The sequence below is a fragment of the Actinomyces sp. oral taxon 170 str. F0386 genome, assembly GCF_000195595.1.
Taxonomy (GTDB): Bacteria; Actinomycetota; Actinomycetes; order Actinomycetales; family Actinomycetaceae; genus Actinomyces.
In genome coordinates this window covers 1-57,671 of sequence record NZ_GL882573.1, presented here as the reverse complement: position 1 = coordinate 57,671, position 57,671 = coordinate 1, and the positions used below count along the sequence as shown (strand labels likewise).

Annotated in this window: 47 protein-coding genes and 3 tRNA genes (1 of these 50 running past the window's edge); 19 read left to right on the top strand and 31 right to left on the bottom strand. The window is 68.0% G+C overall.

Going from position 1 to position 57,671, the window contains the following annotated elements; genetic code table 11:
* From HMPREF9056_RS11810 to HMPREF9056_RS11790, 6 genes are all read right to left on the bottom strand, one after another.
* Positions 1-122 carry the 5' end (the start) of a DUF5129 domain-containing protein gene (locus HMPREF9056_RS11810; protein ID WP_034514529.1) on the bottom strand. The gene continues 1,498 nt to the left of window position 1, outside the view, so only the first 122 of its 1,620 coding nucleotides appear in the window; the start codon lies at positions 120-122; its stop codon lies beyond the left edge, outside the window.
* A 95-nt stretch (positions 123-217) separates the two neighbouring features.
* Positions 218-1,792, bottom strand: a complete 1,575-nt coding sequence (locus tag HMPREF9056_RS13855; RefSeq protein ID WP_253270030.1) for a DUF5129 domain-containing protein — start codon at positions 1,790-1,792, stop codon at positions 218-220.
* A gap of 166 nt (positions 1,793-1,958) precedes the next feature.
* The gene (locus HMPREF9056_RS13850; protein WP_009746951.1) at positions 1,959-3,506 is read right to left on the bottom strand and encodes a DUF5129 domain-containing protein; all 1,548 of its coding nucleotides are present in this window, start codon (positions 3,504-3,506) and stop codon (positions 1,959-1,961) included.
* A gap of 98 nt (positions 3,507-3,604) precedes the next feature.
* Positions 3,605-5,245, bottom strand: coding sequence for a DUF5129 domain-containing protein (locus HMPREF9056_RS13845; protein ID WP_087942274.1), 1,641 nt, complete (start codon positions 5,243-5,245; stop codon positions 3,605-3,607).
* 153 nt (positions 5,246-5,398) lie between these two features.
* Positions 5,399-6,475, bottom strand: coding sequence for a DUF5129 domain-containing protein (locus HMPREF9056_RS11795; RefSeq protein ID WP_314210635.1), 1,077 nt, complete (start codon positions 6,473-6,475; stop codon positions 5,399-5,401).
* A 233-nt stretch (positions 6,476-6,708) separates the two neighbouring features.
* Entirely contained in the window at positions 6,709-7,107 is a 399-nt protein-coding gene (locus tag HMPREF9056_RS11790) for a RidA family protein (RefSeq protein WP_034514525.1), read from the bottom strand.
* Between the two features lie 681 nt (positions 7,108-7,788).
* Between HMPREF9056_RS11790 and HMPREF9056_RS14220 the strand changes: the two genes are divergently transcribed.
* From HMPREF9056_RS14220 to HMPREF9056_RS11775, 4 genes are all read left to right on the top strand, one after another.
* A complete protein-coding gene (locus HMPREF9056_RS14220) occupies positions 7,789-9,882 on the top strand; it encodes a hypothetical protein (RefSeq protein WP_009746945.1) in 2,094 nt (697 codons plus the stop codon).
* Positions 9,883-9,895: 13 nt separating this feature from the next.
* Positions 9,896-11,578 carry a phosphoglucomutase (alpha-D-glucose-1,6-bisphosphate-dependent) gene (gene pgm / locus HMPREF9056_RS11785; protein WP_009746944.1) on the top strand — a complete coding sequence of 561 codons (1,683 nt, stop codon included), beginning with the start codon at positions 9,896-9,898 and terminating at the stop codon, positions 11,576-11,578.
* Positions 11,579-11,680: 102 nt separating this feature from the next.
* Positions 11,681-12,211 carry an N-acetyltransferase gene (locus HMPREF9056_RS11780; RefSeq protein ID WP_009746943.1) on the top strand — a complete coding sequence of 177 codons (531 nt, stop codon included), beginning with the start codon at positions 11,681-11,683 and terminating at the stop codon, positions 12,209-12,211.
* Between the two features lie 197 nt (positions 12,212-12,408).
* Entirely contained in the window at positions 12,409-13,587 is a 1,179-nt protein-coding gene (locus HMPREF9056_RS11775) for a YwiC-like family protein (protein ID WP_172635269.1), read from the top strand.
* A gap of 65 nt (positions 13,588-13,652) precedes the next feature.
* On the opposite strand, the gene hisC is transcribed toward HMPREF9056_RS11775, so the two are convergent.
* Positions 13,653-14,810 carry a histidinol-phosphate transaminase gene (gene hisC, locus HMPREF9056_RS11770; RefSeq protein WP_009746941.1) on the bottom strand — a complete coding sequence of 386 codons (1,158 nt, stop codon included), beginning with the start codon at positions 14,808-14,810 and terminating at the stop codon, positions 13,653-13,655.
* Positions 14,811-14,856: 46 nt separating this feature from the next.
* On the opposite strand from hisC, the gene HMPREF9056_RS11765 reads away from it, so the two are divergent.
* Positions 14,857-15,264: a phage holin family protein gene (locus tag HMPREF9056_RS11765; RefSeq protein ID WP_009746940.1), complete on the top strand. Its 408-nt coding sequence runs from the start codon at positions 14,857-14,859 to the stop codon at positions 15,262-15,264.
* An 11-nt stretch (positions 15,265-15,275) separates the two neighbouring features.
* Here HMPREF9056_RS11765 and HMPREF9056_RS11760 read toward each other — a convergent pair whose 3' ends face one another.
* The 3 genes from HMPREF9056_RS11760 to HMPREF9056_RS11750 all read right to left on the bottom strand — a co-directional run bounded on the left by HMPREF9056_RS11760 (position 15,276) and on the right by HMPREF9056_RS11750 (position 18,778).
* Positions 15,276-17,318: a hypothetical protein gene (locus tag HMPREF9056_RS11760; RefSeq protein WP_009746939.1), complete on the bottom strand. Its 2,043-nt coding sequence runs from the start codon at positions 17,316-17,318 to the stop codon at positions 15,276-15,278.
* A complete protein-coding gene (locus HMPREF9056_RS11755; protein WP_009746938.1) occupies positions 17,315-17,611 on the bottom strand; it encodes a hypothetical protein in 297 nt (98 codons plus the stop codon). The genes HMPREF9056_RS11760 and HMPREF9056_RS11755 overlap by 4 nt, the downstream gene beginning before the upstream one ends.
* A gap of 495 nt (positions 17,612-18,106) precedes the next feature.
* Positions 18,107-18,778 carry a bifunctional 2-polyprenyl-6-hydroxyphenol methylase/3-demethylubiquinol 3-O-methyltransferase UbiG gene (locus tag HMPREF9056_RS11750; protein WP_009746937.1) on the bottom strand — a complete coding sequence of 224 codons (672 nt, stop codon included), beginning with the start codon at positions 18,776-18,778 and terminating at the stop codon, positions 18,107-18,109.
* Between the two features lie 121 nt (positions 18,779-18,899).
* Between HMPREF9056_RS11750 and HMPREF9056_RS11745 the strand changes: the two genes are divergently transcribed.
* Both HMPREF9056_RS11745 and HMPREF9056_RS11740 read left to right on the top strand, forming a co-directional pair.
* Entirely contained in the window at positions 18,900-19,658 is a 759-nt protein-coding gene (locus HMPREF9056_RS11745; protein WP_009746936.1) for a siderophore-interacting protein, read from the top strand.
* Between the two features lie 153 nt (positions 19,659-19,811).
* Complete coding sequence (locus tag HMPREF9056_RS11740) at positions 19,812-20,183, top strand: hypothetical protein (RefSeq protein ID WP_009746935.1); 372 nt, start codon at positions 19,812-19,814, stop codon at positions 20,181-20,183.
* A gap of 173 nt (positions 20,184-20,356) precedes the next feature.
* Here HMPREF9056_RS11740 and HMPREF9056_RS11735 read toward each other — a convergent pair whose 3' ends face one another.
* On the bottom strand, positions 20,357-20,782 hold the full coding sequence (locus tag HMPREF9056_RS11735; protein WP_009746934.1) for a GNAT family N-acetyltransferase: 426 nt from the start codon (positions 20,780-20,782) through the stop codon (positions 20,357-20,359).
* Between the two features lie 249 nt (positions 20,783-21,031).
* On the opposite strand from HMPREF9056_RS11735, the gene HMPREF9056_RS11730 reads away from it, so the two are divergent.
* Both HMPREF9056_RS11730 and purB read left to right on the top strand, forming a co-directional pair.
* The gene (locus tag HMPREF9056_RS11730) at positions 21,032-21,442 is read left to right on the top strand and encodes a hypothetical protein (RefSeq protein WP_009746933.1); all 411 of its coding nucleotides are present in this window, start codon (positions 21,032-21,034) and stop codon (positions 21,440-21,442) included.
* Between the two features lie 5 nt (positions 21,443-21,447).
* Positions 21,448-22,893 carry an adenylosuccinate lyase gene (gene purB, locus HMPREF9056_RS11725; RefSeq protein ID WP_034514524.1) on the top strand — a complete coding sequence of 482 codons (1,446 nt, stop codon included), beginning with the start codon at positions 21,448-21,450 and terminating at the stop codon, positions 22,891-22,893.
* An 86-nt stretch (positions 22,894-22,979) separates the two neighbouring features.
* Here purB and HMPREF9056_RS11720 read toward each other — a convergent pair whose 3' ends face one another.
* The 8 genes from HMPREF9056_RS11720 to HMPREF9056_RS11690 form a co-directional block, all read right to left on the bottom strand.
* Positions 22,980-24,164: a thiopeptide-type bacteriocin biosynthesis protein gene (locus HMPREF9056_RS11720; protein WP_009746931.1), complete on the bottom strand. Its 1,185-nt coding sequence runs from the start codon at positions 24,162-24,164 to the stop codon at positions 22,980-22,982.
* A complete protein-coding gene (locus tag HMPREF9056_RS11715) occupies positions 24,161-26,797 on the bottom strand; it encodes a lantibiotic dehydratase (RefSeq protein WP_253270029.1) in 2,637 nt (878 codons plus the stop codon). The genes HMPREF9056_RS11720 and HMPREF9056_RS11715 overlap by 4 nt, the downstream gene beginning before the upstream one ends.
* Entirely contained in the window at positions 26,794-28,008 is a 1,215-nt protein-coding gene (locus HMPREF9056_RS11710; RefSeq protein WP_009746929.1) for a PqqD family protein, read from the bottom strand. Before HMPREF9056_RS11710 ends, HMPREF9056_RS11715 begins: the two co-directional genes overlap by 4 nt.
* Positions 28,009-28,105: 97 nt before the next feature.
* On the bottom strand, positions 28,106-28,282 hold the full coding sequence (locus tag HMPREF9056_RS14215) for a thiocillin family RiPP (RefSeq protein WP_009746928.1): 177 nt from the start codon (positions 28,280-28,282) through the stop codon (positions 28,106-28,108).
* A gap of 196 nt (positions 28,283-28,478) precedes the next feature.
* The gene (locus HMPREF9056_RS11705) at positions 28,479-29,219 is read right to left on the bottom strand and encodes a hypothetical protein (RefSeq protein WP_009746927.1); all 741 of its coding nucleotides are present in this window, start codon (positions 29,217-29,219) and stop codon (positions 28,479-28,481) included.
* Positions 29,209-31,014 carry a TOMM precursor leader peptide-binding protein gene (locus HMPREF9056_RS11700; RefSeq protein WP_034514522.1) on the bottom strand — a complete coding sequence of 602 codons (1,806 nt, stop codon included), beginning with the start codon at positions 31,012-31,014 and terminating at the stop codon, positions 29,209-29,211. Before HMPREF9056_RS11700 ends, HMPREF9056_RS11705 begins: the two co-directional genes overlap by 11 nt.
* A 1-nt stretch (position 31,015) precedes the next feature.
* Positions 31,016-31,750: a TOMM precursor leader peptide-binding protein gene (locus HMPREF9056_RS11695; RefSeq protein ID WP_034514565.1), complete on the bottom strand. Its 735-nt coding sequence runs from the start codon at positions 31,748-31,750 to the stop codon at positions 31,016-31,018.
* A gap of 66 nt (positions 31,751-31,816) precedes the next feature.
* Entirely contained in the window at positions 31,817-33,190 is a 1,374-nt protein-coding gene (locus tag HMPREF9056_RS11690) for a YcaO-like family protein (protein WP_009405321.1), read from the bottom strand.
* A 266-nt stretch (positions 33,191-33,456) separates the two neighbouring features.
* Between HMPREF9056_RS11690 and HMPREF9056_RS11685 the strand changes: the two genes are divergently transcribed.
* On the top strand, positions 33,457-34,185 hold the full coding sequence (locus HMPREF9056_RS11685) for a response regulator transcription factor (RefSeq protein WP_009405319.1): 729 nt from the start codon (positions 33,457-33,459) through the stop codon (positions 34,183-34,185).
* Positions 34,186-34,205: 20 nt separating this feature from the next.
* On the opposite strand, the gene HMPREF9056_RS11680 is transcribed toward HMPREF9056_RS11685, so the two are convergent.
* Positions 34,206-35,237 (bottom strand): hypothetical protein, encoded by a 1,032-nt coding sequence (locus HMPREF9056_RS11680; RefSeq protein WP_009405318.1) that lies wholly within the window; start codon positions 35,235-35,237, stop codon positions 34,206-34,208.
* Between the two features lie 164 nt (positions 35,238-35,401).
* Between HMPREF9056_RS11680 and HMPREF9056_RS11675 the strand changes: the two genes are divergently transcribed.
* From HMPREF9056_RS11675 to HMPREF9056_RS11665, 3 genes are all read left to right on the top strand, one after another.
* Entirely contained in the window at positions 35,402-35,683 is a 282-nt protein-coding gene (locus tag HMPREF9056_RS11675; RefSeq protein ID WP_009405316.1) for a metal-sensitive transcriptional regulator, read from the top strand.
* Between the two features lie 81 nt (positions 35,684-35,764).
* The gene (locus tag HMPREF9056_RS11670; RefSeq protein ID WP_009405315.1) at positions 35,765-36,034 is read left to right on the top strand and encodes a heavy-metal-associated domain-containing protein; all 270 of its coding nucleotides are present in this window, start codon (positions 35,765-35,767) and stop codon (positions 36,032-36,034) included.
* Between the two features lie 71 nt (positions 36,035-36,105).
* Positions 36,106-38,958 carry a cation-translocating P-type ATPase gene (locus HMPREF9056_RS11665; protein WP_087942272.1) on the top strand — a complete coding sequence of 951 codons (2,853 nt, stop codon included), beginning with the start codon at positions 36,106-36,108 and terminating at the stop codon, positions 38,956-38,958.
* 89 nt (positions 38,959-39,047) lie between these two features.
* Here HMPREF9056_RS11665 and HMPREF9056_RS11660 read toward each other — a convergent pair whose 3' ends face one another.
* Complete coding sequence (locus tag HMPREF9056_RS11660; protein WP_087942271.1) at positions 39,048-40,061, bottom strand: alpha/beta hydrolase family protein; 1,014 nt, start codon at positions 40,059-40,061, stop codon at positions 39,048-39,050.
* Positions 40,062-40,624: 563 nt separating this feature from the next.
* Here HMPREF9056_RS11660 and HMPREF9056_RS11655 point away from each other — a divergent pair.
* The 3 genes from HMPREF9056_RS11655 to HMPREF9056_RS11645 all read left to right on the top strand — a co-directional run bounded on the left by HMPREF9056_RS11655 (position 40,625) and on the right by HMPREF9056_RS11645 (position 45,258).
* Positions 40,625-42,043 carry a MalY/PatB family protein gene (locus HMPREF9056_RS11655; protein ID WP_009405311.1) on the top strand — a complete coding sequence of 473 codons (1,419 nt, stop codon included), beginning with the start codon at positions 40,625-40,627 and terminating at the stop codon, positions 42,041-42,043.
* 140 nt (positions 42,044-42,183) lie between these two features.
* Positions 42,184-43,392 carry a PLP-dependent transferase gene (locus HMPREF9056_RS11650; protein WP_009405310.1) on the top strand — a complete coding sequence of 403 codons (1,209 nt, stop codon included), beginning with the start codon at positions 42,184-42,186 and terminating at the stop codon, positions 43,390-43,392.
* 93 nt (positions 43,393-43,485) lie between these two features.
* The gene (locus HMPREF9056_RS11645; RefSeq protein WP_034514564.1) at positions 43,486-45,258 is read left to right on the top strand and encodes an alpha/beta hydrolase; all 1,773 of its coding nucleotides are present in this window, start codon (positions 43,486-43,488) and stop codon (positions 45,256-45,258) included.
* A gap of 105 nt (positions 45,259-45,363) precedes the next feature.
* On the opposite strand, the gene HMPREF9056_RS11640 is transcribed toward HMPREF9056_RS11645, so the two are convergent.
* From HMPREF9056_RS11640 to HMPREF9056_RS11630, 3 genes are all read right to left on the bottom strand, one after another.
* Positions 45,364-45,439 (bottom strand) — tRNA-Arg (locus HMPREF9056_RS11640).
* Between the two features lie 159 nt (positions 45,440-45,598).
* Entirely contained in the window at positions 45,599-46,894 is a 1,296-nt protein-coding gene (locus tag HMPREF9056_RS14785) for a hypothetical protein (protein WP_253270028.1), read from the bottom strand.
* Positions 46,895-47,166: 272 nt separating this feature from the next.
* Positions 47,167-47,256, bottom strand: a tRNA-Ser gene (locus tag HMPREF9056_RS11630).
* A gap of 367 nt (positions 47,257-47,623) precedes the next feature.
* Here HMPREF9056_RS11630 and HMPREF9056_RS13840 point away from each other — a divergent pair.
* A complete protein-coding gene (locus HMPREF9056_RS13840) occupies positions 47,624-47,977 on the top strand; it encodes a hypothetical protein (protein ID WP_087942270.1) in 354 nt (117 codons plus the stop codon).
* Between the two features lie 235 nt (positions 47,978-48,212).
* On the opposite strand, the gene HMPREF9056_RS14205 is transcribed toward HMPREF9056_RS13840, so the two are convergent.
* The 7 genes from HMPREF9056_RS14205 to serS all read right to left on the bottom strand — a co-directional run bounded on the left by HMPREF9056_RS14205 (position 48,213) and on the right by serS (position 55,653).
* Entirely contained in the window at positions 48,213-48,425 is a 213-nt protein-coding gene (locus HMPREF9056_RS14205; RefSeq protein ID WP_157185081.1) for a hypothetical protein, read from the bottom strand.
* Between the two features lie 25 nt (positions 48,426-48,450).
* Complete coding sequence (locus HMPREF9056_RS11625) at positions 48,451-49,866, bottom strand: DHA2 family efflux MFS transporter permease subunit (protein ID WP_009405307.1); 1,416 nt, start codon at positions 49,864-49,866, stop codon at positions 48,451-48,453.
* A gap of 54 nt (positions 49,867-49,920) precedes the next feature.
* Positions 49,921-50,006, bottom strand: a tRNA-Ser gene (locus HMPREF9056_RS11620).
* A gap of 101 nt (positions 50,007-50,107) precedes the next feature.
* Positions 50,108-51,457: an AGE family epimerase/isomerase gene (locus HMPREF9056_RS11615; RefSeq protein ID WP_009405306.1), complete on the bottom strand. Its 1,350-nt coding sequence runs from the start codon at positions 51,455-51,457 to the stop codon at positions 50,108-50,110.
* Between the two features lie 94 nt (positions 51,458-51,551).
* A complete protein-coding gene (locus tag HMPREF9056_RS11610) occupies positions 51,552-53,183 on the bottom strand; it encodes an ABC transporter substrate-binding protein (RefSeq protein ID WP_009405305.1) in 1,632 nt (543 codons plus the stop codon).
* The gene (locus tag HMPREF9056_RS11605; RefSeq protein ID WP_009405304.1) at positions 53,183-54,361 is read right to left on the bottom strand and encodes an HAD family hydrolase; all 1,179 of its coding nucleotides are present in this window, start codon (positions 54,359-54,361) and stop codon (positions 53,183-53,185) included. The genes HMPREF9056_RS11610 and HMPREF9056_RS11605 overlap by 1 nt, the downstream gene beginning before the upstream one ends.
* Positions 54,362-54,372: 11 nt before the next feature.
* A complete protein-coding gene (gene serS, locus HMPREF9056_RS11600; protein WP_009405303.1) occupies positions 54,373-55,653 on the bottom strand; it encodes a serine--tRNA ligase in 1,281 nt (426 codons plus the stop codon).
* A 503-nt stretch (positions 55,654-56,156) separates the two neighbouring features.
* On the opposite strand from serS, the gene HMPREF9056_RS11595 reads away from it, so the two are divergent.
* On the top strand, positions 56,157-57,101 hold the full coding sequence (locus tag HMPREF9056_RS11595) for a LysR substrate-binding domain-containing protein (protein WP_009405302.1): 945 nt from the start codon (positions 56,157-56,159) through the stop codon (positions 57,099-57,101).
* Positions 57,102-57,205: 104 nt separating this feature from the next.
* On the top strand, positions 57,206-57,671 hold a 466-nt coding region (locus HMPREF9056_RS11590), incomplete at its 3' end, for a diacylglycerol kinase family protein (protein WP_009405301.1).

Here is a 57,671-nt window from a genome sequence, read left to right as displayed (position 1 = left end):
CAGATCACCATGATCGGCAGTACGGCGATGAGGGCAAGGCTCACCGCGATATTGGCGATGAAGGCCGTCACTGACCGGATTCCGCCTAAACCGCCTCTACAAGACTGTTTCATGTGATTCATCCACACTTTCCTTTCTTTCTGCGGAAGTAGGGTGTTGAAGGCCGCGATATCCTGGCGGGGCCACCGAGGTAGAAGACTGATCCTATCGAGCCGATTCAGAAGCTGGACGACGATCCAGTTCCGGAGAAGCCGCCTCCGTCATAGCCACCGCTGCTGGACGAGCCACTTGATCCGGAGCCGGCACTGATATCCGAAGGAATTGCGGCCGAGTAACCGACGATGAGACTGGACACCGGCGTATGACATATAGGTCCTCCTGAGCTCGAGAACTGATGCCGTACGACACCGTCGGTCACATCACCAGCACCGCCATCAACTCCCATTAATACGGCCACGTCAGGAGTTCCGGGATTAACGCGAATCGTTGTCCTGGGATCATACTCTCCCTTGCTACCAGCGATCTCCCACTTACCTTCATAACGAGACATAGTATTTGCTGGCGGCTCTGACTTCATCTTCTCGTATCGACGCCGGCGCCTTGAAGACCCTCTCGACCCATCACTCTCAACTATCCTGGCCATCAAGCTGTCCACTCGGACGCGCACACCATCAGAAATTTTGTCTAACTCGCTGAGCGCCTGCGACGGAGTAACGCTCCCCTCCCTGAGACACGCAGGTAGTCTTCTCAAATGCTGCAGGCAGAGAGCCGCCCACTCTCGCTCCTCATCTCCGTCCACAGCCACCTTCGACCTCTGAACCTCCCGGCACAGATGCACGAGGGCCTGAATGTCCTCCATGACCGGACCGCACTCGTTATCCCACACAGCAGGCCAGTCCGATGCCCTTGAGAACAAGATCGCGGCGTGTGAGACGATGGTCTCAAACAACTGCAATGCTTCCGACCGTTCCTTCAGGTCATTGACACTGCGTCGAGTCGCTCCGACGTACCACTGGAAACCATAAGGTTCGGGCAGCTCATTCCACATCCGGCTGACCTCTGTGTACTCACTGTCGAACCATCGACACCGAGACAGAATCAGAGCGCCATGAGTATTATCATCGGGAACGAGTGCAGCGCGTGAGATCGTTTCTTCGTAACCATACACCACCCGGGAGAAGGTCCGACGGGCAATCATATACTTCTTACTGGTATTGGGCCCGCTCCACACATACCAAATGAGCCAAACAGTCGCAACGCCTCCGACACCAAGCAACGTCAGCAAGAAGACAGTCCTTTGCGGGGTGTTGCCGTTCGCAATAAGATCAGCACTTCGCTCCGCCATCGACTTGACACCGCCATTCCAATCCTTGGCACGGAAGTGATCCTTTGCTGAATCCTGAATATCGGCCTGCGACTCTTGCGAAATTTTGAGATCCTCACCAACATAGCACCCCACTTTGCGGCCATCCGGAGCAACAGCAAGGATCAGCAAACCGTCGCGCCAGTAGTTCGGATTGTCCTTAGATATCCACGGACTGCCAGCCATCTGAGTCTCCGCGTACTTAAGGACCTCCGCATTGAGGTTCACCACATTCTGTCCAGGAACTGTGAGAACGGCAAAATGGGTCTTCTTTCTGAAGCGTACTTCCTTCAGATCCGCCTCAAGATCATCAACGTCAAGAGCATTCGCTTCATCATGAATCTCAACAACTGGCTCGTAACGTGGCGCATGTTTTTGAGAGTACCAGTTGTCCACAACGAACGGAGAGGCCACGAGAATCGACGCCACACCGACATGAATAAAAAATGACAGAACTGCCCGAAATCCACCGAGACCAACTCCCACCGCATTCCGCATCGCTATCCTACTTTCGTCAAGTCGCACTATCAACGAACGGCACAACGAAGACCGTCACTATCGAGTGAAAATAGATGAATAACCGGCTCCCCTTCACTCAGAAACTCGACGAAGAACCTGCTCCGGAAAAGCCGCTACCAGAACCGTAACCGGTAACGCTCGAACCACTTCCACCGGAGAAATCGCTCGCTCCTCCCGCACCGCCACTCAGAACCTGGACATACCTCGATGAGGCGACATAATCCGACAACAGATGAGCCACGGATACCACAGCATCGAAGGGAGTTTCATCGTCTGAGCTGATGGCGCACGCTCCCGGCGAGTCCGCGTTCACACAGATCGTGGACGCAGCATCGTAGCGTCGAAAAGCGTTGTCAACGGCCCATGAGCCACCGTAAGCCTTTCCCGACCTCGAACGCTGCCGCTTATTGAAATGCTGAATCCGAGAGGAAGCACGCCGAGACGCCTTCGCCTTCAAGGCCTCTCTGGCCAGGCTGCGAGCCTCCGCCTTGGAAGCATTCGACATGATCGTCAGCTCATCAAGCGCAGCCGACGGCGAGCATGATCCGCTTTCCATTTCAGACGTCACCTGGGCAACACGCAGGCGCCACCAGCGGATCCAGTCACGAGTCTGAGAGGTATCCACCTTCACCCGTGAGGAGTCGATTTTCGCGCACATCCGCTCAAGCGACTGCAGATCCTCCATCAGTGGCCCGATCTCATTGTCCCAGACGTCCTCCCACCCTGGAGACATCGTTAGAAAACATGCTCCGTTGGATACCGCGTTCTCGAGGGATTCAAGATCACGGGACCGAGTCCTCAGGGAAAGCGCCTGCTTTACCGTACCCGTCTGGAACCACTGTGCTCCCGCAGGAGAGCCGAAGTCGTTCCAGGCACGAGTGACATCCTCATACTCGTCGCAGAACCAGCGATACCTGGTCAAAATCTGAGCCCCATGATCCTCCCCGTCAGGGATCATTGACGCACGCAGCTCAGTCGCATCATAATCGTGGGTCGTGTTCGAGTAGCTGCGCAGCGCCTCCTTCGCAAAACGGCGAGCCATGAGCCCTCGTCGCATGTAGTAGACGAACCACACCGCTCCACACACTGACAACGCACCCGGGATCACGATCTTCGTCAATAGGCCGCCAGGAGGCCTCCCAATCAGGTCAGATGACGTCTCCGCCATGGAGATCATCCCTCCATACCAATCGGATTCGGAGAATCCATCCCCGCCAGCAGCGCGAATCACGTCCTGCTGAGTCAGTGACACTTTAACGTCCTCTCCGAAGTAGCAACCCACTTGTCTTGGGCCAGGAGCGACTGCGAGAATCATGATTCCATCAGCCCAATGATTCGGATTTGATTTTGATATCCACTCCGACGCGCCCCCGCCGTGCTGTCGAGCATATGTCAGAACTGCCTCATTAAGAGACGCCTCATTCATTTTGGGAATGGTGACCACAACGATATGCACTTCTTTTCGGAACTCCATCTTCTGGATCTCCGTCACCAGTGGAGCAACCTGGAAGAGATGAGCATCATCGCGAACATCTACTGTCGGATGATAACTTCCCCCGAACGGCCAGAACCACATGATCGGAAGCAATGAGACAAGCACCAGGCACAGGACGATATTGGTCACGAATGCCACAGTCGCTCTTAGCCCTCCAATCTTGCTCAGCATCGATGATCGCACCGCCAGTGCATCCTTTCACTGATAGAAGCTGGTTCCGAATCGACTCAGAAGCTGGATGACGAGCCGGCTCCTGAGAACCCACCTCCGTCATACCCTCCGGAGAAGCTGCTTCCTGAGTATCCTGATGACCCGTCTCCGCCCGAGAACGACGAGGACTCCGAGGACGCAGGTGCATAGGACACTGCGGATGTGTACCCCACGACCAGATCAGACACTGGGGTGAAGGCACTGAAGGATCCCGCACCGCCCCAGTCCGACGAGGATGCACTGTCATCAACAGCAGATGCGGCCGGAGAGTCGGAGAAGAGGCGAATTGTTGAGTGAGGGTTGTAGCTACCGCTGTCACCAGATAACAACCACTGCCCTGCATAGGCAGAATCATGTTGTGAAGACAATGATGAGAGGTAACGCCGCCTACGTTTTTTAGCATACTTGGATGTATCGGCATTCACTGCACGGCGCGTCAGATCCAGAGCCTTGTCCTGAATTGATTGCGCTATGCTCTCCAGCTCGTCGAGCGCAGCAGAAGGATTCATCCTGCCAGTTGCCAACTCTATCCCCATATCATCCAGGCGCGCGCGCTGATCCCTGACCCACTCACGTTCCTTCCTCACACTCAAAGGCACGTCCCGAGACGCGGAGATCGTGTCGCAGAGTTTTCTCAGCGCCTGCAGGTCCTCCAGCACCGGCCCCTGCTCATTCTCCCAAGCCTTCTCCCAGGTGGATGACATGTTCAGGAGAGACGCAGTGTTGGAGATTGTCTCACTAAGAGACTCCAGCGCGGCAGAGCGCTTTTTCAATTCCGATACACGCCTCAGCATTCTCCAGGAGAACCACTGAGGACCGCGAGGACTTCCGAAGGCTTGCAGATCCTTGGTGATGCTCACGTACTCCTGACAGTACCATCGGTATCGCATCCTCACCTGCGCACCATACGGTTCGGTTTCAGGAATGGTGCGCGCGTTCAGTTCGGTCTCATCATAACCAAAAGCAACCCGAGAGTAGCTCTCCGTCACTTCCTTCCCAACAGCTCTTGCACGCAGTCCGCGGCGCAGATACTTCTGGAGCAACCAAGCTCCTATCATGGCGACCGGAGCCGGGACGATCAAGGTGGTCAACCAGCTCCCTTCAGCAGGGCGCCCCATGAGGTCAGCCGCCTTCTCCGTCATCGCCACGACCCCATCGCCCCAATCACGGTTGTTGAATTGCTTTTTCGCGGCGCTCTGGATCGACGCCTGATTACTCAAGGACAGGCGTACATCCTGCCCGAAATAGCACCCCACCTTCCTGGAATCGGGCGCAACTGCAAGAATGACAGTGCCGTCACTCCAGTAGTTGGAGTTGGATGAGGAGATCCACGGTCTCGGAGCATCCTGATGGGTGCGCGCATACTTGAGCACCTCGGCATTGAGGTTCTCAATCATGTACCCGGGCACTGAGACAACAACGACGTGAACGTCTTGACGAAAACCTATGTCCTGTATCTTCTCCGCAACCGTGTCAGACGAAAGGATATGAGCCTTATCGTACACCTCCACCGTCGGGTTGTGTGTTCTACCGAACGGCCAGAACCACATCACTGGAAGGGACAGGATGAGGGCAAGAAACACCGTCACATTGAGAATAAAATTCAAAGAAGAGGTAAACGCCTTCAGAACCCGGACAATCGATCTCAACACATTCATCTCTTTTCAAGCGGATGACGATGCCATCGCGAGCCAACATGTTGGGATCCCCGCCGATTATTCAGTTCTGTATTCACTTCTGTAATATTCATCGGTTGTATTCGTTTCTGGGATTCGTGGGGTTGGACTCCTGACGTGCAGTCGCACCGAGTATCAGGAGCCTGGGAACGTCCCGTCCCCGAGGAAGCTCACGCGGGCCGTCGCATACGAACGGGGACCGGTGCGAACGCCAGCCGGGTGCCAGTAGCCGGCGTTCCTCCCAGATCCGATGACGCCCGGCAAGCTGCGGGCACTCGGCCGGCGGGGCGCTCCGACGTCGAGAGCGTTGAAGGGCGGCCCCGCACCGGCCGCGCGGAGCGACAGGCCGCTCACCGACCGGTGGACGTCGGCCGCAATCCAGCTGAGCTCATCAAGTGCCGCCGAGGGCTGCAACCGGCCGGAGGACAACTCGGCGGTCATCTCGGTGAGACGCTGGTGGTGGGCCCGGACCTGTTCGCGCGCCTCGACCGTGCCACCGGGCGCAAAGGCGTGGAAGTCGATCTGCTGACACAGTCCCAGTAGCAGGTCGAGATCGCGAAGGACCGGCCGCTGCTCGGCGTGCCAGAGCCGCTCCCATCTGGAGGACAGGGTGAGGAAGGCGGCGTTGCCGGCAATGACGTCATCAGTCGAGTCCAGCGCGACCGAGCGCCGCTCGAGCTCGGTGACTCGCTTAAGCATCCCCGGATCGAACCACTGGACACCCCGAGGGCTGCCAAGATCCTGCCAGGAGCGGGTCAGGCTCTCGTACTCGTCACGGAACCAGTGGTAGTGGGCCATGACCCGAGCACCATGGGACTCGTCCTCCGGGATGAGGCGGGCCTGGAGCTCGGTGGCCTCGTAGTCGTGGGTGACCTGCGAGTAGTGGTGCCGAGCTCGCTCGAGCAGGCGGCGCGCGGAGAAGCCACGCCACAGGTAGTAGGCGATCCCGCCGGCACCCGAGAAGGCCAGCAGCATCGAGGCAGGTAGAAGAACGGGAGCCCAGAGCACCACGGCCACCGGTGAGAGTATCGCTGCCGCACTGACGGTCATGATGACACCGAAGGTCAGCAGCGAGCGGATCCCGCCGAGGCGAACGATGAGGGGCAGGTGCGTGCTCGGCATCATCTTCCTCTCATGGCGCATCGAAGCAGTGTTGTGGCCGGCCGGCATCTGGGTGGCCACCCGGCGTGGCCCATCCTTCCTCTCGGCCACGCCACCTGCCATGGGGAGAGCAACACGGGGCGCCCCCGTGAAGAGAACGCCCCGTGGAAGCGGAACCGTGAGAGAGCCTAGTGAACGGGACGGCCCAGTGGGAGGGTCCAACGCCCTACACCGGAAGGGGTGGCGCCCCGTTCAGACGGACAGGCCGGCCTCTGCACGTACAGCCGGCGTCGACCGCGACGGCTCTCAGCGGTGGGTCCGGGGCGGATCGACTCGGGACAAGCTCAGGCCCGGGCGGCGATGGCCTCGATCTCGACCCCGGCCCCCAGCGGGAGGGCGGCGACACCGAAGGCGGCCCGGGCCGGGAGGGTCTCGCCGGTGAAGTAGCGGGCGTAGACCTCGTTGACGGCGGCGAAGTCGGCGATGTCGGCGAGTAGGACCGTGGTCTTGACGACGTCGTCGTACCCGAGTCCGGCCTCGGCCAGAATGGCACCCACGTTCTTGAGGACCTGCTCGGCCTGGGCCTGGATGTCACCCTCGACGAGGGCGCCGGTGGCCGGGTCGAGCGGCACCTGACCGGAGACGAAGACGAGCGAGCCGGCCTCCTGACCGGTCGAGACGCCCTGGGAGTAGGGGCCGACGGCGGCGGGGGCGCTGGTGGTGGCGATACGGCTGACGGTCATGGTTCCTCGTTCCTCCTGGGCGCCGGAGTCCGGTCGCGTTGCTGGGTCGTTGCTGCGGGCAGCGCTAGGGCCGCGCAGCAGCACGGCGACGAGCGCCCGGGCCAGACTACCCACGCGCCCCATCCATCGGCACCGGCAAGCCGTGCCGCCTTACAACGGCAAAGGCAACCGGCCAGACAACCAATCGAGGCGTCGGAGCCGACGCCGGACCTGGACCAAGCCGATCGAGAAGGTACCTTCACATCGAGGAATGCGTGTTCCCGCAGATGACTGACGGTGGGCCGTAGTAGTTTGCGCCAAAGCGCAGTCCTCGCGGCGAAAGTACGTTCCTGACCAGATCCAGCGCGGCCCGGCGTCACCGTTGGTCCACCTCACTCCGCTGAGCTCCTCGTTCCTCGCCCTACAACAGTCAAGTAACATCAATCCCCCTCAAGATCCACCACCTAAGACTAAAAGAACTTCCATATACGCCGAACGATCCAACAATTTCAGTATTCATGGATTTCAAACTCCCAACAACGCCGCGCATGAACTATACTTAGGTGCCTGAGACTGAAGACAGTTCATGGCGCAACACTTGAAAGATTGACGTTCACTTCAGTTAGAGATTTCAAGTGAGTTTTTGACATCTGCACCTCAAGGTATTGGCATTTATCTGCCACCTCGAAGAACGGAGCTAAAATGCGCAGTCAGCATGCAATTCAGAAGGCAAAACGAAAGAGGCAACGCAAGCATCACCACGATCAATCTACCAACTCCACAAAAGCAGAGAACAAACCGTTTAACGCCTCCATATTGCTTGTTCATGGGATAGGGAACCAAAAACCGAGTGAGCTGCTCGACAAGTGGGGAGAGTCTATACTTAAAGAAATCAACTATCTAAGTTCACAAAAGGGATGGAAATGTGATTCGCAGATTATTAACGAAACCACAGTAATTTCTCTAACGAAGAACGAAAATTCTTACACAATCTCATTGTCAGAATGCATTTGGTCCAACAAGTTCAAAAGACCCGAACGTAGGGAAATGGCCTCCTGGATCCTAGGAAGGTTACCTGCACTTTTATTACTATTGCTACCTGACAGCCGGGACTTCAATAACTTACTTGGCAACAGTGATATCGTCTCAAATATTCGACTTGCAGCCAATTTCATAATTCGACTATTTTTGTTTGTTGGAATAATTTCCTGGGCAGCTTGGGCGCTTAACAGCATTTCGCACAACACAATTGGATATATTGCATTATGTGTGCTAGGTTTAGTAATTTTATCACTTGGTTTTACATTCCATTCACATTGGAATTTCGCTGGCCATGTCAAGGTAGCTTCCGACCTCAATTCAAAAGAGGCCAGCAGAATCACTGAAATAGTGCGAAACAAAATCGAGACTACACGTCTTCAATCACTTAATGCTAATATTGTGGCGCATTCTCAAGGTGGCCTATTATCCCATGATGCACTCGCTCACAACAGCGACGCCGAGACCTCCCACCTACGTCTCTTTGGTATTGGTTCCGGCATACGTCCGATCACACTCTTCCGAGTGCTCAAAAATTGGCCTGGAATTATGTTTCTATGGTGCTGGTCTTTACTTGCACTTTCCACCTTTCCCTTACTTCAGATCATATTCTATACTCCTCATGTTCCGCAGTTGTTGCTAGTCGTCCTGAGACTATCAGCGCTCGCAGATTTGTCGTTTCTCACAATGCGAAAAATCCCCACTGAGCTGTACTTAGAGACGTTATCTCAACTGCCAAAACCAAGACTATTGGATATTTTTAACTTTAGTTCTATCTCCCCTGCTCTGGTTATAGTGTTCTTTATTTCGATAACCGGCATTGTAATCGCTTCGCGTAAATTAAAGGCACATACAAGACATATTGACGACATCCCCAACATTGAGTGGGTAGAGATCACAACCCCCCACGATATTGTGGGTCGTTTCGCTTTCCCGCCTTTACCTTCAAGAGTACGAGAGATTATCGTTCCTTCAGAAGGAAATCCGCTTTTCGATCATACCCACTACTTCAAGAGGGGCGCTCTCGTTCCTCGTATCATCGCAGCTTCGACACTCAGTGATCTAGGAATTCTCTCTATCGACGATGGCATATCTAGGTACGAGTCAGTTTCCAAATCTTTCTTAGAAATAACACGAAAACGCTGGAGGTTGGTGTCTTTTATTTCTCTGGGAGCAACATTTCCATTTATTCTTGTCATGTCAATGCTTCCTCCAAATATTGCAATATTAATATTCACCTCTATGTTATTCTGCTTCATATCAATCCCATTGCGATTCGGACAGTACGTAGTGAATCATCTAAGACGGGAAGCAGATATACGGCACGCCACGGAGAGGGGGAAGAACGTATTTCCGCCTTCATCGGCAGTTTTCTACTTTAGTGTGATACCGTTACTGATTTCAGGTGGACTTGGATTATTAGGCGGCTTTCAGTGGAAGTTGCTTATTGATGCAAAATATCTTCCTTTCTCTCTTACTCCATTTTTATTTTTAGCTGTCTCTTTCATTCACCTCATTTGGGCTGCCATCCTTGCATCCAATTACAAACCCAAAAAAGTCGTTCTGTTTCTAGTTTCCGCAGCACCAATTCTATGTCTATTTTTCATAGATAATGAAATACGATCGCCCAATATTTTACCGATAGGATTGGCTCATAGTCTCCTTTTCCTGGCATCTTCCTCGTTGGTGAACTGGGTGGCTCCATGTCTGACAATGTTTCGCACAGCGAAACGGGCTGATTCAACCAGTGGCACGTGACACACTGAGCCCCATGCACGCACGCGCAGGACAGCCAGCACAGCCCGAAGACCTCATCGACGTCGACGAGGTCGTCTCCGCCTACTACGACCTCGTTCCCGACCCCGCCGTCCCGGCCCAGAAGGTCGTCTTCGGTACCTCCGGGCACCGCGGCTCCTCACTGGACACAGCCTTCAACGAGGCCCACATCGTGGCCACGACCGCCGCCATCGTGGAGTACCGCCGCTCCCAGGGCACCGACGGCACTCTCTACCTGGGGCGCGACACCCATGCCCTGTCCGAGCCGGCCTGGCGCACCGCCATCGAGGTGCTCTCGGGCGCCGGCGTCATGACCGCCGTCGACGCGCGCGGCTCCTACACGCCCACGCCGGCCGTCTCGCACTCCATCCTCCTCGCCAACGGCGCCGGCACTGCCGCCGGCGTGCGCACCACCGGGCCGGGCCTGGCCGACGGCATCGTGGTGACGCCCTCCCACAACCCGCCGCGCGACGGCGGCTTCAAGTACAACCCGCCCACCGGCGGCCCGGCCGGCTCGGACGCCACCAGCTGGATCGCCGACCGCGCCAACGAGCTGCTCGCCTCGGGCTGGCAGAACGTCCCCCGAGTCCCGATCGCTGAGGCACTCGACGGCCCCTACGTCATCAAGCACGACTACCTGGAGACCTACGTCGCCGACCTGGAGAACGTCATCGACCTCGACGCGATCCGCGAGGCCGGCGTGCGCATCGGGGCCGACCCGCTGGGCGGCGCCTCCGTGGACTACTGGGGCGCGATCGGCGAGCGCTACGGTCTGGAGCTCACGGTGGTCAACCCCGAGGTGGACCCGGCCTGGCACTTCATGACCCTGGACTGGGACGGCAAGATCCGTATGGACTGCTCCTCCCCCAACGCCATGGCCTCGCTGCGCTCGACGATGACGCCCGACGCCGAGGGCAGGACCCCCTACGACGTCGCCACCGGCAACGACGCCGACTCCGACCGCCACGGCATCGTCACCCCTGACGGCGGGCTCATGAACCCCAACCACTTCCTGGCCGTGGCCATCGAGTACCTCTTCACCCACCGGCCCGGCTGGCCCGCCGACGCCGCCGTGGGCAAGACGCTGGTCTCCTCCAGCCTCATCGACCGGGTGGCCGCCGCCATCGGCCGCACCCTCATCGAGGTGCCGGTGGGATTCAAGCACTTCGTGCCCGGTCTGCTCGACGGCTCGATCGGCTTCGGCGGCGAGGAGAGCGCTGGAGCCTCCTTCCTGCGCAAGGACGGCACCGTGTGGACCACGGACAAGGACGGCATCATCCTGGCCCTGCTGGCCAGCGAGATCATCGCCGTCGCCGGCAAGTCCCCCTCCCGGCTGCACGAGGAGCAGGTGGAGCGCTTCGGCGCCAGCGCCTACGCGCGCATCGACGCCGCCGCCACTAAGGAGGAGAAGGCCAAGCTCGCCGCCCTGGCTGCCGAGGACGTGACCGCCACCGAGCTGGCCGGCCAGGAGATCACGGCCCGGCTGGTCGATGCGCCCGGAAACGGCGCCGCCATCGGCGGGCTCAAGGTCACCACCGAGGATGCCTGGTTCGCCGCCCGCCCCTCGGGCACGGAGGACGTCTACAAGATCTACGCCGAGTCCTTCAAGGGCGCCGACCACCTGGCCCAGGTCCAGGAGGAGGCCAAGCAGGTGGTCTCCGCGGCCCTCGGCGGCTGACGCAGGCACGGGCCACCGGCACGTCCCCGGCCGCTGCGTCGGGGCGTGCGGAGGCACTGGTGAGTGCTCGACGTCGGGCAGCCGACTGGCCAGAATGCGGGTATGGACACCACCGACTCCACGGTTCTCCACATCCGCACGGCCCGGTCGGCCCCGGCGGAGCAGACTCAGGACGCGGCCATGGCGGCCGCCCTGGAGGCCATCTGCTTCCCGCCCGAGCAGGCCGCCAGCCCGATGACGATCGCCGAGCGGATGACGCACTACGCCGATCACTTCTGGCTCATCGAGGACGAGGGCGGCACGCTGCTGGCGCTGGTCAACGGCCTGTGCACCAACGAGCCCGATCTGAGCGATGAGATGTACGAGTCGCCCACGATGCACGACCCCGACGGCGCCTGGCAGATGATCTTCGGCGTCGCCACGGCGCCTGCCGCCCAGGGACAGGGGCTGGCCACCCGCCTGCTGCGCACCGTCATCGAGACGACGCGCACCCATGGCCGCCGGGGCCTGGTGCTCACGTGCCTCGACGACCTCATCTCCTTCTACGCGCGTCTCGGCTTCGTCGACGAAGGCCTGTCCGCCTCGAACCACGGCGGCGTGCCCTGGCACCAGATGCGACTCGCCCTGGCCTGACCGGCCACACGCCCAACCTCTGGGCGGGGACACTCGACGCCGTCGGGGACGGAAGTCCTGCACCCGCACACGTGGAACGTCCCCGCACGTAAGAAGATGCCCCCGAACGCGCCGACGGCACCCACCGACGTCGAACACCTCCGCCGGCACAGGGTGTCCCCGGCCACACCGAAGGGCGAACGACTAGGGTGATGGGTGTGAGCCAGTCCCGCCCGTCGAGGCCGTCCAAGCACCACGTCGAGCACTCGTCCACGCCCGCCGACCCCGCAGGCCCCACGGAGGCCGCCGGATCGGCGGGGTCCCCTGCGTCTCCCCAGCTCATCACCTCCCCTGAGAGCCCAGCGGCCGCCTCGGCCGACGACGCCGCCCCAACACCACAAGGCACCGCCGCGACGTCGAATAGCACCGACCTGCCGCGCCGCGCCCCCTCCCAGCAGTCCCGGCCGGGCCCGCAGGACGACATCATGCTGGCCACCGGCAAGCCCCGACAGGCCGAGCGCCCCAAGCCCCCCACCCAGGAGCAGATCCGCCGCCAGCCCGGCCGCAAGGCCTGGGTCCCCAACCAGCACGGGGCCTGGTCGATGCTGGTGCTGCCGCCGATCGTCGGCTGGGTGGTGGGCGGCTTCAGCTGGGTGAATCTCCTGTTCCTGCCGACGTGGTGGGGCAGCTACCTCACCTACTGGTCGTGGTCGCAGTGGCTGCGCACCCGCTCGGCCCGCAAGCGCGCCCTCATCATGCTGCCGCTCCTGGTCTACACCGGGTGGACGGCGGCCCTGGCCCTCATCACCCTGCTCGCGGCGCCCTACCTCATCCAGTGGGTGGTGCCGCTGCTGCCGCTGTTCGCCGTCGCGCTGCACCAGGTGTGGCGCGGGCACGAGCGCTCGCTGATCTCGGGGCTGTCGACGACGACGGCCGCCTCCCTCATGGCAGCCGTCACCTACAGCCTGGCGGTGCGCGGCGACGGCGGGTTCCTGGGCCTGGGGACTCCGAGTACCCCCTTGCCGGGGACCTCCCCCAACGGCGCGCTGACGGGCTGGTCCTGGATGTGGCTGGTGACGGCGCTGACCGCCGCCTACTTCTGCGGAACGGTTCCCTACATCAAGTCGATGATCCGCGAGCGCTTCAACTACGTGCTGCTGGCCGGCACGGTGGCGGCGCACGCGGCGGTCGCGGTGGTGTCGCTATGGCTGGCGTCGCGGGGGATGCTGCCGTGGGGGCACGCCGTGCTCTGGGTGGTGCTGACCGTGCGCTCGCTGGTCATGCCGCTGTGGCAGTGGAGCCTGGTGCGCCGGCGCCACCGTCCGCTGCGGCCGGGCACGATGGGTATCGTCGAGGTCGTCATGTGCGTGGCCTTCCTGGTGACCGTCTCGGTCTGACGAGTCGGTACGACGACCCCGCGCCACCTGGCTCATTCGCTCAGGGCCGCCTGGCCCAACCGGACTCAGTGCGCGCCGTGCCAGGCTGCCGCGGCGGCCAGAACCCTCTCGTTGTCCGACGTCGTCCCGATCGAGACCCGCACGCCCTCACCGGCGAAGGGGCGCACGAGGATGCCGGCGGCGCGGAAGTGCTCGGCCAGCGCCATCGTCTCCTCGCCCACGCCGAGCCAGAAGAAGTTGCCATGGGCCTCTGGCACCTCCCAGCCCTGGGTGCGCAGGGAGGCCACCACCCGGTCGCGTTCGGCGGCGACGGCGGCCGAACGCTCGGCCGTGCGGCCTAACTCGGTCTGCCCCAGGGCGGCGACGGCGGCGGTCTGCGCGGGCAGGTTGACCCCGAAGGGCGTGGCCACGGAGCGGATGGCGGCGGCCAGTCCCGGCTCGCAGACGAGATAGCCCACGCGCATCCCGGCCAGGGCATGGGCCTTGGAGAAGGTCCGTGAGACCACGAGGTTGGGGGCCCCGGCCAGCAGAGTGAGTGCGTCGCCGACCTCGGGGGCGGTGACGAAGTCCAGGTAGGCCTCGTCGACGAGGACGACGACGTCGCGCGGCACCCCGGCCACGAGCTCGGCCAGCTCGCGGGCGGTCAGGATCGTCCCGGTGGGGTTATTGGGGGTGCAGGCCATGACCACGCGGGTGCGGGGTGTGATGGCCGCCAGCATGGCGGGCACGTCGTGGCGGGCATCGGGGGTCAGCGGGACGCGCACCGCCCTGGCGCCGGCGACTGCGACGCAGATCGGGTAGGCCTCGAAGGAGCGCCAGGGGATGACGACCTCGTCGCCGGGCTGGCAGACGGCGTCGAGGAGATGCTGGATGAGGGCGACTGACCCGTTGCCGACGACGACCTGCTCGACCTCCACGTCCCACCGGTGTGCGAGTGCCTGTGTCAGGGTCTCACCGGTCATCTCGGGGTAACGGTTGACTCCGGCCACGGCGCGGGTGATGGCCTCAACGACCGCGTCCTGCGGAGGGAAGGGCAGCTCGTTGGAGGAGAGCTTGGCGATCTTCACCGCGCCGGCGGCATCGGGCCGGGCCCCTGGCACGTAGGCGGGCAGGGCGGCGACGTCGGGGCGGATGCGGACCGTCGTCGTGGGCTCGTTGTCCGGGCCGGGAGCCGGGGCCGTCTGGTCCGGCTGACCGGTCGGCGGGGTCGCTGAGGAAGTCATGGTCCCATCCTGGCACCGGCACAGGTTGCCCAGGCACAATGAGCCTATGGAGATCGTGGCACGAACCATCGGAAACGCGGCCGGTCTGTGGCTGGCCACGCGTATCTTGTCCGGGCTGAGCGTGCCCGAGGGGGCGGGGGCCGGCCCGATGTGGCTGAACCTCGCGGTCCTGGGCCTGGTGCTGGCGCTGGTGAACTCGCTGGTCAAGCCCGTGGCGAAGGTCCTGACCTTTCCGCTCTACATCATCACCTTCGGGCTGTTCGCCCTGGTGGTCAACGGTGCGATGCTGTTGCTGGCCGGCTGGTTGACCAACCGTATTGGGGCGCTGGGTGCCGGCGGCTCGGTACCGCTGGGGCTGGAGGTCTCCACCTTCGGTGCCGCGGTGGTCGGCTCGATCATCATCTCGGTGATCTCCTCGATCATCGCCGCGATGCTCGTCGACCGCGACGACTGACGCCGGCCGCATCACCCGTCGCCGGTACCACCACCCGGTCCGGATCCGCTCCAGCGCCCACCTGACGGCTGGGATGACGGCGGTGGGGTTGGTCGCTCGTAGGAGGGTGCCGACGTCGGTGCCCTGCCCCGGTAGCCCGCACCGTCCTGATACACCCCGCTGGAGTCGGTGTCGCGCCGGATCGCGAAGGTGTACTCGGTGGTGGTCGTCCCTTGCTCACCGGCACCTGTGGCGCGGGAGAAGGACGTGCTCCAGTCGGTCAGCTCGGGGGCCCGCTCCTCGAGGCCCTCGGTGGCCTGTGCGTAGACGCCCGAGGCGTGGGGGTAGCCGCCCATGCCCATCTGATGGGTGTCGATCATGGCGACCTGCCGGTGGGGACCGGTGGGTGTGGGGGCGGCGTCGAGCCCGGGGACGGCATCACCGGTGTTCTCCACGTGCAGGGCGTGGACGTCGTCGGGGATGTCGGCGCCCGCGGTGGGCGCCCCGGCGGTGAGGACCGTGGTGATGTTGTACCGGTCCTGGATCGCCGGGTCCGCGGCGATGTTGGACACGGTGATCCCGCCCTGGGAGTGGCCGTAGAGGGCGACCTCGTCACCGGACCGGATGCCGGCCTGGCGCATGGCGGTGACGACGGCGCTCTCCATGACCGTGGGAGTGCCGCCCACGCCCTCGAGGTTGGTGAGCAGGTCCTGCGGCTCGCCGTCGCCGACGGTCCAGTCGGTGGTTCCGGGGACGTAGACGACCCAGGAGGTACGGCCGTCGGCATGCTCGATCCGTTGGATGGAGATGACGCCGGCCTCCTCGTAGTCCTGCCCCAGGGAGCTCTTGGAGGACTGCACCTCCTGGCAGTGGGCGATCGCCTCGGAGATGCTCCCCGGGGACCTGGAGTCCTCGCCCTTGCCGGTCATGCCTGCCTGCACCGGGCTGCCGAGCCCCAGAGGGTCCTTGGTGGCGGGCGGAAGCACAGTCGATCCGCTGCCGCCCACGGGGGTGACCGTGATACCGGTCTGGCGCCCGTAGAGCCCGGCGCCCAGTGCCGTCGCGTTCATCCCCAGGTACGTGGTAACGCGCTGCATGGGCGTGAGGCTGCTGGTGTCCACTGTCTGCGTGCCCACGGGCACCTGGCCGGGGAGGTGCTGCGTCACCCAGGGGTCGAGGCGCTCGGAGACCTGCTTGAGGTAGTCCTGGATCGTGGCGGCCTCTCGCCCGGTCCCGGCCTTCTGGAGCCAGAGCGTCAGCAGGACGATCCGCACGGCGTCGTCCTTGACCCACTGGGCGGTGGCCGGGTCCGCGAGCAGGAGGTGGAGGGCCTCGGCGACGGCCTGACCGCCCTCACTCTCCGCCAGCTTCGTGTAGAGCGGGCTGCCGGGGGTCGTCGCCAGCGCCGCCAGGCCGGTGGGGCCCGAAACCGCTGCGACGACACCGCTTCCCAGCGCCTGGTAGACCAGGCCGCCGTCGAAGGCCCGGATGTCCACGGGCCCCATGAGGCCGGGACCGGGTGCGGCGCCGCCTTCGGCGAGTGTGTGGGCCTGGGAGCAGGCGGTGACGTCAGAGGCGATGCTGCGCAGGGTGTCCGCGACGTCCTGGAGCGATCCGGGTCCTGTGCTCAAGACGTCCAGAGAGTGAAGAGCGGCGGACTTCTCCAGGTCGAGGCCGAACGGGTAGACCTGGATGCTCGTTCCGAAGCCCGACGTGGGAAAGGAGGGACGGATGGCGGGATCAGGAGCGGGAACGCACTGACCGTTCACGTCATCCCAGGTTCCCTGCGGGTTGAACAGGCTCCGCGGCTCCAGAGGGGACGCCGGGGGCAGCGGCGGAGGCGGTGCCATCTCCACCTCGGTGACCGCGTTGGCGACGAGTACTCGCGCATCATCGAGTGATCCAGCCGCCGAGGTGAGGCCGGCGGCCAAGGCGTCCAGGTCATCCGTGTCCACCGAGACGGCTCCGCCCTCTATCAGCGTCGGTGTGGACTGTCCCCAGATGTGCCACGGGTGGCCCGAGTCCTCCGACGACACCTCATCGTCCTGGGATCCTCCGGTGGGTTCGGAGCTCATGAGGGGCTCGTTCCGGTCGATGAGCCGCGTGACTCGATGACACTGACGTTGGAGGACGCCGTCTCATAGCGCGATTCCAGTGCGGTCAGGAGCCCGGAGGCGTTGTCGAGTGCTGTCTGGCAGGCGGTGGAGGCCACGCTCACCCAGCTGGCGGGGACCGAGGTGGGGAACTGGGTGACGGCGGTGTCGTAGTCCGTTTTGGAGAGGAACAGTGAGAAGGACATGACTCGACGGTAGGGCTCCCCCGAGGCGGCCGCAGCGCCCATGAGCAGCCCTGTGGATCCGAGCTGCATGCCGGCACCTGTGGCCCCCGGCGGACCGTGTGCCGGGGTGCGGCGAGGGCCTCGGTGCACTGGCAGCGGCCAGCGCAGCACCGCGATCTATCAGCGCGCACCCCGCTCAGGAAACGACCTGCACTCCGGAAAGGACTCGGCCCGCGGTCCGGTTTCCCGGACCGCGGGCCCAAGCCTCGCGAGGTTCTCCTGCTACCCGGCTTCCCATAAGGCCGGGGAGGTAGAACCTCCTTCGCCAGAGCGCTCGGTCCGGGCTCCCTAAGACCCGTTCCGAACTCGAAGACCTGCCAGTCATCGGGCTCCCCAACCCTCGTGACCGGTTCCGTCCGGCGGCAGTAACTATGTAACCCACCGATCCTGAGCGGACCCCCCGAAAACTCCTATGAACATGCTGAGAAATGGGCACCATTCCGCCGTTTTCACGTTGCTTGCACCACATCCCAGTCTTCGGTGACGTGGCCGCAAGGATGTTTTCAGGCCTGTGTTCGCGTCTTGTCAGGACGCTGGGGACTCCGGTCTGCGCAGGCATACGACGGCGTCGGCCCGGCGCCCCTCCTGACCATCGGGTCCCGTCACCTGCCGCCAGCGCTCCTCGGCGACGACGACCTCCCAGCCGGCCGTCGCCTCGGCCAGGCCCTCGACCAGCTCACCGGCCGTGTAGGTCCGGGCGTGGTGCGTGTGCCAGGGCGGGTTGACCGCATGCACAGCCGTGAGCAGGCGCCCACCGGGGGCGACGCGGGCAGCGGCGTCGGACAGAAGCGCCACGAGGTCGAGCGAGCCCCCCTCGGATCCGCCGTGGACGTAGAAGCTCGTCACCAGGTCGAAGGACCCCTCCGGCAGACCGTCTCCGGCATCGTGCACCCGGCCGCTCACCCGCGCGGTCAGTCCACGGCGCGCGGCCTCGCGGCTCAGGCGCCCGACGGCGGTGGCGGACAGATCCAGCCCGGTCACCTGCCAGCCGCGCTCGGCCAGCCACAGGACGTCGGCGCCCTCACCGCAGCCGATCTCCAGGGCGGCACCGGGCACCCAGTCGGCGGCCAGCTCGGGCAGCCAGTCGTTGGGGCGGCCCGACCAGAGCTGCTCGACCGAGGCGTAGCGCTCCTCCCAGCGCGCGGCCCGGTTGAGGGCGTCGGACTGCGGGCCGGAGCGTTGAGAGGACTGCGTCATAATACGAGCCTACCGGCGTCGGCCCGGCCCTTCTGGGCAGGCGGTCCCAAGCAAGCTCACACCTGCTCCGGTTAAGGTTCGCCTTGGAAAGAGATCGGACCACCAGGAGACGGACACGCAGATGGCACGCGGAGGACGGGGATTCCAGGGCACGGTGCTCAAGGCACTGCGCGTGCCGGAGCACAAGCTCACGGTCACCGGGGTGCGCGAGATCCCACCCTACACGGAGCTGACCGTCCAGTGTCCGAGCCTGCTGGGCGCCAGGGCCGCTGCGCTACCGCCCACCACCTGGGTGCGGATGTGGATCCCCGAGAACGGCCGCGAGTACCAGCGCGCCTACACACTCACCCGCATCAACCGCGCGCAGGCCAGCGCCATCATCCTGTTCCTGCACCATGAGCCGGCCGGGCCGGCGTCGCGGTGGTCGAGCCAGGTGAGGCCGGGGGCCACCGTGTCCGCGCAGGTCATGGGCGGTACCAGCTACCGTCCGCCGTCCCACGGCGATCGGCTGCTCCTCGTGGGGGACCGCGCCTCTGCACCTGCTCTCGCCGACGCCGTCAACGCAACCCCGGCGGGCAGCCTGGCCACGGTCATCATGCTGGCGCCCGAGACCGGATACCTGCCCCTGGCCGCACGCGACCACCGGCTGATCCGCTTGGATCCACAGATCTCCGAGGACAGGCTGCTGGCCGCCGTCGACCGCACCCTGTGGGCGGACACCGGGGACGTGGCGCTCGACTGGGTCTGGATCGCCCTGGAGAGCAGCGCGACCAAGGCCGTACGGCATCACCTGGTCGCCTCCGGCATGAGCCGGCGCAGCATCCAGCACCAGGCCTACTGGATCCACGGTCGCGCCATGGGCGTGGCCTCCGAGGCCTGAGTGCCACTCGCCGACGTCGATCCGGCACGGCCTTCATGCCCTCACAACCATGCCTGACGGCGCGGTTGCTGAACTCGCAGCAGCGCGCGAACCGGGACGCCGCGTTAGGCTGAAGACGTTCGTCGTCGCGATCCGTTCAACGGGGTGCTCACCATGCGACTCATCAAGCCCGCTGTCCTTGTCCTCGCCCTGATCGTCCTGACCACCTCGATCGGGGGACTGCTGTTCAACTGGTCGGTCAGCAACCTCACTGGGCCACTGAGCGCCCTGATGGTGGGCCTCATCCTACTTCGTGCACAGTTCGCGAGCCCCAATCGCACTTTCCCACCAAACCTGATTCTCGTCCTGGGAATTATCCTGACCCTCATCTCGGCGGCGACCCTTGTACTCGCTCTCTACAGGTCCGACGTCGTCATGGCCCTTGCCAGCCTGCCGGCCCTGGCGCTGCTGGGCCATGTCCTGGTTCGCAGCCTGAGGGACCGGCGAGCAAAAGCGGGCCCCGCCGGCATCCCCTCGTCCCGATAGGGATCCCCGCCCAAGCTCCAGTCGCCCGAGCCCTGCGACGACGTCGATCGAGGACGTACTTCCCCGGCGAGGACTGCGTCTTCCCGTAGATGACTGAGGTCTGCTCTCAGTCATCTACGGGAGAAGTACGTCCTCGGGGTGAAACGCAGTCCCCCGACATGTGCCGTTCAGGATCAGGACCGCCGCACGCATCGGTAGCGGCGGCGCCCCGGCCAGCGCGGGTCCGACGGCGCAGGGCCGATATCGAAGCCGAGCGCCCGGTAGAAGCCGACGGCGTCGTCGTCGGTCTCGGCGATGACCGGCTCAGCCCCACCGGCCAGGGCATCGACGAGCACCCGCCCAACCCCGCCGCCGCGCAGCTCCGGAGCCACGGCGATGTACTCCAGCACGACGCCATCGGGTCGAGACACGTAGGCGGCCACCGACGTGGGCGCACCCTGCGGACCCGTGCCCACGACCTCCATGAGCGCCAGCTCCTCAGCAATGATCCTGCGCAGCTCGACGACGGGCAGTCCCGCGGCCTCGCGCATGAGCGCCAGCATCTGCTCACTGGCCAGGTCTTCCCCCACCAGCCGTCTGACCGTCGGCCTCGTCGACATCCGCACTCCCTCCACGGGCTCGTGATATCTGGGCGGCACAGCACCTATGGCATCACAGAGCCATTGCATTTTCGCTGGTCAGAGCCAATTTTAGGGATACAGGACCGACCTGCCGTGTAGGTTGACGGCACCCCGGGCAGCACTCCCCATCAACGATGACGGGCCGCTTGTTGAAAACACCACAAGAATCCGGCAGGATTTTGCCCGGTCGTACCACTCCCCACGATATCCGCCCACGAGGTCACTAGTATGCGACTCCTCCCTCCTCTCGTCTCCACTCTTGCCACCACCGTTCTGGTCCTCACCTTCGGCAGCGCCTTCTTCGGCTGGGAGACCTCCCTTCTGACGCCTTTGAGCCTGCTGACGGTCAGCCTCATCATGCTCCAGGCCCAGCACGTGCAGCAGGCCGAGCCGGCTCGTCCCATCCCCGGGCCACCGATCCCGGTACTGAGCGCCATCGGCCTCGGACTGGCGATCGCCCTGCTCGGCTACGGCCTCTACAATCATGACGCCGTCGCCGCCGTCAATCTGCCGGCGGCCGGGATCCTGCTCTACGTCCTCGTCAACGCCTACCGCCAGCGCAAGCCCGCCCCGCAGCCCGTCTTCATCACCACCCCGGAGGCTCCCCTCGCAGAGATCGGCGGCAACCTGCCACAATGAGCGGCATGGTCGATCTCTCCACCGTCTCCCCCGCCATTGCCCTGGGTCCCCTGGACGGCCGCTACCGCGCCGTCGCCGCCCCGCTGGTCAACCACCTCTCCGAGGCCGCCCTCAACCGGGCCCGCCTGCAGGTCGAGGTCGAGTGGCTCATCCACCTCACCGATGGCGGCGTCCTGCCCGGCGCCCCCCGCCTGAGTGACTCCGAGAAGGCCTACCTGCGCGGCGTCGTCGAGAACTTCGGGGCCGAGGAGATCGCCGAGCTCGGTGCCATCGAGGCGGAGACCCGCCATGACGTCAAGGCCGTCGAGTACCTCCTCAAGCGGCGCCTGGCCGCGGCCGCCCAGTCCCCCGACGTCGTCGGCGTCGACGGCGGCCCCACCGTGCTGCCCACAGTCGGCGAGATCGTCCACATCTTCTGTACCAGCGAGGACATCAACAACCTCTCCTACGCCCTGGCCATCCGCGCCGCGATCGAGCAGGTCTGGCTGCCGGCCGCCCGCGGCCTGGTCGAGGACCTGGCCGCCATGGCCCACGAGTACGCCGACGCCGCCATGCTGGCCCGCACCCACGGCCAGCCGGCCACCCCCACCACGCTCGGCAAGGAGCTGGCGGTCCTGGCCCACCGCCTGCGCCGCCAGGTGCACCGCGTCGAGGTCACCGAGTACCTGGGCAAGATCAACGGCGCCACCGGCACCTTCGGCGCGCACGTCGTCTCCGTGCCGGGCGCCGACTGGCAGGCCGTGGGCCGCGGCTTCGTCGAGCACCTGGGCCTGAGCTGGAACCCGCTGACCACCCAGATCGAGTCCCACGACTGGCAGGCCGAGCTCTACTCCGACGTCGCCCGCTTCAACCGGATCGCCCACAACCTGGCCACCGACGTGTGGACCTACATCTCCCTGGGCTACTTCCACCAGCGCCTGAGCGCGCAGGGCTCCACCGGCTCGTCGACCATGCCGCACAAGGTCAACCCGATCCGCTTCGAGAACGGCGAGGCCAACCTGGAGATCTCCTGCTCGCTGCTGGACACGCTGGCCGCCACGCTCGTCACCTCCCGCCTCCAGCGCGATCTCACCGACTCCACCACGCAGCGCAACGTGGGCGTGGCCCTGGGGCACTCGCTGCTGGCCGTCGACAACATCCGCCGCGGCCTGGCCGGGCTCGACGTCGACCGTGACCGCCTGGACGAGGACCTCGACGCCACCTGGGAGGTGCTCGGCGAGCCCGTCCAGCAGGCGATGCGGGCGGCCGCCGTCGCCGGGGCCACCGGTATGGCCGACCCGTACGAGCGCCTCAAGGAGCTCACTCGCGGCAAGAAGGTCACGCGTGAGGCCATGCGCGAGTTCATCTCCGGGCTCGGCATGCCCGACGACGTTGAGGCTCGCCTGCTCGCCCTGACGCCCGCCACCTACACGGGTCTGGCCACCGAGCTGGTCGCCCACCTGGACGACTGACGGCAGCTCCTTCGTGGACACATGACGTCCTTCATCGACACCTCATGAAAACGAGGTGCGCTTCGTGGACAAAGCGACGCTCCTGGCTATCCGGCGGCGGCGGAGGGCTGGGCCGGGGGCACAGCGCCTCCGGCCAGGAGCTGGCGGGCGCACAGCCCGGCGATACACTCCTCGGCCGGGTTGAGCCCGAGCCGGTTGACGTCGATGTGCAGCAGGTCCAGGGCACGGCGCCCACCGGTTCCCGCCCCCATGACGCCGATGGCGCGCCCGGCGTCGTCGGCCAGCTCGCCAATGGCCCCGGCCGCCTGGCCCCAGGAGGGGATCTCGTCGAACTGGAACTCGATGACCTCCAGCAGCTGCTGGACGATCGGTCCCAGGGCGCTGCCGTCGCGCAGGTGCGCGGGCAGGCGCGAGCCCCACATCCGCAGGTGCGCGGAGAGCAGCTCGGCCTCGGGCAGTGGCGCGCTGCGGGCCGCCAGCGCCAGGAACCGCGCCGCCAGGGCCGCTCGCGGCACCGAACGCGGAATCTGCCAGATCCGGTGGTCCAGGCACCACCGGCTGGAGACGTAGAAGTGGCGCTCGGCTTCCTCGACGCCGGCCACGCCCCCGTACTTGTCGTACTCGGGGCCGTAGACACCGAAGGCGATCCCCGGCCGGCTGGCGCCGATGCCTCCGGTCATGGGGTCGAAGACCAGGCGCTCGACCGTGCTCACCTCGGTCCGTCGGGCGACGGCCCCCAGCTCGCGCATGCTCGCGTAGGCCTCGTCCAGGACGCCCTGGACGGCCTTGAGCCGCAGCCGAATGTGGTGCCCGCGCAGGTCCACGAAGCGCAGGAAGTGCGCCGAGCGGATGTCCCACTGGCCGCGAGCCCGGGCCAGCCACTGGGCGATCTCAGGCAGCAGCTCGTCGGTGTCGTCCCCGCCGGCGCAGTAGATCCGCGCGTACAACCAGCCGACGTCCTCGGCCTGATTGACCAGCGCCGAGCCCCGCTGACGCACCGAGCTGTGCTGGGCGCGCAGGCTGCCGAAGTCGGCGGCCGCCATCTCCAGGGGCTGGATCCCAGGGATCGAGGCCCCCACCTGCGGGGCCGCGTCGCCCTGACCGCCCTGGCTGCCCCGACTGCTCTGCTGGCCGGCCTGTCCCGACGGCTCGGCCTGCTCTCCGACCCGGGATCGCCCGCCGAGCCAGCGCAGCCGCCGGGAGCGGGTGAGCCGGCTGGGCTGGTTGCGCTGCTCGCGCCGGCTGGACCGGGCGTCGTCGTGCGTGCTCATGCCATGCCTTCCAGGTTCTTGGACCACTGGAGTCCCACCAAGTACTCGGCCACCGTCGCCTCACCGTCCTGCGTGAGCCCCAGGGCCTCGCCGCGGGCCGGGAGGGCCTCGACAAAGCTGATGTGGGCGGCGTTGGGATCGATCCAGCCCCGCAGCGCCAGCAGCGAGACCGGTGAGGTGAGGTCCACGTAGCGCGGCTTGTGCTGGTCGAAGGTGGCGCCCTGGGAGGGCATGTGCTGGTGGACGAATACCTCCACCGGCATCCCCCACTGCTTGCGCAGGTCGTCCATGTGCAGCAGGGTCGTGGTCAGGTCGCGATCCATGAGTGGGGCGATCTGCGCGGCCGGGAAGGTCCAGGACTCGCGGCGCGTCACCAGCCGGCCGGCCACGGCGCGCTCGGAGTGCAGCACCTCGTCGGGCAGGGGCCCGTTCAGGTCCCGACGGCGGCTGGTCCAGTGGTCCGCGAACGGGGGCAGCCGGGACCACGGGTCGCTCAGCAGCACCAGCCAGGACAGGTAGCCGCCCAGGAGGTACTGGGGGGTCAGGCCCAGATAGGCCAATCCCACGGGGCCGGCGTCGTCGGCCAGGAACAGGGTGCTCGTGGCCGGGTCGTGGACGAGCCGCAGGGAACTGAGAGGGACCGCGTCCGGTGCCCCCGGTTCGTCGGGCAGGCCCAGCGGCGGCAGGAGCCCGCAGGAGACGGCCTGGCCGGTATTGCACTCGGTGCTGGCCTGAATCTCCAGGACCCGCTCGGTGCCCCAGGCGGTACGGATCCGCGAGGCCAGGCGCTCCCGGAAGCCGGAGCCCAGGAGCCGGTGGAAGCGGGCCTGGAGAGAGCCGTTGGCATTGGTGAAGGCGTTGACGACGGTGAGCCCCCCACCGGCGGCGTAGGTCCGGGCGCTGGGGGCCACCGGCTGGAGGAAGGCGCCCAGGTGCCTGGGCGAGCCGGAGAGCCCGCCGGGCATGGCGGCGCGCTCCGTGTCGGGGCCGGCGGCGTAGTCGAGTCCGGCGGCGCGCAGCATCTCCTCGTCACCGTCGGGGGCGTGGGCGATGGTCATGAAGAAGGCGAGGGGGTCCTTGCACACCCCACCACTTCCGAACAGTGAGACGAACCGGGCCACCATGAGGTCGTAGATGTGGGAGCGGGCCACCCAGGGGTCGGCGAGCTCGCCCAGGATCTGCACGTCCTGAGCGAAGGGGGCGTCATCGAGGGGATCGGCCCAGCTGCGGGCCGACTCACGGTCCTCGTAGAGGAAGCCGCTGGGGCGCTCGCCGAGCTCGCCGTCGGGGAAGACGCGCTCGGCCAAGCGCACCGTGCGGTTGAGGAGATCGGCCCGCGTGGGCCCGTCGGCAGCGCCGACGGCCTCATCGAGCCGGGCCAGCCAGGCCAGGTCCCGGCCCCACCGGTGCTGTTGGTCCGGTGAGAGCGTGGCGGCCAGCAGCGGGAAGGGGTTCTCCCCGCGGTACCAGGGCACGCGCGGCACGACGGCGCCCGAGGCCAGCTGCCGCTCCAGGCGCAGGCGCGGGTCGGCGCCACCCACCCGCTCGCAGGCGTCGCGCACGCTGAGCACGGCGTGCATGCCGCCGCCGGTCAGGGCGTCATGGGTCTCCTGGAGCCAGCGGGCGGGCTGAACGGTCTCCTGGCGGAAGACCATGCCGTTGCCGTACTCGTGCTCGCCGACGACTGTCAGTGCCTCCGCCTCGGCCTCACCTGGCGGGTACTGGCCGTAGGCACCGGCCGAGCCCGCGCTGGAGCTGTAGGCCCGGCGCACAGGGGCGGGCTCGAGGTAGAGGGCGCCGTCGGGAGCCAGTTCCTGGGCGGTGACGCTCAGGATGCGGTAGGCCAGATGGGTCGCCACCATCCGGTAGCTGCGCCCGGCAGCGGGCTGACCCGCCTCGTTGACGGTGGTCAGTCCCGAGAAGGGGCTGGTCTTGAGGGCGGCTCGGGTGGCCAGGGTGTAGAGGGTGCGCAGGACGCGGGGGTCCTCGAGCCTGCGGCCGCGGGTGGTCAGGGTGGAGATGAGGGCCGGGGCGGCGATCGCCAGGGACTCCTGATAGCCGGGCTCGTCAAGGCCGGCCGCCAGCAGCTCGCGGCTGCGGTCCAGGTCGACGTCGACGAGGACGGCCAGGCGCGCGCGGGTCTCCTCCTTGCGGGCTACCAGGGCGTCCCAGCGCTCCAGGAGAGCGCGAAGCTCAGCCGGCAGGCCCTGGAGCACCTCGTCGGACAAGCCGGTGGCGCGCCCCTGGAAGACTCGGCGCTTGGCGCGCAGGACCAGGCGGCGCTCGGTCTTGGCCAGGGTGGGGATGAGCTCGTAGAGCGGGTCGAGCAGCTGGTTCGCGGCGCCGTCGAGAACCTCATCGAGCCGGCGCAAGTACTCCAGGTTGCCGGTGACGGCGGCGGTGGTCTCGGGAACGGCCCGCACGGGGAGCCCGCCCAGACGCACGAGGGTGGGCAGGGCAACGGCGGGCTGGGCCAGGGCCGGGGGCTCCGGATCCGGTGCCGCCACCGACGCTGGTGCGGCAGGAGATGGAGCGGACGGGACGGGCTCCCCGGGGGTCACGGCGGATGTGGAGGACGGCTGTGGCTGGCGGGATGGGGAGGCACCGGCACGGGAGAGAACCGGCTGCGTCATAGGAGGAAACCTTTCACGAGGGCGTACAGCCAATAGCCTATCCATACAACGCTCATCCCGAAGGCCAGGAGACCGAGAAGAGAGCACAGAAGCCCGTAGACGAAGTAGCCCCATCGCACCGCGGGCCGCATGACGGCCAGGGCCGGCGGCAGAGGCTGACGGGACAGGACGCGGCGCAGGACGAACATGGAGCGCCCGCGCAGGTTGACCGAGCCGGTGGCCGCCTCGACCGCGGCGACACCGTCGGACTGGGTGAGGGGGTTGAGATTGGTGATGAGCATCGTGAGCTGAAAGGCGCACAGGGTGAGGGCCACCTGCCGCGCCGTCCCCGAGGAGGCCCAGGCGACAGCCGCCTCCAGGCCGCAAACGACGCCGTCGGAGAAGATGCCCGCGAGCGCGAGCATCGTCAACCCGCGCCGGGAGCGCACCCGGTAGGAGTCGGTGCGGTCGACATAGGCGATGGGGATCGCCCAGAACATGAGCGCCACTCCCAGCCCGCGGATGGGGGTGCCCAGATAGCCGGCGACGATGGCGTGCCAGGACTCGTGCAGCAGGATGCTCACCAGCTGGATCGCCACCGCCATGATGAGGACCAAGGCACCGGGACGGGGCCCCCCGGCCAGGGAGCTCAGAGCCATCGCCCCGGCCGCGTACCCGCAGACGGCCAGCGCCAGGAAGACCCAGCTGAGCGCGCGGGCCGGTAGGCGCTGGAGCAGGGTGACGATCGGGGCGACGATCCGGTGGTACTTGCGGGCGATGATGATGCGGGGCAGCCACCAGCCCCCGCTGCGGCGGGGCTTCTCGACCTTGAGGTGGCGGGCCTGACGGGGCTGGGCGGTGTGGCGTCCACGGACGCGTCTGGTGCGTGCAGGAGCCGCCGGGACGGCGGAGGCGGCGGGAGCGGGCTCACTGCCCACCAGGAGGCTCTTCTCACGCAGGTTGTCGACGAGGCCGGTGATGCGTCTGGCACCGGCCTCGTCGATGTCCTGCGGCAGCTCCTCGATGATGGTCGGCAGGGAACGCACCCCGTCGAACTGGTTCACGATGAAGGCTGCGGCCGCCCCGAGCCGGTGGTACTTGCCCGAGTCGGAGTCGAACAGCATCGGCTGGTTGTCCATCCCGACGATGAGGCTCACGCCACGGCGCAGGCGCGGAATCGGACTCGTCGGGGTGCTCGTGCTGCTCATCGCCGTACTCATCACCGTGCTCATCGTGGGGTCATGGCTCCCTCAGATCGGTTGGCGGGGATCCGGGTACCGCTGGTGGCGGGCAGGAGACCCCGGTCCCCCGCCCGCCACCGTGGGGTCGTCAGCAGGACGTCGTCGACGCGCTGGCGGCGCAGGCCGGGCACGAGGCCGAGGCCGCGCTGGCCGGGCAGGACGCGCTGGCGTGGCTGAAGGCGCAACCCAGGGCGTTGCCCTCGGGCAGCTCCTCGACGCCGAAGTCACTGTCGGCGAGGGTGAGATCAATTGCGCTGTTCGTCATATGCTGTTCACCTCCTTCCTCTCAGATGTCTTGTGGGCAGGAGCGGGGCCCGATCGGGCCCCGGGGGTCCGGTCTGCCGGGACCGGACCCCAAACCCCGCGAACGGGGTGGTCTGCGTGGCGCTCTGGCGCGGTATGGAGTTCTGGGTCCGTCTGGCCGCCGCTGGTCCAGCGGCGCTCGCGGGTGGTGGCCAGGGCTAGCCGGCCCTCTGGTCGGGTGGGGCCTCCTGCGGGCTGGCGATGGTGACGGCGAACATCTGGTGGCGGCTGACACCGTCGGAGTCCAGCAGGTGGCGCACCGCCGAGGTGGCGAAGCCGGCGAAGACCGTCCCCACCAGCCCACGGGCGACGGCGCGCAGGTGCAGCGAGTAGATGAGGGCCGCGCTGCGGCTCATGGCGAACCGGTAGCCGGACGCCCCGCCCCAGGAGTCGGCTTCATCGAGGTTGGCGGCCACCGAGACGATGGCGCCGGCGCGGGCGAACTCCTTCTGCACCGTCATGCCCTCGATGACCTCCGCATCCGGCAGGGGGCGGACGAGGTCGACGCCGTCGAGCCGCACCCGGTAGATGCCCGGCTCGGCACCGCTCGGGCGCAGGAGGAGGATGAAGGGCTCCAGGGGGCAAGCCTGCGCGTCCTCACCCCAGGTGCGCACGTCATCGGCCAGGGCGTCGCGGACCATGGTCAGGAGGGGCTCGGCCTCAAGCGGCTCGGCGCCATAGCTGGTCGACGACGAGCGGCGCTCGAAGGTCTGGTGCAGGTCGTAGGGGTAGGCGCCCTGGGGGCCGGGGACGAGTACGTCCGGCGCCCGGCAGTCCAGCGGCGGGCGCGGGCGGCTCCCGGCCAGGCCGTCGGAGGTGGGCTCCTCGCCCGGGCGGCGTCCCGATCCGGAGGAGAAGCCGGCGACGAGCTCTCGCAACGTCTCGAAGTCAGTGCGCACGGCTGCCTCCCAGGTCGACGACGATGCAGGCCGGTTCGCGGGCCGGGTCGGTGCCCAGCGCCCGGGCGATGAGCTGCTCGTCCCAGCGGGCCCGGGCGCGCAGCGTCACTCCCAGGGCGTCGGCGACGAGGCGGATGACCTCGAAGGAGCAGCCGCAGTCCTGGACGGCGATGCGCAGCGCGAAGGAGAAGTACTTACGGGCCACCTTGTCCACGTTGCCGGTCAGGACGATCCGGGCTCCGACGCCGTCGGGCACGGCCTCCTGCAGCCCGGCCTGCTCGCCGGGGGCCGGTCCGATGAGGGCCAGGGCGTGGTCGCGCTCGATGTAGACGTAGGTACCCGGGGCCAGTCGATCCCCGTCCACTCCCCTACCGGCCTCCCCGGCGGATCCTGCTGCGGGGACGAGGACGTAGGCGGTCACCGAGCCGATGTTGCCGCCGGCCGCCGTCCAGCGGCGCAGCTTGGCGCTCAGCGGGGTCTGGTCGGCATCTGCCGGCCCCTCGTCGGCGGGCGCGGCGCCGAGCGGCTCGCGCACGCCGACCGACAGCGCCAGGATCGTGGCGAGCTCACCCAGGGTGGGGCGGGCGACGACGTCGGGCTCGGAGCCGTCGTCGGTCAGCGGGTGCACGACGGGCCAGGGCTGGTCGAGGCGCTCCAGGTCGGCGGGCGGCAGAGGTGTGCGCCGACAGACCGGCCAGTCGCGGAACTCGCGCTGGAGGCGCAGGTTGGAGGGCTTGTAGTGCTGCTGGTGGCCCTTGGAGTCCACGAAGGCCGCCGGCGGGATGGCCACGGACTGCTCATAGCGGGCCCCCACGGGGGCCGACGGCGCCACCGGCACCGGGGCCTCACCGGGCGCCTGCTCGGCGCTCTGCCCCGCCACGGAGCAGACGGGACATCCGGGCCGGGAGACGACCGGACGGTCGGAGTAGGTGAAGGTGGCCAGGTCCGTGCGCCGGGCGTCCCCGGGCAGGTGGGTGACGGTGGCTCGGGCGATGAGCGCGGCCACGGCCCGGGCGGCCAGGCCGATGACGATGTCGCGGCGCGCGGCGTCGGGACGGGGGCCGAGCTCGGGTTCGTCGGCGCTGGCGCAGGCCAGACAGGGTGAGAAGGTCTCGTCGACGTAGGGGCCGACCGTCACCGCCTCCTGCTCGGCGCGCACCCGCAGCAACGGGATGGCGGTCTCGCGGCAGCGGCGAGCCACCTCCTCGGAGCGGCCTGCGGAGGCCTGGGTCTCGATGAGGACGGTGAGCGTGTCCCCTGCCCGGGGTGCGCCGTCGAGCCGCACCTCGGGCAGGGTGGGCTCCAGGGCGGCGACCATCTCGCCCGCGAGCTCAGCGTCCCCGACGACGGCGACCCGGGCGGCGGCCAGGCGGCGGGCGGCGTCCTGCCAGGAGTCGTTGACGCCGGTGGAGTCGCCCAGGCGGGAGAGGAACCGCGCCAGCTCGGGCGCCGGATCGCGGGGGGCGGGCTCGGTGTCGCCCTCCTCGACGATGCCGCCGGTCCACAGCAGGGAGACGGCCTCGAAGGCGGCCTGGGGGCCGATGCCGGTGACCTCGCCGATCTCGTCGAGGGTGCGGGTGCCGTCACAGGCCTTGAGCAGGGGGCCCATGTGCTCGCGGGCGAAGGCCCCGCCCAGGACCTGGCTCTTGCGGGCGCCGTCGACGATCCAGCCGTTCTCATCGGGCCGGGCGCGCAGGCCGAGCCGGACCACGGGCTTGCGGGGGATGCGGAACTGCAGGTCGCGGCGGGCGGCGCGGCTGACGTCGCCGGCGCGCATGAGGGAGTCCCCGGCCATCTCAGGCCACCTCCCCGCGGCGATCGGGATCATGTGAGGTGCGTCCGCTCGTGCGCCGTCCGGGCAGGAGGGCCGCGAGCTCCGGCAGGCCGTCACGGCGGCCCTCGTAACGGCCCGAGCAGGTCTCGCAGCGGTCCACGGCCACGGTCCTCGCGCAGGTGGTGACCCCGGAGACGAGGTCGATGGTCCACACCTGACCGCCGATCCGCGGGACGTCGTCGGCGTTCTCCACTGCCGCCTCCGGGTGGTCGAGGGCCTGGAGGGCCAGCGAGATGAGGCCGGCGCCCAGAAGCACGTGGTGGTGGGCGTAGGCCTGCTCCAGCGGGCCGTGCTCAGTGATGACCTCCTCCGGCAGCGGACGGTAGCCGTGCTGGCGGCGGCGCCGGTCGTAGCAGCGGTAGCAGGCGCTGCGACCGGGGACCACGAGCGGCCCGCAACGCAGCTCGGTGGGGAAGAGCTCCAGGCCGAGGGAGGGCATGGACCGGGTGAAGGACAGGGTGTCGAGGTCCTCGCGCAGGCCGGACTGGTCGGGGTCGGCGATGAGGACCGCGCGGTCGGCGTAGGGGATGTAGGCGCTGACCAGCCCCTGGTCGACCGGGACGACGACGTCGCCCTCCCCGGCGAGCCGCGCGGCGACGGCGCGCGCGAACCCGCCCTGGGGCAGGTAGACCGTCACTGGCCCCGTGGGGGCCTGCGGTACCGGCTGCGTGGCCGGTGCAGACGGCGTCGTACTCATGGCGGGGCGAGGCTCCTGGAAGTCGGTCGGTGGCGTGGGCGGCGTGATGGGCATCGGGGTCATGGCTCAGGCGAAGGGCTGGCGGACGGGGTTGATCCCCGCCTCGTCGTGGACGGTCAGGCCCATCGCCCGGGGCGCCTCGTAGAGGCGGGGCGTGGCCAGGTAGCGGGCGTGGTGGCTGAAGGACAGGGGCATGGCCTCGGGGATGAGGGCCTTGACGACGTGCATGCCGACCTGGCGAGCCTCGTCGGTGGTGATGTCGACGACGACCGCCTCGGCACCGGCCCGCTCCAGGTTGGCGACGACCTGCTCGAGCGGGTCAGGACCATTACTGCCGTCAGTGCCGGCCGACGACGCCCCGAGGGCGCCGATCTCGTCCAGGGCGTGGACGGGCCGCTCACCTTGAAGGAGGAAGTCGAAGACGTGGCGCATGGACAGCTCGGCGTCAGCCAGGGCGCCGCCGACCACGGTGAGGTCCTGGCCCTTGATCTCCTGGGCACGCGGACCGCGGGCGTGGCTGCGCAGGGCGATGCGCAGGGAGGCGAGCTCGCGGTGGATCTTGGCCAGCGCCCGCTGCGGGTCGATGTCGCAGGTGGCGGCCACCACCTGGGCCAGCTCGGGGTCGACCTGGGAGGTCTGGACGGCGTAGAGGGTGGGGACGCCGTAGTCGGTGGTGGCGTCGAACAGGTGGGTCTCCAGCTCGGTGGAGGTGCCCACCCGGTGGTACTCGGCGGCCACCTCACCCAGGGCGGACGGATCGACGGCGACCGCCGGCAGGCGCAGGCGCTGCAGCCAGGTCAGGGCGATGGAGTCGCGCTCAATGACCTCGAGCAGGCCGCCCAGGACCGCCTCGCGCAGGTCGGAGTGGGCGGCGGTACCGGTGGAGATGGGGTTGACGAACTGCTCGGAGGGGGTGCGTACCGGGAAGTTGAGGTATGTCAGGACGGCCGGGACGAAGACCTCCCGGCCGCGGGTCAGGGACCAGCCGCGCACCCACCGCATGGGGACGCGGGGGTCTGAGGCGATGAGCCCGCAGTCGGGGTCCGCCAGCTCGGCGGCCGAGCACGCCGGCCAGCGCTCCGGTCCGATCGCGGCCTCGCCGAGACCGGCGGGGGTGTCCCACACCAGCTCCTCCTCCGTCCATGAGCAGCTGGAGTAGCGTTCCATCGTCTCCACGATCGCGATGTGTCTGGCGCGATCGGCGTCGATGGCCCCGCCGGCCCCGTCGAAGTTGCCCGCCTCGGCACGGTGATTCCAGGTGCGCTGTGACCTCAGCGCCTCAGACGGATCACCCAGAAGACCGGTCCAGATCGCGAAGACCGGCTCTCCGGCCGCTTGGGGCAGCTCGGTGGAACGGGAAACCAGGCCGAAGGGCGACTCGAGGGACGCAGCGCGAGCCAGTGATGGCGCCACACCCTCAATGAGCGCAGAGCGGTACACGGACCCTCCTTCCTGGGAACGACAGAGGAGGCACACTTGGGGGAAGTGCCGTTGGCGAAGAGCCTGCCCGAGGTCGCGTGGCCTTCACATCGCCCTTTGATCTACTGCCCGCTCCGCTGTTTGGATAGTTCTACCCGTCCTTTCGTCGGGGCGCGTCCCGGGAGCGTTAACACGGTTGACGTGTTTCTTCAGGTAGTTTGTTCACTGTTCCCAGCAGTCCGCGACCCCCACTTCCGCGGCCTGCACACATCTGCCCAAGGAGACACATGTCTTCCCAGATTTCTCCCGATCGCGTCAGCCTCGCCCTGGTTGACGACGACGCGATGGCCCTGGCCCATCTGGAGTCCTATTTTTCCGACGTCAAGGACCTCACTGTCCTCACAGCGACGCGCTCACCCCGCGCCGTCCTGCGGTTTCTTCAGTCGCATCAGATCGATGTCCTCATCACCGATGTCCACATGGAGAACATGGACGGCGTGGAGATGACCAGGGAGGTGATCCGCACCTCGCCGTCGACCCGAGTCATTCTCCTGACAACCGTCAACTCCGACGAGGACCTTCTTCAGGGGCTGGGGGCGGGCGCCAGCGGCTTCCTGCTCAAGAGCGCCCCCGCCGAGGAGATCATCGCGGCGGTGCGCACGGTCCACTCCGGGGCGAAGGTCGTGGCCCCCACGCCGACGTCACGCCTCATCGACTACGCCCTGGCCTCCGTGCGCGGCGCGGATGGCAGCGTCCACCTCTCGGAGAGGGAGCGCGACGTGCTCCACCTCCTGTGCGAGGGCGCCTCGAACCGCAAGATCGCCTCGCTGCTGGCCATCGCCGAGGCGACGGTCAAGTCGCACATCACCGGCCTGTTCCACAAGACGGGGGCGGCATCGCGCCTGGAGATCGTGGTGTGGGCCTTCAAGCACGGCTACGCCTCCAACAGCCCCTTCACGATCCCCGCCGCCAGCGCTCCCAGCAGCCCCGGCCCGAGCTCGCCGCCCGCCGAGTAGCAGCCCCGGAATCAGTCATCTCAGCCGGTGAAGGCCCGCAGGATGATGAAGAGGATGACGAAGAGGATCCACCCCACGACCTTGACCGAGCTCGTGCTGGAGCCCGAGGAGGGCGCCGGCCCGGCCTGCCGGTGCGAGGCGTGGGGCCCTGCGCCAGGACCGGGAGCCGGGGGCACGGTCGACTGCGCACCGCCGGGGTAGCCCGGCACCCCTCCCGGGAATCCGGGGGGCGGAGCAGCCGGGCCGCCCCCGACTGGTCCAACGGGCCCAGCCGGCCGGCCGAAGTCAGGCGCCGGATACCCACCCGGCTGCGCGTAGGGGCCGGGCGGCACCGGCGCCGGCACCCGCTGGTACGGTGCCGTGCGTGGCGCTATCGTCCGCGGGGACGAGGTGCGCGACGGCGAGGTCCGGGGCGCAGCCGTTCGGGAGGCGGTGCGGGCGGCGGCGGTGCGTGACGCGGCAGTGCGCCGGCTCGACGATCGCGGCCGTCGCCCTCGCCCAGTCCGACCGGTTCCGCCGTCGACCCTGCCGGTGGAATCGGCGGCGCCACCATCATTGGCACCATCAGCGTCGTCGGCATCGCCGGAGGCTCCGGCATCATCACCGTGGTGGGCGTCGTCGAAGAGCGGGGAGCCCATGAGCGGGTCACCCAGGACGGATCCGAAGGGGTCGTCACCCAGGCCGATGTCCGAGGGCTCCCAGCCCGTGGGCGCCAGGGACAGGGAGTCGTCTGCGTCGTCGACGTCGTCAGCGCTGTCCGCCCGGACCGAATCAGCCTCGACGCCGGGGCGCCCGCCGCGGCCGGGACCGCCGGAGGCGGTTCCCATCCGACCGACCCAGGTGCGCAGCTCCGGAGAGCAGCCCGGATTGTCGACGATGACACCGCGCAGGTCGGGGCGGTTGCCGGCCAGTACCATGAGCCGCCCGGCGCCCGCCTTCGGGTCCCTGGCGAGCTGGAGGTCGGGGTCTGCGGGCGTCTCCGACGTCGTGGTCGCCTCAGTCCTCGCCCCGCGGCCGGCCGAGCCAGGGGCGGCATTCGCAACGGTGGTCATAGCACGAGCATCCCACGCCGTCCCACTCCCTGTCCCGGGTCCGTGCCCACCGGGACGGACCGGACGCCGGGGACGAAAGACACCTATACCCCCCTGGGGTACTTGACTCATCTACCCCCCAGGGGTATGTTCGTCGTCGAACGAGAGGAAGGCACGGAGGAGAGATGGCCGGCTACACCGGGACCAAGGAGGACTACCTCAAGCGCCTGCGCCGCATCGAGGGGCAGGTGCGGGGCATCTCCCGCATGGTTGAGGAGGACACCTACTGCATCGACGTCCTCACCCAGATCTCCGCAGCCACCAAGGCCCTCCAGGCCGTGAGCCTCGGCCTGTTGGAGGACCACATGAGCCACTGCGTCCTGCACGCCGCCCAGGCCGGCGACGAGGAGGGCATGGTCAAGATCCGCGAGGCCTCCGACGCCATCGCCCGGCTCGTACGGTCCTGAGCGCCGCGCGACCCGGGCACCCGGGGTCGCCTCGTTCCCGTTCCGATCCACCCGTTTCCTTCACAACCCAAGGAGTGAGAGATGACTGAGTTCACCGCCGACGGCGTCGACCGCACCACCACCCTCAAGGTCTCCGGACTCACCTGCGGCCACTGCGTCGCCCACGTCACCGAGGAGCTCGAGGCCCTCGACGGCGTCAAGGACGTCTCTGTCCTGCTCAACAAGGGCGGGCAGTCCACCGTCACCGTGCTCTCCGACGTCCGCCTCGAGGACGCGGCCCTGGCTGAGGCCATTGATGAGGCCGGGGACTACACGCTCGACGCCGTCGAGCGCGACGTCCGCGAGGGCTGAGTCCGGGAGTCTCAACGTCGACGCCCGGCGCCCGGGCGCCGTGGAGCGGCAGCACAGACAAGGAGACTCACATGAGCGCACCGACCACTCGGGAACCCGGCGAGCAGCTGCGCACCGTCAGCCTGTCCATCGGGGGCATGACCTGCGCCAGCTGCGTGGCCCGGGTGGAGAAGAAGCTGAACAAGCTCGACGGCGTGAGCGCCTCGGTCAATCTCGCCACCGAGTCGGCCCGGGTCACCGCCCCGAGCACGGTGAGCGTCGATGACCTCCTGGCCACTGTCGCCCGCGCCGGGTACTCCGGCGCCCTGCTGGGAACCGCCTCACCTGAGGAGTCGCCGGCCGGTGAGGCAGCCTCGACGTCAGCAGCATCGGCGACGTCGGCATCCACACGGGGACCGGCCGGTTCGGCCGGCGCCGAACGCAGCGCCGGGGGCAGACCAGGCCGCGCGACACTATCGGTGGCGGCCGCGGAGCCGGCCACCGCGGCGAGCACGTCAACGACGCTCTCCGGCGACGTCGGCCCCCGCCCCGCCTCCGCGACGTCCGCACCGACCCTGGGCGCCTCGCACGTGGAGCGGGCCGCCGACCTGCGGCTACGGCTCATCTACTGCCTCATCCTGTCGGTACCGATCATGGCGATCTCCATGGTGCCGGCCCTTCAGCTGCCCGGCTGGCAGTGGACGGTGGCTCTCATGGCGCTGCCGGTGGCGGTCTGGGGGGCCTGGCCCTTCCACAAGGCGGCCTTCCGGGCACTGCGCCACGGGGCCTTCACCATGGACACGCTCGTGTCGCTGGGGGTCATTGCAGCGACCGGTTGGAGCCTGTGGGCGTTGGTGCTCGGCGGCGCCGGGCACATCGGCATGCGGATGAGCATGGAGCTGCTGCCCCGCTCCCAGGGGCACGCCGCTCACATGTACTTCGAGTCGGCCGCCTGGGTGACCACCTTCCTCCTGGCGGGCCGCTACGCGGAGGCGCGCGCCAAGTACCGCTCCGGCGACGCCCTGCGCGCCCTGCTGGAGCTGGGCGCCAAGGAGGTGACCCGCGTGGTCCTCACCTCGCCGTCGGGCAGCCGCGACGCCATCGACGTCCTGGACGGGGACGGCTCACCCCGGGCCGAGACCACCCGCACCGAGGAGCGCATCAGCATCGAGGAGCTGGCGGTCGGAGACCTGTTCCTCGTGCGGCCGGGCGAGAAGGTGGCCACCGACGGCGTCGTCGTCGAGGGCCGCTCGGCGGTGGACGCCTCGCTGCTCACCGGCGAGTCAGTGCCCACCGAGGTGGAGGCCGGGCAGGCCGTCACCGGGGCGACCGTCAACACCTCCGGCGCGCTGCTGGTGCGAGCCACGGCCGTGGGCGAGGGGACGACGCTGGCCCGGATCGGCCAGATGGTGACCGCCGCGCAGGCGGGCAAGGCACCCATCCAGCGCCTGGCGGACCGGGTCTCGGGGGTGTTCGTACCGATCGTCCTGATGCTGTCGGCCGCGACCCTGGCGGGCTGGCTGCTCACCGGGCACAGCCCGCAGGCGGCCTTCACCGCGGCGGTGGCCGTGCTCGTCATCGCCTGTCCCTGCGCGCTGGGGCTGGCCACGCCGACGGCGCTACTGGTCGGCTCGGGCCGGGCCGCCCAGCTGGGCGTGGTCATCAAGGGCCCGGAGGTGCTGGAGTCGACGCGGGCGCTGGACACGATGGTCGTGGACAAGACCGGCACGGTCACCCAGGGGCGCATGAGCCTGGATACCGAGGCCTGCCGCGAGATCGGCGGGCAGCACCCGGACCGGGCCGCGCAGGCCCCGGACTCGGCCGGCAGCGGCGAGGTTGGCGCCGGCGCAAGCAGCCAGGCGGACGCCCCCGCAAGCCTGAGCCCGCTCGGGGACGAGGCGCTGCGCCTGGCGGGGGCGGTCGAGTCGGCCTCAGAGCACCCGGTGGCCGCGGCGATCACGACGGCCGCCCGCGAGCGCCTGGGCGACCTGCCGGCACCGGCCGGCTTCTCCAACCACGAGGGCCGCGGCGTGTCGGGAACGGTGGAGGGCCACCGGGTAGCGGTGGGCCGGCCGGGCTGGCTCACGGGAGAGCTGGGCGTCGAGGTTCCCGAGGCGGTGCGCTCCGCCGTGGAGGAGGCGCAGGGGTCCGGGGCGACCGCCGTCGTCCTGGCTGTGGGCAGCGCCGTCGGTGCGGCCGCGAGCGCTGAGGACAGCGCCGGGACCACCGGCGTCGATCATGCCGCTGGCGCCGATGCCGTCGCAGACAACGCCGTGGGCTCAGGCACTGCGGACGCTCAGCCGCTGCGGGCGGTGGCGGTCCTCGTGGTGCGAGACACCGTGCGGTCCTCCTCGCGGGCGGCGGTGGCCGCGCTGCGGGAGCTGGGGATCCGCCCAGTGCTGCTGACCGGGGACAACGTCCGGGCCGCCGAGCACGTGGCGGCTCAGGTGGGGATCGACGCCGTCGACGTGCGCGCCGAGGTGCTGCCCGCTGATAAGCGGGACGTCGTCGCCGCCCTGCAGGCCGAGGGCGCAGTGGTGGGCATGGTGGGCGACGGGGTCAACGATGCTGCGGCCCTGGCCCAGGCCGGGACTCGGGGGCTGGGCCTCGCCATGGGCTCGGGGGCGGACGTGGCCATCGAGGCCGCCGACATCACCCTGGTGCGCACGGACCTGGACGCTGCGGTGGCGGCGGTGCGGGTGTCGCGGGCGACCCTGCGGATCATCCGCCAGAACCTGTTCTGGGCCTTCGCCTACAACGTGGCCGCGATCCCGCTGGCGGCCGCGGGGCTGCTCAACCCGATGATCGCGGGGGCCGCCATGGCTGCCTCCAGCGTCATCGTGGTCACCAACTCCCTGCGCCTGCGCCGGGCCGGCTGGCCGACGGCCGGGGAGCAGGCTGGGACGGCGAGGAGTACGTCCGGGTTCGGCGTCGAGAACCGCTGACACCACGATTCTCGACGCCGAGCTCCCGGGCCGGCCACGCCGGCTCCGTGTCAGTGGGCCTCAGGGGCCGTAGAACGACGGGAAGGCCCTCAACCGGCCTTGGTCAGATGGGCGATAATGCCGTCGATATCCTGCTGCAGCCGCTCCGGGCGCACAAGGTGGCCTCCCGCGTCCTCATAGCGCTCGTGAGGAATGCCGGCAGCCGCCAGGGCACCGCCGAAGGTCCGCTGCGTCGGCAGGACATGCTTCTCGTTCTGGTCGACGGGATCCGTTCCGCAGACGAGGAAGATGCGCTTGCCCCGGTAGTTCTCGATGTGCTCCATGGGGTTGTCCGCGCTCACGCGCGCCTCGTCCCACGGGGACCCGTAGACCATGCCGCCCCCGAGCTCGACCATCGAGGTCAGATTCGCCCAGTGGGTGATCGCGGCGCCGTCCGTCCCGCGCAGGTCGGCGGGCCCCGAGTGACAGGAGACGGAGGCGAAGTGCCCGTAGTACTTGGCGGTGTACTTCAGGGCCCCGAGGCCTCCCATGGAGAACCCGGAGACGGCACGCCCGGCGAACTCCGCGATGGTGCTGAAGGTGGCGTCCACCCACGGGATGAGCTCGCCCACGTGGAAGGTCTCCCAGTTGCGGGGCCCCACGTGGGAGCTCACCGGGTTGGAGTACCAGCCGGCGGTTCCTCCATCGGGCATGACGACGATGAGCTCGCGGCCCACGGTATAGTCCCGAATGCCCAGTTTGTCGAAGATCCTGAAATCGTTGTCGCCGCCCCCTCCGTGGAGGAGGTAGAGCACCGGGTAGCGGCGAGCGGGGGTGTAGCCGTCAGGCAGAAGCACATTGACGGCCGGGTTCCAGGCGATGGACGGCGTGGAGAACCGGTAGTACTGCATGCGGCCGCCGTCCTGGTGCTCGACGACGCTCAGGCCCGCGGCCTGGGCGGGAGCCGCACCGGCCACGGACACGCCGGCGCCCACGGCGGCGAGGGCGGCAGCCCCGCCCACCCCCTTGAGCATGCTGCGTCGGTTGATCCCCCGGCTGCGTGCGGGGCGGGCCGGAGGACGAGGCGGATCCAGGGTCATCGGGTGGTCAGGTTTCTGAGTCATGGGATGTACAGCTCCTTGCTGCGTCGGTGATGGTGAAGGAGGGAGACCCCTCCCCCGGGCCGCCTCCACTGGGTGATGGCTGCGGCGGTGGCCGTGAACCTGCCAAGACGGCACGACCAGCACCGACACTATCGTTATTGATCGGTAGAAAGTGTGGATAAGGCTCCCCGTCTTGACATACGTCGCCCAGCAGGGCGAGATCACGGCGACGACCAGCGAGGTGGCGCCGGCGGCGACGCTCCCGCTATGCTCGCGGTCATGACGACTCTTTCGCCCCAGGCCCGCACGATGATGGTGCGCACCCTTGGCGAGGGTCGAATGTGCATGCGCTGACAGCGCCAGCCGTCGCTGTCTGACACGTAACGGTGAGAGTCCGAGCCGATAGAGACCGGCTCGTCGCACTCCGCGGAGGCCCTGCCGCCCCCGTGTTCATCCCTCCAGCAACCCGCCACCTCGGCCGGCCCGCACGCCGGCCGCCCCGGAGCGCCGAGCCGACGCGCTGCATCCACGCACCTTGCGCTGACGCACATCGCCGCACCCGGGGACCTGAGAGGACCCCAGCCATGCACGCCCACCTCACCCCCGTCACGACCACCAGCGACTCCCGCCGATCCGCCGACCTCGACGACGCCTGTCCCGGCCGCCCCGCTCTCGCGTCAACGTCGGCCCCAGCGGCCGCCTCCTCCCCCGCAGCCGCCTTCTCCTCGACCGGTCGTTCCCCCTTCTCCACCGCACCCGCCGTCGAGGCCTCCTCCTTCAACGTCGTCCCCGACCGCCGCGGCACCGCCAGCCTCAAGTGGGACTTCGCCGTCGAGCGCGGCCGGCCCGAAGGCGTCCTGCCCCTGTGGGTGGCGGACATGGACCACGCCACCGCACCGGCGGTCACCAGCGCCCTGCTGTGGCGCACCCGCCACGGCATCTTCGGCTACTCCGAGCCCGACGACGCCTACAACGCCGCCCTGACCGGCTGGTTCTCCCGCCGCTACGGCTGGCAGGTGGAGGCGGCCTGGAACACCGTGACCCCCGGCGTCGTCCCGGCCCTGGCCCTGGCCGTGCGTGCGCTGACCGCGCCGGGCGAGGCGGTCCTCATCGAGGAGCCCGTCTACTACCCCTTCCGCGAGGTGGTCGAGGACAACGGGCGCACCGTGGCCGCCGTCCCCCTGGTGCGTGACGCCAACGGCGTCTACCGCCGTGACCTGGCCGCCCTGGAGTCCACGATCGAGGCCACCGGCTCGCGCCTGCTGCTCCTGTGCAACCCGCACAACCCGGTCGGTCGGGTCTGGAGCCGCGATGAGCTCGCCGCCCTGGACGAGGTGGCGGCCCGCCACGGCGTCGTCGTCGTGTCCGATGAGATCCACGCCGACCTGGCCCTGCCGGGTTTCGCGACGACGCCCTTCGCCTCCCTGGGCAGGGCCACCGCCGCCCGCACGATCACCTGCACCTCGCCGTCGAAGTCCTTCAACCTGGCGGGTCTGCAGGTCGCCAACATCCTCATCGCCGATGCGCACCTGCGCGAGGCCTTCCGCCGCGAGCTGGCGACCACCGGCTACTCCCAGCCCAATGTCCTGGGCCTGACGGCCTGCCGGGCCGCGTACGAGGGCGGCGAGGCCTGGCTCGACGCCCTGCGCGAGCACATCGCGGCGGCCCGCGCCCACGTCGAGGCGCGCCTGGAGCGGATCGAGGGCGTGGAGGCGGCGCCCTGTGAGGGCACCTACCTGCTGTGGCTGGACTGCTCCGGCTTTCTTCAGACCGCCGGGCTCACGCCCGACGAGCTCGACGACGTCATGCTGCACGAGGCCGGGCTCTGGCTCGACGACGGCCGGATCTTCGGGGCCGGCGGCGAGGGCTTCACCCGCATCAACGTCGCCTGCCCCCGCGCCACGCTCGACGCCGCCCTGGACCGGCTGGAGGCGGCCGTCGCCGCCGTGACCGCTCGGGCCGCTGAGCGAGCCGGGCGCGGCCGCGTCGCCCTGTCCGCCTGAGCCGGATCGCCCGAGCAGACTCGCCCACGTCCCGCCAACCGGACCGGCTGACCGGCGTCCAGCCACCGGTCACCGGCCGCACCGCCGCCGCCCCTCAGCCATCATTCCTTCCGCCCCGCCAGCCCGAGGAGAAACCGCCCATGACCAGCCAGTCCGCCACCCAGCCCACCGGCCGCCCCGAGTGTCCCGAGCCGCCGGCCGCCCGTACCTTCCCCGTCCACCACCACCCGACGTCGTCGTCCCCGACCCCGCAGGTCCGCCTGGAGACGCTGCTGGTGCGCGCCGGAACCGGCACCGACCCGGCCACGGGCGCGATCACGACGCCGATTCATCTGTCGACCGCCTACGGTCACCCGGGTCTGGGCGAGTCGACGGGTTACGACTACACGCGCACGGCCAGCCCCACCCGCGATGTCCTGCAGGACGCCCTGGCCCGTCTGGAGGGCGGGACAGCGGCCTTCGCCCTGTCCTCGGGGATGGCGGCCCTGGAGCTGGTGACCCGCACGCTGGCGCCGCACGGCAGCCGGATCGTGGCGCTGCGAGACCTGTACGGCGGCTCCTTCCGCTTCCTGGAGGTCCTGGCCGAGGAGGGCGCCGCGCGCGTCGACTTCGTCCTGGGCCTCGAGGGTCTGCGTGAGGCACTGGCCTCCCCGGCCGACCTGGTCGTCATCGAGACGCCCACGAACCCGATGATGGAGGAGATCCCGATCCACGAGGCGGCCGAGCTGGCCCGCGCCGCCGGGGCGAGACTGGTGGTGGACAACACCTTCTACACCCCGGTGGTGCAGCGGCCCCTGGAGCTGGGGGCCGACGTCGTCGTCCACTCGGGCACGAAGTACCTGGGCGGGCACAACGACGTCATGGCCGGCGTGGCGGTAGTGGCCGACGACGTCCTGGCCGAGCGGCTGAGCTACCGGCTCAACACGACCGGCGCGACGCTTGGGCCCTTCGACTGCTTCCTGCTGCTGCGCGGGCTCAAGACCCTGGCGCTGCGCATGGAGCGCCACGAGGCCAACGCCACCGCGATCGCGGAGTTCCTGCGCTCCAGCCGGTATGTGACGCACGTGCTCTACCCGGGGCGGTCGGGCATGGTGAGTTTCGACCTGGCCGAGTCGGTGGATGTGGCCCGCTTCCTGAATTCGGTGCGGGTGTTCACCTTCGCCGAGTCCCTGGGGGGTGTGGAGTCGCTGGTGACCTGTCCGTCGGTGCAGACGCACGCGGACGTGCCCGCCGAGGTGCGCGCCTCCTACGGGTTGAGCGACCGGCTCATGCGCCTGAGCGTGGGGATCGAGCACGTCGACGACCTCATCGCGGACCTGACCCAGGCATTCGAGGCCGCCGGCGTCTGAGAGTTCGTTCAGAGCCCGAACTGTCCATACGGACAGGCACTGCTGTGCTTCAGGCGGGGGCCATCGTGCTGTGGAAGGACAATGCTCGTCACCATGAGACGCCTACGAACGACCTCACCATCGCACGCCACCTCAACCCTCGCCGTCCTCACCCTGCTCGGTACGCTCACTGCCTGCAGCATGCTCGGTGCCAACACCGCAGCCGCTGTGAGCCCACCCGCGCACGACTCCCATCAGACCGGTGTCGTCCTGGACAGCAGCGCAGCCTCGAGCAGCACCGCCGGCACGTCTCAGGCCACCGACAGTAACGGCTCAAACGGTTCCGGAGGATCCACGGGATCCACCGGGTCCACGGGGGCGGGCGTCCCCGAGGGCCTGGAGTCCTTCTACAATCAGGACCTCACCTGGACCGACTGCACCGACGACGCCACCGGCACCGCCTTCCAGTGCGCCACCGTGACCGTTCCCCTGGACTATGACAACCCGCAGGGGAAGACCATCACAGTGGCTCTCAAGAAGCTGCCCTCGACGAGCTCCTCCCCTCGGGGATCGGTGTTCCTCAACCCCGGCGGCCCCGGGGGAAGTGGCATCTCCACCATCGAGTCGCAGGCCGAGCTCTACAAGAGCGGTGACCTGTCGGAGGTCCTGGCGAACTACGACGTCATCGGCTTCGACCCTCGCGGCGTCGGCCAGTCCACTCCCATCACTTGCTGGACCCCCGAGGACGTCCAGGCGATTCTGGCCGGACAGGCGGAGATGCCCTCCCTCTCGACACCGGGAAGCGCCGCCGACATCGTCGCCCAGGGCTCGCGCGCGGCCGCGGCCTGCCAGGAGCACACGGAGGTCCCCGAGATCCTCGATCACGCGGACACCCGTTCGGTGGCCCGCGACATGGATGTCATGCGGGCGCTGGTAGGGGACAAGGACCTGAACTACCTCGGCTACTCCTACGGGACCTACCTGGGCGCGGTCTACGCCGAGCTCTTCCCGGACAATATCGGACGCGTCGTCCTGGACAGCGCCATGGACCCCACCATGTCTCGTCAGGAGCCGACGGAAGGTGATGCCGCAGCCGCGGAGCAGGCGCTGCGCACCTATATCGAGTCCCAGCAGGGCCAGGCCGGGTTCCCCCTGAGCGGGACAACGGATGAGGCGGTCGCCCAGCTCGCGGCCTTCCTCGACGGTCTGGACGCCAACCCGCTGACAGTCTCCGACGCCGGAACATCCCTGAACCGCACCAAGGCCGTTGACGCCATCAGTACGCTGGTCAACTCCTCGCCCGATCAGTGGCCGCTGCTCAACGAGGGACTGACCCAGGCCATGAACGCGCACGACGGCACCGCACTGGCGAAGAACGCCGCCTCCCTCCCGAGCAGTAGCGCGCCTCCCACGACCGAGAAGCAGGTCGTCGAGCGGCTCCAAGCTTTCAAGGTCTTCTCGGCCAACCGCTGCCTCGACTTCCCCGACACCGGGAATGAGGCGAGCTGGGATACGGCACTGGTCTCCTACCATCGTGACTACCCGGTCTTCCACAGCACTGTCCCCCAGATCGACGCCTTCTGCCACGGCTGGGGACACACCAGCAAGACCGAGGCCGTCGACGTCGACGTCGAGGCCACGAACCCGGTGCTCGTCGTCGGCATCCTGCATGACCCGACCACCCCCTACCCGTGGTCCCAGGCACTGGTGTCGAGAATCCGCAACAGCCATCTGCTGAGCGTGGACATGTACGGGCACGGAGCCACCGGTCGCAATGCCTGCACGAGCGCGAAGGTCAGCGACTTCCTCGTCAACGGAACGCTTCCCTCTAACGGCGAGGTCTGCGCGGCCGACCCGGAGCCCCGGGCTGGGGGTGAGAAAGACTGACGTGGAGATTCAGCAGCGACTCAGCTGAGCCGCGCCGTCGAAGCCGGGGAATCCCAGAAATGGAAAACACCCCGGCTCCGACTCATTCAGCCGAGGGCGGGGTGTTGGTGCGCCCGAAGGGATTCGAACCCCCAACCTTCTGATCCGTAGTCAGATGCTCTATCCGTTGAGCTACAGGCGCTCGTCGTTGCCGACGGATAGAAGACTACTCAGCGTCCACCCAGGGGACAAATCCGCACCTCGTGAGGATGGGCACAGGGCCGGAGCCCCGCCGACGGCGGGAGTCCAACCCTGTGCGCGCTGTCATGACAGCGGTGCTCGTCTGCGAGCCACTGGGTCCCTACCCGACGCTGGTACTCCCGGTGTTGAAAGACCACATCGAGAGGCCAAGCGCGCCGAGCACCACGACGAGGATGATGCTCAGAACGACACCGATCACCATCCAGATGAGAGCGGCCCTGGCCCAGTTCTTCCTAGCGACCGAGCGGCCGTCGCCGAAGGCGAGCATCAGCAGGTAAATGAGTCCAAACAACGGAATGGCGGCCAGGAACATCGTCAGCATCCAGCTGCCGACGGAGTCCGCGCCCTCATCGTAGGGCTGCGCCAGCGCGCCACCACCTGTCGACTGCCCGAATGACGCCCCCGCGGCGGGGGGAACCACGTCGGAGAAGGCGGGGACCTGCCCGGCTGCGGCGTCGGAGGAGGGGGCCGAGCCCCACTGGGGCGCCGATCCCTGCGAAGGGACGGACGGGGCCGACGACGGCGCGGACTGGGCGCCAGGCTGCGCCGCCGCGGGGGCGGCGAAGGCCTCCGCCGCCTGCTCGGCCTCGGCGCGCGCGGTTGCCGTCGGGAAGACCGAGGACATACCGACGTCACCGTCGTGGCGGCCCCCACTGAAGGGGTGCGAGTGCGGGGCGGGCTGCTGAGCAAAGGTCTGCTGGTCCTGGGGAATCGCCGGCTGAGCCGGAGCCTGCTGGTCCTGCCAGTTCAGGGTCTCCTGACCGGAAGCAGATCCGGGCGCCGAGGGGGTTACGGGCGCAGACTGGGCGAAGGGCGAGGCCGCAGCCGCGGCGCCGTCGTCGGCCTGGAGCGCTCTCCAGGCGGGCTGATCCGGCTGGTTGTTGTAGGGCGCCGGCTGGCCGGCTGCCTGAGCGGGGGGCTGCCCGGTCTGGAAGGGGGAGGCGCCGGAGCCGCCGAATCCAGCGCCTGCGGCCGGGTCGGGCTGACCGAACTGGGTCGGCTGACCGGGCTGGGGCTGTGGGCTCTGTGATCCGAGTGGATCGGCCCCGCTCTGCTGGACGTAAGGATTGCCCTGAGCGTAGGGGTCGGCCGGGGCGGATGCCTGCTGGGCCGCCGCTGCTCCGGCACCTGCGGGGTAGGCGCGCGTCTGTTCCTCGGGGGGAGGCCCGGCGGGAAGGTCGGGCTGCACGGGGCGCCACGATCCGGCCTGGGCGTGGGCTCCAGGCACCGCACCAGATGCAGAGCCGGGCACCTGCCCGGCGGCCTGCTGCGACTCGGCGCGTGCGGCGTCGAGCAGCTCCTGGTTGATGAGGACGGTCCGGGCGTTGAACTCGTCCCCCTGACCGGGTCGGGGCGTTCCGGAGGCCGGAGGCTGGGTTGCGTCGTGGTCAGACATGAGGTCCCTCTCAGTCGAGTACAGCATCACGCTATCCCGGATCGGCTCGAGACGACACACAGGCACCCCGATCGGCCAGAGGCGAACGCCCCGATCGGCCTTGATTCGTGGGGAGTCGGTCAGTGGGACGCGGCCGCAACGGGCTCGTGGGCACCCGGCACGTTCCGGGACGTCCAGTACCGCCGGCAGGCGACCCCGACGAACATCACCGGCGGACCGATGGCGCCGACGGCGGAGCCCCGGCGCGCTGCTGCGCGCCGGGGCTCTTGCTCTGGCGGAGATGGGGAGATTCGAACTCCCGAGGGGCTTCCACCCCAACCTCCTTAGCAGGGAGGCGCACTAGGCCACTATGCGACATCTCCATCGCCTTCCCACGGCTCTGCCGCAGGGCGCACGGGCAGCCTACCGGGAGGACGCCCCCGCGAGCAAACCGCAGGAGTGGCGCGCTGAAGCGCGAGCGTCGCGCGGGCCGTCAACGACCGACGATGAAGATGCCGAGGCCACTGTGGATCGCCTCTCTGGGCGGCCAGGACGACGGGTCGCCCAGGCATGTGTGGACCATGTACAACGCGCATGCGAAACATGCACTCACCACCCCGTTTTCTTTGTGCATACACCACAGGAGATTGATCCCCCTACCGTGAAAACAGATTTCGAGGTCCCATAGTTGTACGGCAGCAAACGCGAAGTCACCCCGACTTCAATGCCCATCCAAAGAAGGAGATTCGCATGCAATTCACAAAGAGAAACCTCATCAAGACCGCAGCAGTCGGTTCAGCACTTCTAGGAGCAGTTGCCGTAGCTGCACCGGCTTCCGCCAACTCCTTCGGACCGACAGACTACGGTACCGGCGGCCAAGCAATGGTCAGTTACGACGATGGCGCCGACCGATTCTGCATCACAAATAATGGCCTCCTTACCCAGAGTTACATTTATATTGGGCCATCCAGCGGACGCGGCCCAAGCCACTTTTTCAAAGTCTATCAAGGACAAACAAAGTGCGTCAGCTTGGCACGAGCTTACGAAGACAGTCGTTACTATTACCAAGTGGGTGGCCACGAACCAGTCGACTTCTACAGCTGACCCGAGCACATTCGGAGGCACGACCCTGAGGATCGCAGCATAGTTACCATTCCCATCTCCCCACTCCCGCAACACTTGAGCCCTCGGCAGCGCATCGGCTGCCGAGGGCTCAAGTAGGTTATCAAGTTCCTGAGCGGAGATCTTGCAGGCCTGCTCCAGATACAGCTACACGCTAGTGGTGACCCGACGCGCGCTGGAAACTGCGCTGGCTGGTGGCAGACAGTCCGAACAAAGATCAGAAGTCAAGCAGCGCAGCCTTCTGGTGTGATTCAGACAGCGAGGCGTCGACTAGATAGTGACCGACCACCTCAACCGTGGCCTGATTTACACGGAGATCGCCGAGAAGCACGATGTGGCACCAAGCATAGTCGGCAAGTACATCCAGCGAGCGGAAGAACTCACGTAACCTCCGTGGGACACGTCTTTTTAAATCAACGACAGCATGCACGGCGGAACTCTGCCGCGGAACCACCTCAATCAATTGCTGACACCAGCGACCTCGGAACGAGCGAATACACAAAGAGACCGACAATAAATAGCAGCAAGGGAACGCCCAATACCCACGCAACGACCGAACTCGAAATCCCCAGGGGGTCGACTTCGGTAGGCATAGCGGCGAGCATCTGCATCAAGAGTCCGACAACGGCTCCCCCTAACACAGGGCCGGCTTGACGAAGGACATTGAGGAGAGATGACGCAGCACCGAACTCGTCACCCCTCAGCGCAGTCATACCTACTGTCGTCAGTGGCGCCATCACAAACCCGTTTCCTATACCGAAAACGACGGTCGCCCCCAAGAACCACACCCAAGAACCCCCCATAGCGGCGATCAGCATACTCAGGGCGGTTCCCACCGCGGAGGCCCCGAAGCCGATCTGTAGAACGAGGCGAGCTTCCCCCTCATCAACCCAGCGACCCGCAATAGGTGCTGTGACCACAGACGCAATCGACGCTGGCGCGAGAACAAAGCCCGCCCAGAACGCCGTTTGCCCCAGCACGGACTGGATGTAGTTCGATACGAGAAACGTCAAGGCGAATACACCAAGGGCCGCAAAGAGCCCGAACAAAGCGGCAACGAGGAACCGTGGATTTCTGCGAAGAGACTGTGGAAAAACTGCGTGCGCCGGATCTATCCGACGTTCATACCGGAAGAACACAAACAGGCAGAACACAGCAAACGGCAGGCAAGCAATGGTTAACAGGTCCCAGCCCGCATGGGGACCTTGCAGACATCCATAGAGAAGTGCCACAAGGCCGATGCCTGCGAGAAAGGTGCCCACGAGATCAAGTCTCACGGAACGGGCCATCTCGATTGGAAGGCTTCGCAGACCTAGAACCACGACGAGAGCCGCAATCGGAAGGTTGATGAGGAAGACCCATCGCCAACTGAGACCGTCAATCAACACTCCGCCGGCCAGGGGACCGATGATGGATGCAGTTCCTGCAATTGATCCCCAGATGCCGACTGCGCGCCCACGAATCTTTTCAGGGAAGGTGACACCGATGAGCGTGAGAGTCTGTGGCACCAGCATGCCGGCACCGAGTCCCTGAAGGAACCGGCCGACGATCAAGACGAACGGAGAGGTCGCAACACCGCAGGCGAGGCTGGCAGCTGCCAAGATGATCGTCCCAAGGTGGAAGAGGCGTCGGTGCCCGAATCGATCACCTAAACGACCTGACGGGATGATCGCCAGTGCGAGAACGAGACCGTAGCTGTTGACCGCCCAGAACACCTGGGCTGTGGACGCGCCTAAGTCCCGTGTCAGCGAGGGAACTGCGAGGTTGATAATTGTCAGATCGAGGAGAGCAATGAAGTACCCACCAGCCAACGCGCACAGCCCGATCCACTGCCGAGCGTTGACTGTTATGGCTAGGGAATCTTCCGTCACGTCTTCCCCTCGTTCGCAAACTCGGTATCACGGAAGGTGATTGCGTTGCTTGAGCGGAGAGGGAGGGATTCGAACCCCCGGTGCGCCAGGCGCACAGCGGTTTTCAAGACCGCCACATTCGGCCGCTCTGTCACCTCTCCAGGCCGCGCCCTCGGGGCGCGACAGGCATAGACCCTACCATCCCTGCGAGCCCCACGGTCCACCGGGCCCACCGGCGGCCCGCTCAGGGCACCCAGCGACGTCAGGACCTACTGAAGAACCCTCGCCGGTGCGGCTTGCTGGCGCGCGCCGGCAGCGGCGAGTCCGGTTCGTCGAGCCGCCCCTCGGCCAGGGCCTGCCCGATCGCCGGCCACACCGGCAGACGCGCCATGAGCGTGGCCTGCAGGGCGTGGTAGATGTCCGGGTGCCCGGCCCAGGTACGGGTCGAGGGCTGGTTGTCGCGGTCGAGCTCGTGGGTCCACACGCCGGGCGCCTCGATGAGGAACTCCTCGGCGTAGTCGATCCAGGCCCGGTAGCAGTGCTCGTAGTGCTCGACATCGATCTCCCCGTGCCCGTCGTCGAGCAGAGCCCGACGGATGGCGGCCGAGGCCGAGATGCCCTCGCAGACCACCCAGTGCATGCGCTCATGGACCATCGGCTTGCCGTCGAAGTCCGTGGTGTAGACGAAGCCGGGGGCGCCGCCGACGCGCCAGCCGTCGGTGCGGGCCTGCTCGAAGATGTGCTCGGCAGCATCCAGCATCCAGTCCGGCGCACTCATGGAGCGGTTGATGAGGGCCCCACGCAGCTGCACGGTCAGTCGCGCCCACTCCAGGCCGTGGCCCGGCGTGACGCCGTAGGGCCGGAAGGGATGAGCCGGCTCGTCGTGGTTGTAGTCGAGCCGCGGTTCCCAGGAGGTGCTGTAGTGCTCGGGCAGGCGCCAGCCGTGCTGGCGGGCCTGGACGTTGACTGCGAAGTCGACGATCTTCAGCGCCCGCTCCAGCCAGCGCACCTCCCCGGTGACGTCGGCGGTGGCCAGGTAGGCCTCCACCGTGTGCATGGCGGCGTTGATACCCCGGTAGTCCTCGGGGTCGGTGAAGTCGGCGGCGTAGGACTCGACCGGCATCTGCTGCGCCTCGTCCCACCAGTGGCGGTCCTGGATCGCGATGGCATCGCGCAGCAGCTCATGGGCGCCGGGCCGGTCGGCGGCTGTTGCGGTGGCCGCGGCCAGGAGCACGAAGGCGTGCTGGTAGCACTCCTTACGGGCCTCGGGGTCGATCGGGACGCCACGCCCATCGGCGTCGGGCTCGAGGCCGATCGCCGAGTACCAGCCGCCGTTGACCGGGTCGCGCAGAGGGCCGTTCAGGGCGCGCACGCCGTGGTCGGCGTAGCGGCGGCAGCCAGGGATGCCCATGAGCGCCCCCAGGGAGAAGGCGAAGGTCATGCGACCGGTGATCCACAGTTCGACCGGATGGGAGGGGTCCACCTCGCCGTCCTGGCCGATCCACCCGAACCCGGTGGGCACCTTCGCAGCGCGCGCGTAGTGCAGCAGGGCATGCGTCTCGTAGGCCAGCCAACGCTTGTGCTCGGGGGCGCCGAACCATCCCAGTCCCATGAGTCCTCCTTGATCCGCTGGGGATTCAAGGCTATCGACCCGTCTCGCGCGGATCAATGCTCCAGGCTGAGCCCGATGACACGCCCCGCCCCGGCTACTTCTGCTTCGGCCAGGCCGACTCGGCCTGCGTGAGCGCCTCCTGGGAGGTCATCGCCCCGGTCGACCAACGGCTCAGCGCCAGCCACAGGGCACTGCTGCCCACGCCCACGGGCATCGAGTCGGAGGCGTCCATCTCCACGGTTGTCTGACGCGACTGGAGCAGTGTGGTGGCACGCCGGCCGACGTCGCTGGGAGCCAGGTCCGGGTCGACGCCCTGGTAGGCGGTCGCCACCCCGCCCATCGCCATCCGGGTGCGGGCCCAGTCCCGGGAGGTCAGGTAGGCCATGACCGCGTTGGCCGCGTCCGAGCTGGTGAAGGCCACGAGATAGTCGGTGCCCACCAGCACGGCGTCCGAGCCACGGTCCATCGCCGGGGTGACGAAGGCCGAGACCTTGGTGCCACTCGACGTCGACGACGCCGTCGGCCCGGCCGTCTTGCCGCCGCCCTCGGCGGCGACGCTCCCGGTGGCGGTGGGCGCCTGGACCGCCACCGGGTTCGCGCCGTCGGCGTCGGTGATGGCGGTGCCCTCCGGGAAGCGGCTCTCGAAGGAGGAAGAGGCGTGCAGCATGAGGCAACTGCCCTTGACCAGGTCGGCCCCGGCCTGCTCAGGGCTCCGGGAGATGATCGAGCCGCGCCCGCCGGCCACGTTCCCGTCGGCCAGGACCAGGGAGCTGACGGCGTCGAGCGCCTCCACGGCGCCCGAGGAGTCCACGGGCACCCGGTGCGAGGCCCAGGTCTCGTAGGCGCCGGACCCCTGGGTGGAGAGCATGACATCCTCGAGCCAGTCGGTCATGACCCAGCCGGTGGACTCCCCGTCGGAGGCGCCCACACACCAGGGCGTCACGGAGCCGTCGGGGTGATCGGCGCGGACCTTGCGGGTCAGGGCCTCCAGCTCGGCCCAGGTGCCGGGCACCTTGTAGCCGGCCTTGGCGAAGGCGTCCGGCGAGTACCACACGAGGGACTTCACCGAGGCCATGAGCGGGGCGGCGTACGGCACGGAGGCGTGGATGCCGACCTGGATCCAGTGCCGGTCCCAGCCGGCCTCCACGTTGCTGTTGACCGTGTTCGGCAGCGGGTGGACCACACCGGTGTCGACGAGCTCGGCCACCATCCCCGGCTGCGGCACGATCGCCAGGTCGGGCAGGTTCTCAGGATCGTCCTGGCTCGACGGCGAGGCCCCCCTGCTGGAGGACAGGTCCGCGCCCGAGCCGTTGAGCAGCTGCGAGCGCAGCTCGGTGGTGCCGGTGTGCTCGACGTCGATGCCCGTGCACTTCTCGAACTCGGCCACGGAGGCCTCGAAGCGCTCGGCCTCGGTGCCGGTCAGGCCGCTGGAGACGGTGACGGTGGCGCCCTCGTGCCCCTGGTAGGCCTTGTAGGCGGCGCAGCCCGAAGCCGACGCCGAGCCGGCCCCGCCGGCCGAGCAGGCGGCACTGGCAGCGGCCGCCAGGGTCAGGGCGCTGGTGGCCGCGAGAAGTCGACCGGTCCGTCGCAGTCGGCCGGTACCGCGTCGTCGGCCCGCGGCGGCCGGCCCGTCGGACCGACCGGACCGACCGGACCGACCGGCATCGTCGGTGGAGTTCTCACGGATGACGTTGTGGTGGGAGACAGGGAGGGGGGACTGTCGCATCAGGGGTGCCTTACTCGTTCTATGAGGGCGTCCAGGACGGCGGCGCAGCCGTCCCGCCACACGGGCTCGGTCAGGATATCGCCGCGGTCGCGCACCCACGGGGGCGCGCTGCCCATGACGACTCCGGCCCCGGCCCACTCGATCATCTCGACGTCGTTGGAGCCGTCCCCGACCGCGAGGGTACGGGCGGGGTCGGCGCCCAGGCGGGCGGCGAGCGCCTCGAGGGCGGAGGCCTTGGTGACTCCCTCGGGGGCGACGTCGAGCCAGGCCGTCCAGCCGATGGCGTACTCCACCGAGTGCAGCCCGGAGTCGGCCACGATCTCGGAGAAGCGCTCCACGGACATGCCCGGCGCCCGCAGGACCACGCGGGTGACGGGCTGGGAGACGAGCTCGTCGAAGGTGACGACCCGCTGGTCCTCGATGAGCTCGCCGTCGGGGAAGAGCCGGGAGACCTTGAACCCGACGCCGGGATCCTCGACGGCGATGATCCCGTCGGGCACGGCGGCGTGCAGGGTCTCAATGGCGGTGCGCGGGTCGAAGGTGCGCGAGTCGACCACCTCGTAGCCGCCGGGGGCGTCCGGGTCGAGCCGCAGGGTCAGGGCGCCGTTGGCGCACACCATCCAGCCGGTGGACAGCCCCAGGTGGCGTACCACCGGCATGGCGGCGGCGATCCCGCGCCCGGTGGAGATGACCACGGGCACCTTGTGGGCGCGCAGGCGGGCGATGGAGGCCATGACCCGCTCCGAGACGCACCCGTCCATGTCGAGGATAGTGCCGTCGACGTCAAGGGCCACGACGAGCCCGTCACCCGGAGCGAGCCGGGCGCCGCCGGCGGCCTCCAGGGCGTCGAGGTCCCACATCCGGTCCTGGACGAGGGCGTGGTACTCCTCGTGGTTCAGGGCCCGACGACGCAGCACGCGCCTTCCAGCCCCGGAGCCGGCCTCTCCGGCGGACTCGGAGCCGCTCTCGACGCCGTCGAGCTGCTCGAGGTACTCCGCGGAGCCGCCCAGGTGGGTCAGGGGCTGGCCGGCCGGGGCGATCCCGGTGGCGGGGTTGATGGCCGGGCCGTTGCCGGTGGGCTCCGTGCTGCCGGTGCCGCTTGCGGCATCGGCAGCACCGGCGGCCTCAGGCAGGGGCTCCGGCGTCGTCGACGAGGTGGGCGATGGCGTGGGGCTCATGGGACCGACCCTCAGGCGGTGGCGCCGACGGGCTCGATGACCTCCAGGCCGCCCAGGTAGGGGCGCAGGCCCGCGGGTACGCGCACCGAGCCGTCGGCCTGCTGGTGGTTCTCCAGGATGGCGACCATCCAGCGGGTGGTGGCCAGGGTCCCGTTGAGGGTGGCCACGGGGCTCGTGCCACCCTCCCGGCGCTCGCGCACGGCCAGGCGGCGGGCCTGGTAGGTGGTGCAGTTGGAGGTGGAGGTGACCTCCATCCAGCGCTGCTGGGTGGGCAGCCAGGCCTCGCAGTCGAACTTGCGGGCGGCCGAAGAGCCCAGGTCCCCGGCGGCGGTGTCGATGACCCGGTAGGGCAGCTCGACCAGGGCCAGCATCTCCTCCTCCATGGCCAGGAGCCGGGCGTGCTCGGCCTCGGCGTCCTCGGGGCGGCAGTAGGAGAACATCTCGGCCTTGTTGAACTGGTGGACCCGGATGATGCCGCGGGTGTCCTTGCCGGCGGCGCCGGCCTCGCGGCGGTAGCAGGTGGACCAGCCCATGTAGCGCCTGGGCCCGGCGGACAGGTCGAGGATCTCGTCGGCGTGGTAGCCGGCCAGGGCCACCTCGGAGGTGCCGGTGAGGTAGAGGTCGTCGGCGGGCAGGTAGTAGATCTCGTCGCTGTGCGCGCCCAGGAAGCCGGTGCCGCCCATGACCTGCGGGGTCACGAGGGTGGGGGTGGTCATCGGGGTGAAGCCGTGGGCGACGGCGGCCTCCAGGGCCGCCGTCATGAGCGCCAGCTCCAGGCGCATGCCCCAGCCCTTGAGGTAGTAGAAGCGGGCGCCGGAGACCTTGGCGCCGCGGCGGGTGTCGATGATGTCCAGGCCCTCGCCGATCGCCAGGTGGTCGGCCGGCTCGAAGCCCTCGGCGGCGAAGTCGCGGGGCTCGCCGCCCTCGTGGCGCAGGACGACGTAGTCCTCCTCCCCTCCCGACGGCGCCCCTTCGATGAGGTTGGCGAACTGGCGGGCCAGGGCGTCGAGGTCGGCGGCTGCGGCCGAGGAGGCGGCCTCGGCGGCCTTGACCTGCTCGGCCAGCTCCTTGGCGCTGGCGAGGATCGCCGGGCGCTCCTGCGGCGAGGCCTTCCCCACGGACCGGGAGACGGCCTTCTGCTCGGCGCGGAGGTTCTCGAAGGCTGCCAGTGCCTGACGGCGGGTCTCGTCGGCGGCGATGACGCGGTCAACGAGATCGACGTCGGCACCGCGGGCTCGCTGGCTGGCTCGGAAGGGCTCGGGGTTCTCGCGAAGCGCACGCAGGTCGATCATGCCCCTGAGTGTAGTCAGGAGGGCGCCCGACTCCGCACCCTCTCCTGAGTCCCGGCGGAGACGGGCCGTCACCGGGGACGTGGCGGACCTGACACTCCAGCCGGATCGGCCGCAATCCGACGTCGGATGAGTGTCGCCTCGCGACGGCCCACAGGCCCCTCGACCCATGAATCAACCAGTGGATCGGCCGAAAAGTGCGCTCGAATGACAGACGTGCGATTCAAACACGCTCGCGCCTGTGCACACCAGGCCTGAGCGGCGAACGTGACCCACTTCCTACTACCAACGTAATCCACCTGTGAATAGAATCTATTTCAATCGGTGTACCCTATAGTTCCCGACGGTGTTCCCGGGCCGCCACGTTGGAGACCTGCCTGCGCCGCCTCCTGCACCACTCTCCCCACTCTTCCCGGCCAGTCGTCTGTCCACGACTTTCTGTCACTCCGTCATATCAGGCTCGCCGATCGCAGTGATGCGGGCCCCCGACCACAGGACCACAACTCATGCCGATCTCATCATCTCCGTCCTTCTCCCAGCTGCGGGCCTTCGTGGCCCTGTGCGATCACCAGCACTTCGGTGAGGCCGCCACGGCTCTCGGCGTCAGCCAGCCCAGCCTGTCCCAGGCCATCACCGCCCTGGAGAAGCGCGTCGGCGGCGAGCTGGTGGAACGCACCACTCGCCGCGTCCTGGTGACCTCCCTGGGCGAGGCCTTGCTCCCCTTCGCCCGCGACGCCGTCCTGGCCGCCGAGGCCTTCAACGAGGCCGCCTCCAGCCAGGGTGCCGCCCTGAGCGGCACGATGCGCCTGGGCATCATTCCCACCATCGCGCCCTACCTGGCCCCCGTCCTCATCGACGGCCTGCGCGAGGCCCTGCCCCAGATGGACCTGGACCTGCGTGAGATGGTCACCGGGGACAACCTCGACCAGCTCGCCCAGGGCCGCCTGGACGCCGCGATCATCGCCCTGGAGGACGACCTCCAGCGCACCGCTGCGATCCCGATGTTCGACGAGCAGCTCGTCATCCTCACCTCCGCGAACCACCCCTGGGTGGGGCGCACGGACGTGAGCCCCACCGAGCTCGATGACCAGCCCCTCCTCCTGCTTGACGAGGGCAACTGCCTGCGCGACCAGACCCTGGCCCTGTGCCAGCGCTACGGCTCTCAGCCGCCGGTCGCGGTGGCCACCACCCTGTCCACGGTGACCCGCATGGTCGCCCACGGCTCCGGCGTGACGATCATTCCCGAGGGCGCCCTGCAGCTGCTCTCCCCGTCGTCGGAGTACGGTGTCGCCCGTTTCGGCGGCGAGGCGCCGGTGCGCCACATGGGCCTGGTCCACCGGGTCTCCTCCTCCCGCGGAGCCGACTTCGCCCAGCTCGCCTCCCTCATCTCGCGCCTGGTGAGCGAGGCCGACCTGCCCGTTACTCCGATCAAGACCCTGGCTGCGGCCTGAGCCGCGCTCCGAGACGCACCCCGCACCGGGCTCACGCCCTCCTGTACGTTCCTACGCCCCTCCCGGGTCGTGACCGAGGCCGCACAGGCGGCTAACCTGCCCCTATGACCGGCTCCACCGACGGCGGGACCCGAGCGACGACGCGCCCCGGGCAGCCGTTGGCCTGCGTCGTCGTCAATCCCTCCAAGCCGCGCGCCACCGCGGTGGTGCGGGGCCTGCTGGAGCGCGAGCTGCGAGGGGCCGGCTACACCGGACCCGTGTGGCTGGAGACGAGCGTCTCCGAGCCCGGCACGATGCAGGCGCGCCTGGCCCTGGCCGCCGGAGCCCGGCTGGTGGTGGCCGCGGGCGGGGACGGAACCGTGCGCTCGGTGGCGGCCGGCCTGGCCGGCACCGGCGCCCAGATGGGCATCGTCCCCCTGGGCACGGCGAACCTGGCGGCCCGCAACCTCGGTGTGCCGGTCGGCGATCCGAGGGCGGCGGCCCAGGTGGCGGCCCGCGGGGTCGACCTGCCCGCCGACCTGGCCTGGGTGCGCACCGAGCCCTGGGCCGAGCCCGACGTCGGGCCGGACG

Coding starts and splice junctions, on each gene's coding strand:
- HMPREF9056_RS11720 (WP_009746931.1), bottom strand. CDS start 24,164: ATGAGCACGCACGACGACGCCCGGTCCAGCCGGCGCGAGCAGCGCAAC.
- serS (WP_009405303.1), bottom strand. CDS start 55,653: ATGATCGACCTGCGTGCGCTTCGCGAGAACCCCGAGCCCTTCCGAGCC.
- HMPREF9056_RS14215 (WP_009746928.1), bottom strand. CDS start 28,282: ATGACGAACAGCGCAATTGATCTCACCCTCGCCGACAGTGACTTCGGC.
- HMPREF9056_RS11695 (WP_034514565.1), bottom strand. CDS start 31,750: ATGAGTACGACGCCGTCTGCACCGGCCACGCAGCCGGTACCGCAGGCC.
- HMPREF9056_RS11680 (WP_009405318.1), bottom strand. CDS start 35,237: ATGACCACCGTTGCGAATGCCGCCCCTGGCTCGGCCGGCCGCGGGGCG.
- pgm (WP_009746944.1), top strand. CDS start 9,896: ATGCACGCACGCGCAGGACAGCCAGCACAGCCCGAAGACCTCATCGAC.
- HMPREF9056_RS11715 (WP_253270029.1), bottom strand. CDS start 26,797: ATGACGCAGCCGGTTCTCTCCCGTGCCGGTGCCTCCCCATCCCGCCAG.
- purB (WP_034514524.1), top strand. CDS start 21,448: ATGGTCGATCTCTCCACCGTCTCCCCCGCCATTGCCCTGGGTCCCCTG.
- HMPREF9056_RS11710 (WP_009746929.1), bottom strand. CDS start 28,008: ATGAGCACGGTGATGAGTACGGCGATGAGCAGCACGAGCACCCCGACG.
- HMPREF9056_RS11755 (WP_009746938.1), bottom strand. CDS start 17,611: ATGCAGCTCGGATCCACAGGGCTGCTCATGGGCGCTGCGGCCGCCTCG.
- HMPREF9056_RS11655 (WP_009405311.1), top strand. CDS start 40,625: ATGCACGCCCACCTCACCCCCGTCACGACCACCAGCGACTCCCGCCGA.
- HMPREF9056_RS11750 (WP_009746937.1), bottom strand. CDS start 18,778: ATGACGCAGTCCTCTCAACGCTCCGGCCCGCAGTCCGACGCCCTCAAC.
- HMPREF9056_RS11730 (WP_009746933.1), top strand. CDS start 21,032: ATGCGACTCCTCCCTCCTCTCGTCTCCACTCTTGCCACCACCGTTCTG.
- HMPREF9056_RS11745 (WP_009746936.1), top strand. CDS start 18,900: ATGGCACGCGGAGGACGGGGATTCCAGGGCACGGTGCTCAAGGCACTG.
- HMPREF9056_RS11660 (WP_087942271.1), bottom strand. CDS start 40,061: ATGACTCAGAAACCTGACCACCCGATGACCCTGGATCCGCCTCGTCCT.
- HMPREF9056_RS11665 (WP_087942272.1), top strand. CDS start 36,106: ATGAGCGCACCGACCACTCGGGAACCCGGCGAGCAGCTGCGCACCGTC.
- HMPREF9056_RS11700 (WP_034514522.1), bottom strand. CDS start 31,014: ATGGCCGGGGACTCCCTCATGCGCGCCGGCGACGTCAGCCGCGCCGCC.
- HMPREF9056_RS11765 (WP_009746940.1), top strand. CDS start 14,857: ATGGAGATCGTGGCACGAACCATCGGAAACGCGGCCGGTCTGTGGCTG.
- HMPREF9056_RS11670 (WP_009405315.1), top strand. CDS start 35,765: ATGACTGAGTTCACCGCCGACGGCGTCGACCGCACCACCACCCTCAAG.
- hisC (WP_009746941.1), bottom strand. CDS start 14,810: ATGACTTCCTCAGCGACCCCGCCGACCGGTCAGCCGGACCAGACGGCC.
- HMPREF9056_RS11735 (WP_009746934.1), bottom strand. CDS start 20,782: ATGTCGACGAGGCCGACGGTCAGACGGCTGGTGGGGGAAGACCTGGCC.
- HMPREF9056_RS14785 (WP_253270028.1), bottom strand. CDS start 46,894: ATGTCTGACCACGACGCAACCCAGCCTCCGGCCTCCGGAACGCCCCGA.
- HMPREF9056_RS11780 (WP_009746943.1), top strand. CDS start 11,681: ATGGACACCACCGACTCCACGGTTCTCCACATCCGCACGGCCCGGTCG.
- HMPREF9056_RS11610 (WP_009405305.1), bottom strand. CDS start 53,183: ATGCGACAGTCCCCCCTCCCTGTCTCCCACCACAACGTCATCCGTGAG.
- HMPREF9056_RS11790 (WP_034514525.1), bottom strand. CDS start 7,107: ATGACCGTCAGCCGTATCGCCACCACCAGCGCCCCCGCCGCCGTCGGC.
- HMPREF9056_RS11605 (WP_009405304.1), bottom strand. CDS start 54,361: ATGAGCCCCACGCCATCGCCCACCTCGTCGACGACGCCGGAGCCCCTG.
- HMPREF9056_RS11595 (WP_009405302.1), top strand. CDS start 56,157: ATGCCGATCTCATCATCTCCGTCCTTCTCCCAGCTGCGGGCCTTCGTG.
- HMPREF9056_RS14220 (WP_009746945.1), top strand. CDS start 7,789: ATGCGCAGTCAGCATGCAATTCAGAAGGCAAAACGAAAGAGGCAACGC.
- HMPREF9056_RS11650 (WP_009405310.1), top strand. CDS start 42,184: ATGACCAGCCAGTCCGCCACCCAGCCCACCGGCCGCCCCGAGTGTCCC.
- HMPREF9056_RS11740 (WP_009746935.1), top strand. CDS start 19,812: ATGCGACTCATCAAGCCCGCTGTCCTTGTCCTCGCCCTGATCGTCCTG.
- HMPREF9056_RS11760 (WP_009746939.1), bottom strand. CDS start 17,318: ATGAGCTCCGAACCCACCGGAGGATCCCAGGACGATGAGGTGTCGTCG.
- HMPREF9056_RS13840 (WP_087942270.1), top strand. CDS start 47,624: ATGCAATTCACAAAGAGAAACCTCATCAAGACCGCAGCAGTCGGTTCA.
- HMPREF9056_RS11675 (WP_009405316.1), top strand. CDS start 35,402: ATGGCCGGCTACACCGGGACCAAGGAGGACTACCTCAAGCGCCTGCGC.
- HMPREF9056_RS11645 (WP_034514564.1), top strand. CDS start 43,486: ATGAGACGCCTACGAACGACCTCACCATCGCACGCCACCTCAACCCTC.
- HMPREF9056_RS13845 (WP_087942274.1), bottom strand. CDS start 5,245: ATGAATGTGTTGAGATCGATTGTCCGGGTTCTGAAGGCGTTTACCTCT.
- HMPREF9056_RS11615 (WP_009405306.1), bottom strand. CDS start 51,457: ATGGGACTGGGATGGTTCGGCGCCCCCGAGCACAAGCGTTGGCTGGCC.
- HMPREF9056_RS11685 (WP_009405319.1), top strand. CDS start 33,457: ATGTCTTCCCAGATTTCTCCCGATCGCGTCAGCCTCGCCCTGGTTGAC.